51 protein-coding genes and 1 pseudogene (1 of these 52 only partly in view) are annotated in these 56775 nt (G+C 68.8%); 28 read left to right on the plus strand and 24 right to left on the minus strand.

Annotated features, from left to right (window positions below; genetic code table 11):
* Window positions 1-30 precede the first annotated feature (30 nt).
* Window positions 31-279 (minus strand): hypothetical protein, encoded by a 249-nt coding sequence (locus tag A176_RS07130; RefSeq protein ID WP_002634743.1) that lies wholly within the window; start codon window positions 277-279, stop codon window positions 31-33.
* A gap of 269 nt (window positions 280-548) precedes the next feature.
* Here A176_RS07130 and A176_RS07135 point away from each other — a divergent pair, with 269 nt between their 5' ends.
* Together A176_RS07135 and ypfJ are read left to right on the plus strand one after the other, a co-directional pair.
* A complete protein-coding gene (locus tag A176_RS07135) occupies window positions 549-3299 on the plus strand; it encodes a M16 family metallopeptidase (RefSeq protein WP_002634741.1) in 2751 nt (916 codons plus the stop codon).
* Between the two features lie 109 nt (window positions 3300-3408).
* Window positions 3409-4278 carry a KPN_02809 family neutral zinc metallopeptidase gene (ypfJ, locus tag A176_RS07140; protein ID WP_002634739.1) on the plus strand — a complete coding sequence of 290 codons (870 nt, stop codon included), beginning with the start codon at window positions 3409-3411 and terminating at the stop codon, window positions 4276-4278.
* Window positions 4279-4326: 48 nt separating this feature from the next.
* On the opposite strand, the gene A176_RS07145 is transcribed toward ypfJ, so the two are convergent.
* Window positions 4327-4719: a hypothetical protein gene (locus A176_RS07145; RefSeq protein WP_044889543.1), complete on the minus strand. Its 393-nt coding sequence runs from the start codon at window positions 4717-4719 to the stop codon at window positions 4327-4329.
* A 91-nt stretch (window positions 4720-4810) separates the two neighbouring features.
* On the opposite strand from A176_RS07145, the gene A176_RS07150 reads away from it, so the two are divergent.
* Entirely contained in the window at window positions 4811-4999 is a 189-nt protein-coding gene (locus tag A176_RS07150) for a hypothetical protein (protein WP_002634735.1), read from the plus strand.
* A 14-nt stretch (window positions 5000-5013) separates the two neighbouring features.
* On the opposite strand, the gene A176_RS38575 is transcribed toward A176_RS07150, so the two are convergent.
* The 5 genes from A176_RS38575 to A176_RS07175 all read right to left on the minus strand — a co-directional run bounded on the left by A176_RS38575 (window position 5014) and on the right by A176_RS07175 (window position 9600).
* Window positions 5014-5610, minus strand: a complete 597-nt coding sequence (locus A176_RS38575) for a hypothetical protein (protein WP_044889542.1) — start codon at window positions 5608-5610, stop codon at window positions 5014-5016.
* A gap of 45 nt (window positions 5611-5655) precedes the next feature.
* On the minus strand, window positions 5656-6270 hold the full coding sequence (locus A176_RS07160) for an STAS domain-containing protein (RefSeq protein WP_226994227.1): 615 nt from the start codon (window positions 6268-6270) through the stop codon (window positions 5656-5658).
* 300 nt (window positions 6271-6570) lie between these two features.
* On the minus strand, window positions 6571-7884 hold the full coding sequence (locus tag A176_RS07165; protein WP_002634729.1) for an acetamidase/formamidase family protein: 1314 nt from the start codon (window positions 7882-7884) through the stop codon (window positions 6571-6573).
* A gap of 68 nt (window positions 7885-7952) precedes the next feature.
* The gene (locus tag A176_RS07170) at window positions 7953-8594 is read right to left on the minus strand and encodes a glutathione S-transferase (protein WP_021781076.1); all 642 of its coding nucleotides are present in this window, start codon (window positions 8592-8594) and stop codon (window positions 7953-7955) included.
* A complete protein-coding gene (locus tag A176_RS07175) occupies window positions 8569-9600 on the minus strand; it encodes a zinc-binding alcohol dehydrogenase family protein (RefSeq protein ID WP_002634725.1) in 1032 nt (343 codons plus the stop codon). Before A176_RS07175 ends, A176_RS07170 begins: the two co-directional genes overlap by 26 nt.
* An 87-nt stretch (window positions 9601-9687) precedes the next feature.
* Here A176_RS07175 and A176_RS07180 point away from each other — a divergent pair, with 87 nt between their 5' ends.
* Window positions 9688-10053, plus strand: a complete 366-nt coding sequence (locus A176_RS07180) for a winged helix-turn-helix transcriptional regulator (RefSeq protein WP_002634723.1) — start codon at window positions 9688-9690, stop codon at window positions 10051-10053.
* A gap of 25 nt (window positions 10054-10078) precedes the next feature.
* Here the strand turns inward: A176_RS07180 and A176_RS07185 are convergent, their stop codons facing one another.
* The 3 genes from A176_RS07185 to A176_RS07195 form a co-directional block, all read right to left on the minus strand.
* The gene (locus tag A176_RS07185; RefSeq protein WP_002634721.1) at window positions 10079-10621 is read right to left on the minus strand and encodes a hypothetical protein; all 543 of its coding nucleotides are present in this window, start codon (window positions 10619-10621) and stop codon (window positions 10079-10081) included.
* A gap of 119 nt (window positions 10622-10740) precedes the next feature.
* Complete coding sequence (locus A176_RS07190) at window positions 10741-11745, minus strand: metallophosphoesterase (RefSeq protein ID WP_044889541.1); 1005 nt, start codon at window positions 11743-11745, stop codon at window positions 10741-10743.
* 250 nt (window positions 11746-11995) lie between these two features.
* Window positions 11996-13534, minus strand: coding sequence for a ricin-type beta-trefoil lectin domain protein (locus A176_RS07195; protein WP_021781074.1), 1539 nt, complete (start codon window positions 13532-13534; stop codon window positions 11996-11998).
* Between the two features lie 941 nt (window positions 13535-14475).
* Between A176_RS07195 and A176_RS07200 the strand changes: the two genes are divergently transcribed.
* From A176_RS07200 to A176_RS07215, 5 genes are all read left to right on the plus strand, one after another.
* Window positions 14476-15954: an aKG-HExxH-type peptide beta-hydroxylase gene (locus A176_RS07200; protein WP_144429508.1), complete on the plus strand. Its 1479-nt coding sequence runs from the start codon at window positions 14476-14478 to the stop codon at window positions 15952-15954.
* Window positions 15951-17408, plus strand: coding sequence for an aKG-HExxH-type peptide beta-hydroxylase (locus tag A176_RS07205; protein WP_002634713.1), 1458 nt, complete (start codon window positions 15951-15953; stop codon window positions 17406-17408). Before A176_RS07200 ends, A176_RS07205 begins: the two co-directional genes overlap by 4 nt.
* Window positions 17405-17557, plus strand: a complete 153-nt coding sequence (locus A176_RS39280) for a hypothetical protein (protein ID WP_002634711.1) — start codon at window positions 17405-17407, stop codon at window positions 17555-17557. The genes A176_RS07205 and A176_RS39280 overlap by 4 nt, the downstream gene beginning before the upstream one ends.
* Before the next feature lie 139 nt (window positions 17558-17696).
* On the plus strand, window positions 17697-19148 hold the full coding sequence (locus tag A176_RS07210) for an NAD(P)/FAD-dependent oxidoreductase (protein ID WP_002634710.1): 1452 nt from the start codon (window positions 17697-17699) through the stop codon (window positions 19146-19148).
* 175 nt (window positions 19149-19323) lie between these two features.
* Window positions 19324-19905, plus strand: a complete 582-nt coding sequence (locus A176_RS07215) for a hypothetical protein (protein ID WP_002634709.1) — start codon at window positions 19324-19326, stop codon at window positions 19903-19905.
* A gap of 130 nt (window positions 19906-20035) precedes the next feature.
* Here A176_RS07215 and A176_RS07220 read toward each other — a convergent pair whose 3' ends face one another.
* Window positions 20036-20677 (minus strand): TetR/AcrR family transcriptional regulator, encoded by a 642-nt coding sequence (locus A176_RS07220; protein WP_021781072.1) that lies wholly within the window; start codon window positions 20675-20677, stop codon window positions 20036-20038.
* 111 nt (window positions 20678-20788) lie between these two features.
* On the opposite strand from A176_RS07220, the gene A176_RS07225 reads away from it, so the two are divergent.
* Window positions 20789-21532 (plus strand): CPBP family intramembrane glutamic endopeptidase, encoded by a 744-nt coding sequence (locus A176_RS07225; RefSeq protein ID WP_002634707.1) that lies wholly within the window; start codon window positions 20789-20791, stop codon window positions 21530-21532.
* Between the two features lie 78 nt (window positions 21533-21610).
* Here the strand turns inward: A176_RS07225 and A176_RS39705 are convergent, their stop codons facing one another.
* Window positions 21611-21829: a hypothetical protein gene (locus A176_RS39705; protein WP_226994228.1), complete on the minus strand. Its 219-nt coding sequence runs from the start codon at window positions 21827-21829 to the stop codon at window positions 21611-21613.
* 15 nt (window positions 21830-21844) lie between these two features.
* Here A176_RS39705 and A176_RS39710 point away from each other — a divergent pair, with 15 nt between their 5' ends.
* Both A176_RS39710 and A176_RS07235 read left to right on the plus strand, forming a co-directional pair.
* Entirely contained in the window at window positions 21845-22066 is a 222-nt protein-coding gene (locus tag A176_RS39710; RefSeq protein ID WP_226994229.1) for a hypothetical protein, read from the plus strand.
* A 329-nt stretch (window positions 22067-22395) separates the two neighbouring features.
* On the plus strand, window positions 22396-23841 hold the full coding sequence (locus A176_RS07235) for a cytochrome c peroxidase (protein WP_002634705.1): 1446 nt from the start codon (window positions 22396-22398) through the stop codon (window positions 23839-23841).
* A 90-nt stretch (window positions 23842-23931) separates the two neighbouring features.
* On the opposite strand, the gene A176_RS39215 is transcribed toward A176_RS07235, so the two are convergent.
* The 4 genes from A176_RS39215 to A176_RS07245 all read right to left on the minus strand — a co-directional run bounded on the left by A176_RS39215 (window position 23932) and on the right by A176_RS07245 (window position 27310).
* Window positions 23932-24069, minus strand: coding sequence for a hypothetical protein (locus A176_RS39215; protein WP_002634704.1), 138 nt, complete (start codon window positions 24067-24069; stop codon window positions 23932-23934).
* Window positions 24070-24103: 34 nt separating this feature from the next.
* Window positions 24104-26590, minus strand: a complete 2487-nt coding sequence (leuS, locus tag A176_RS07240) for a leucine--tRNA ligase (protein ID WP_002634703.1) — start codon at window positions 26588-26590, stop codon at window positions 24104-24106.
* Window positions 26591-26681: 91 nt separating this feature from the next.
* On the minus strand, window positions 26682-26831 hold the full coding sequence (locus A176_RS39715; protein ID WP_226994230.1) for a hypothetical protein: 150 nt from the start codon (window positions 26829-26831) through the stop codon (window positions 26682-26684).
* Complete coding sequence (locus A176_RS07245; protein ID WP_049872244.1) at window positions 26828-27310, minus strand: TetR/AcrR family transcriptional regulator; 483 nt, start codon at window positions 27308-27310, stop codon at window positions 26828-26830. Before A176_RS07245 ends, A176_RS39715 begins: the two co-directional genes overlap by 4 nt.
* A gap of 122 nt (window positions 27311-27432) precedes the next feature.
* Between A176_RS07245 and A176_RS07250 the strand changes: the two genes are divergently transcribed.
* Complete coding sequence (locus A176_RS07250; RefSeq protein WP_158513081.1) at window positions 27433-28029, plus strand: DUF2867 domain-containing protein; 597 nt, start codon at window positions 27433-27435, stop codon at window positions 28027-28029.
* Between the two features lie 12 nt (window positions 28030-28041).
* Here the strand turns inward: A176_RS07250 and A176_RS07255 are convergent, their stop codons facing one another.
* From A176_RS07255 to A176_RS07265, 3 genes are read right to left on the minus strand one after another with little or no spacing between them, the layout of a single operon-like run.
* On the minus strand, window positions 28042-28752 hold the full coding sequence (locus A176_RS07255) for an iron-containing redox enzyme family protein (RefSeq protein WP_002634700.1): 711 nt from the start codon (window positions 28750-28752) through the stop codon (window positions 28042-28044).
* A complete protein-coding gene (locus tag A176_RS07260) occupies window positions 28722-29642 on the minus strand; it encodes a hypothetical protein (protein WP_002634699.1) in 921 nt (306 codons plus the stop codon). Before A176_RS07260 ends, A176_RS07255 begins: the two co-directional genes overlap by 31 nt.
* Window positions 29639-30601, minus strand: a complete 963-nt coding sequence (locus A176_RS07265) for a DUF3419 family protein (protein ID WP_002634698.1) — start codon at window positions 30599-30601, stop codon at window positions 29639-29641. The genes A176_RS07260 and A176_RS07265 overlap by 4 nt, the downstream gene beginning before the upstream one ends.
* Window positions 30602-30626: 25 nt before the next feature.
* Between A176_RS07265 and A176_RS07270 the strand changes: the two genes are divergently transcribed.
* The 3 genes from A176_RS07270 to A176_RS07280 all read left to right on the plus strand — a co-directional run bounded on the left by A176_RS07270 (window position 30627) and on the right by A176_RS07280 (window position 34484).
* Window positions 30627-31559, plus strand: a complete 933-nt coding sequence (locus A176_RS07270) for a fatty acid desaturase family protein (protein ID WP_002634697.1) — start codon at window positions 30627-30629, stop codon at window positions 31557-31559.
* Complete coding sequence (locus A176_RS07275) at window positions 31552-32445, plus strand: phosphatase PAP2 family protein (protein WP_002634696.1); 894 nt, start codon at window positions 31552-31554, stop codon at window positions 32443-32445. Before A176_RS07270 ends, A176_RS07275 begins: the two co-directional genes overlap by 8 nt.
* Window positions 32446-32744: 299 nt before the next feature.
* A complete protein-coding gene (locus A176_RS07280; RefSeq protein ID WP_226994379.1) occupies window positions 32745-34484 on the plus strand; it encodes a polysaccharide deacetylase family protein in 1740 nt (579 codons plus the stop codon).
* 88 nt (window positions 34485-34572) lie between these two features.
* On the opposite strand, the gene A176_RS07285 is transcribed toward A176_RS07280, so the two are convergent.
* The gene (locus A176_RS07285; protein ID WP_002634694.1) at window positions 34573-35163 is read right to left on the minus strand and encodes a DUF4291 domain-containing protein; all 591 of its coding nucleotides are present in this window, start codon (window positions 35161-35163) and stop codon (window positions 34573-34575) included.
* 218 nt (window positions 35164-35381) lie between these two features.
* Between A176_RS07285 and A176_RS07290 the strand changes: the two genes are divergently transcribed.
* Window positions 35382-35732, plus strand: coding sequence for a hypothetical protein (locus A176_RS07290; protein ID WP_044889538.1), 351 nt, complete (start codon window positions 35382-35384; stop codon window positions 35730-35732).
* Window positions 35733-35775: 43 nt separating this feature from the next.
* Here the strand turns inward: A176_RS07290 and A176_RS07295 are convergent, their stop codons facing one another.
* The 3 genes from A176_RS07295 to A176_RS07300 form a co-directional block, all read right to left on the minus strand.
* Complete coding sequence (locus A176_RS07295; protein WP_338042846.1) at window positions 35776-36981, minus strand: alkaline phosphatase family protein; 1206 nt, start codon at window positions 36979-36981, stop codon at window positions 35776-35778.
* Window positions 36900-37286 carry an alkaline phosphatase family protein gene (locus A176_RS40685; protein WP_250635855.1) on the minus strand — a complete coding sequence of 129 codons (387 nt, stop codon included), beginning with the start codon at window positions 37284-37286 and terminating at the stop codon, window positions 36900-36902. Before A176_RS40685 ends, A176_RS07295 begins: the two co-directional genes overlap by 82 nt.
* A 536-nt stretch (window positions 37287-37822) precedes the next feature.
* Window positions 37823-39739 carry a S9 family peptidase gene (locus A176_RS07300; protein WP_002634691.1) on the minus strand — a complete coding sequence of 639 codons (1917 nt, stop codon included), beginning with the start codon at window positions 39737-39739 and terminating at the stop codon, window positions 37823-37825.
* Window positions 39740-40081: 342 nt separating this feature from the next.
* On the opposite strand from A176_RS07300, the gene A176_RS07305 reads away from it, so the two are divergent.
* From A176_RS07305 to A176_RS39725, 3 genes and pseudogenes are all read left to right on the plus strand, one after another.
* On the plus strand, window positions 40082-40465 hold the full coding sequence (locus A176_RS07305; RefSeq protein WP_002634690.1) for a hypothetical protein: 384 nt from the start codon (window positions 40082-40084) through the stop codon (window positions 40463-40465).
* Between the two features lie 93 nt (window positions 40466-40558).
* A pseudogene (locus A176_RS41150) lies at window positions 40559-42196 on the plus strand (IPT/TIG domain-containing protein); the annotation flags it as partial.
* A 419-nt stretch (window positions 42197-42615) separates the two neighbouring features.
* Window positions 42616-43464 carry an IPT/TIG domain-containing protein gene (locus A176_RS39725; RefSeq protein WP_144429509.1) on the plus strand — a complete coding sequence of 283 codons (849 nt, stop codon included), beginning with the start codon at window positions 42616-42618 and terminating at the stop codon, window positions 43462-43464.
* A 60-nt stretch (window positions 43465-43524) separates the two neighbouring features.
* Here A176_RS39725 and A176_RS07325 read toward each other — a convergent pair whose 3' ends face one another.
* Entirely contained in the window at window positions 43525-43878 is a 354-nt protein-coding gene (locus tag A176_RS07325) for a helix-turn-helix transcriptional regulator (RefSeq protein WP_002634688.1), read from the minus strand.
* Window positions 43879-44053: 175 nt separating this feature from the next.
* Here A176_RS07325 and A176_RS07330 point away from each other — a divergent pair, with 175 nt between their 5' ends.
* From A176_RS07330 to A176_RS07365, 8 genes are all read left to right on the plus strand, one after another.
* Window positions 44054-46285: a peptidase domain-containing ABC transporter gene (locus tag A176_RS07330; RefSeq protein ID WP_002634687.1), complete on the plus strand. Its 2232-nt coding sequence runs from the start codon at window positions 44054-44056 to the stop codon at window positions 46283-46285.
* Between the two features lie 2 nt (window positions 46286-46287).
* On the plus strand, window positions 46288-47619 hold the full coding sequence (locus A176_RS07335) for an HlyD family secretion protein (RefSeq protein WP_002634686.1): 1332 nt from the start codon (window positions 46288-46290) through the stop codon (window positions 47617-47619).
* On the plus strand, window positions 47616-49028 hold the full coding sequence (locus A176_RS07340) for a TolC family protein (protein ID WP_002634685.1): 1413 nt from the start codon (window positions 47616-47618) through the stop codon (window positions 49026-49028). The genes A176_RS07335 and A176_RS07340 overlap by 4 nt, the downstream gene beginning before the upstream one ends.
* Before the next feature lie 272 nt (window positions 49029-49300).
* Window positions 49301-50506, plus strand: a complete 1206-nt coding sequence (locus A176_RS07345) for an acyltransferase family protein (protein WP_226994232.1) — start codon at window positions 49301-49303, stop codon at window positions 50504-50506.
* A 214-nt stretch (window positions 50507-50720) separates the two neighbouring features.
* On the plus strand, window positions 50721-52586 hold the full coding sequence (locus A176_RS07350) for a hypothetical protein (RefSeq protein ID WP_002634682.1): 1866 nt from the start codon (window positions 50721-50723) through the stop codon (window positions 52584-52586).
* The gene (locus A176_RS07355; protein ID WP_002634681.1) at window positions 52583-54175 is read left to right on the plus strand and encodes a hypothetical protein; all 1593 of its coding nucleotides are present in this window, start codon (window positions 52583-52585) and stop codon (window positions 54173-54175) included. Before A176_RS07350 ends, A176_RS07355 begins: the two co-directional genes overlap by 4 nt.
* Before the next feature lie 165 nt (window positions 54176-54340).
* Window positions 54341-55627 (plus strand): reverse transcriptase family protein, encoded by a 1287-nt coding sequence (locus tag A176_RS07360; RefSeq protein ID WP_002634680.1) that lies wholly within the window; start codon window positions 54341-54343, stop codon window positions 55625-55627.
* Window positions 55628-55831: 204 nt separating this feature from the next.
* Window positions 55832-56775, plus strand: partial view of an ABC transporter permease gene (locus A176_RS07365; protein WP_002634679.1) — the 5' end (the start) only. Its footprint extends 1531 nt past the window's final position; 944 of the gene's 2475 nt are visible here — the first part of the coding sequence; it begins with the start codon at window positions 55832-55834; its stop codon lies off the right edge, out of view.

The following is a 56775-nucleotide window of genomic DNA, read 5'->3' on the forward strand; positions in this document are numbered from 1 at the left end:
AGCGCCGGGTTCCGCGCTGACGACAGCGGGTCAAGGGCAGTACTGCACCGTGCATTCGTGGCGCTGCTCGACGCAGACCTGCACTTCCTCGAAGTCCCCACGGGCCCGTCGCAGACAGGCCGTATAGGTCGTGTGACAGTCTTCACAGGTGACGAGCGCTGCCTGCTCCGACGTGGCGTGGGTCTCCAGGGCCCCGGGCTCTTGCATCGCCTCCGTGCCGCCGCATCCCGCCGCCATGATGAGTCCCGCCAATACCGCGCCGATTCGTGCCACGCGCATGCTGCCTCCTCAGTGTGTTCCGCGTTAGTGACGCATTACGAGGATGGCAGGGAAACAGGTGTCACTCAATCGTGCGCCAGCGGCCAGGCAGGCTTGGCCCGGGGCGTGCGCGGATGGTAGAGATTTTTCGCCCGTCTGGCCTTGCGCCCAGGGCCTTGCTGGTCGAGTCACGCACCTGTCCCATTGCAATTGAATGTCATTCGCGCCCGAGGGGGAGGCGGTGGGCGAGGGCCTTCCGTGTCGCTCCCGGGTTTGTATCTGGAGCCTGGATGTTTCCCCCGCGAGTCTTTGCGAGTCCCCTCTGGCGGCCCGGTGCCGCCGTCGTTGCCCTGGCGCTGCTGCTGAGTGCGTGCGCCACGCTGCCGGAGCGTGGGCAGATCGTCATGCGTGACGTGTCCTTCCCGTTGCGCGACTTCCGTCTGCCCTCCGGACTTCGCGTGGTGGTGGAGCAGGACGCCCGGTCTCCGGTGGTGGCGGTGGTCGCCGTGGTCGGGGCGGGCGGTTCCAGTGATCCCACAGGCAAGGAGGGCCTGGCCCACGTCGTGGAGCACCTCGCCTTCCGCTCCCGCCACGCGGGGGGGCCTTCGGTGTGGACGCGCCTGGAGAACTCGGGGGCGGGTCACTACAACGCCGCCACCAGCCTGGACTACACCTCCTACGAGACGCTGGCGCCGAAGGAGTCCCTCCCCCTGCTGCTGAAGATGGAGGGGCAGCGTCTGTCCTCGCCGCTCGCGGGCGTGACGGCGGAGGTCTTCGCCGTGGAGCGCGAGGTGGTTCGCAACGAGCTCCGCCAGCGCAACGAGACCGGGTACGTGGGGCAGGTGTTCAGTTGGATGAACGCCGCGGCGTTCCCCGCGGGTCATCCCTATGCCCGTCCCCTCATCGGAACCCATGAGACGCTGTCCGCGCTGACCCTGTCGGACGCGCAGCGTTTCGCCCGGGCGAACTACCGGCCGGACAACGTCACCCTGGTCATCGCCGGTGACGTGAACCTGGAGTCCGTGGAGGCCATGCTCCGGGCGAACCTGCCCGAGTCCTGGGTGGGGACGGGCGCGCCGTTGGCGCTCGAGGCGCGGATGCCCGCCCAGGCCGCGGCGCCGTCCACCACGCCGCCCCAGAAGTCGATGCCCGCGTTCACCGCCGCGGTCCCGACGCCCGAGGTGTACCTGTCGTGGGTGCTGCCGCGCGGCTTCGAGGAGGCCAGCGCGGTGCAGGACTTCGTTCGCGCCATCCTCCGCCAGAGCCTCTATGGCGCGCAGCGCAGTGACGGGGACATCGCCGGTATCTCCACCAACCTGATTCCGGGAACGCGCGCCTCGCTGCTGATGGTCCGCGTGACGCTCAGCCGTGGAGACGACCCGGCGCGCTCGGCGGGGAAGGTCCTGGACCAGGTCCAGAACGCGTGGACGCAGGAGATTCAAGCGGGTGGGGTGCTGGGCCGGGAGTTCGACTTCCAGTCGATGCGCCGCCAGGTGGTGACGGGCATGGTGCTGGAGTCCGAGGACCTGCTGGCCCGCACGCATCGCCGGGCGCTGCTCACGCACTTCACCCAGGACGTGCGCTCCTACACCCGCTCGCAGATGGCGCTGATGGGGCTCGCGGGCGGCAAGGTGACGGACTTCTCCTACCAGTGGCTCCAGCGGGAGCGGGCGCGCATCATCGTCGTACGGCCCGGGGAGACGCCGGGAGGCGTGGCGGCCAGCATTCCCACGGACGCGAACACGGAGGCGGCGTCCTCGAGCGCGCCCTCCGAGCGCGTGACGCCGTCCATGACCACGGCGCTGGCTTCGCCCATTCACGCGCTCAAGCTCGACAACGGGATGGAGGTGCTGCTCGTGCCGCGCCCGGGGCTGCCCGTCGTGCGGATTGGCGCGGCGTTGGGCGGTGGTTCGTCGTACGGCGACAAGCCGGGCGTGGCCGACCTCGCCGATTGGGGCTCCTTCCGCGAGTCCTGGTTCGAGGGCCGTCCCAGCGACTGGGGTCTGCACACCTCCGGCTCGTTCCGGCGCGACCACCTCCGGGTGGGCATCTCCGGCACGGCGGGCAACGTCGGCAACATGCTGGCGATGTTGGCCGAGCAGCTCGACAGCACGCGCACCTCCGAGGCGGTGGTCCGCTACTTCCGGGAGCAGGTGCTGCCCTGGCGTGAGGCGGTGGACAGCTACCCGGAGATGGTGGCCGAGCGCCACCTGCAGAAGGCGCTCTACGGCACGCACCCCTACGCGCGTGAAGCCCGCGGCGCGGACCTGGGGCAGGTGTCCTGGACGGAGGCGGAGGCCTGGATTCAGGACGTGTACCGGCCGGCGAACACGGTGGTTGTCATCGCGGGAGAGTTCGACGTGAAGGAAGTCGAGGCCCTGTCGCGCAAGTATCTGGGCGGCTGGAGCCGGGGCAAGCCGAAGCCCGTCGCGGTGCCGTCCGCCCCCGAACTGCCCACGGCGCCCTCCAAGTTGCTGCTCACGCCGCGTCCTGGCGCCAGTCAGGCGCAGGTGCAGTTGGCCTGCCGGCTTCCCACGGCCACACCGGAGCAGGAGGCCCGCTATGCCCTGATGGCGAACCTGCTGTCGGGAATGTCCACGGGTGAGATGCGCTCGCGCCGTGGGGCGACGTACGGCTTCTCCGCGCAGCCCTGGCTGGGGCGGGGCGGCGCGGCCCACCTCGTCCTGGAGGGCGCGGTGGATGCGCAGCGCATGGGTGAAAGCATCAACTCGGTGCGAGCGCTGCTCGCGGGCTTCGCGAAGGACGTGCCGGCCTCCTCCCTGGAGCGGGCGCGTGCGCAGTTGTTGGCGGGGCAGTCCGTCTCCTTCATCACCTCGGAGGCCTGGGTGAACGCGTTGCTGACGGCGCGCGTGCGTGGCTTCGAGCCCGACGCCGTGACGCGCCGGCCCGCGCTGCTCCAGGCGGTGACGGCCGAGGCCCTGCGTCAGGAGTTCGAAGGCTGCCAGCAGCGGCTCGTCGTCTCCATCACCGCCGACGAGGGGCAGGCGCGGTCCGCCGTTCAGGCCTTGTCCCTGCCGTAGTCCCCGTCGCCTCCCTGCCCGCTGTCCGTCCCGCCACTCGGGCGGGCGGTCTCCATGTCCGTGTCCCCGGCTGCTTATCTTGAAGCGCCGGGGACACGGAGGGGGCCGCATGCGCTGGCAAGGGGGACGTCGCAGCTCGAACGTGGAGGACCGGCGGGGCCTGGGGCGCCCGCTGGCGGTGGGTGGCGGTGCCGCCTCCATCATCGTGGCGTTGCTGGTGCTGCTGCTGGGCGGAGACCCCTCCGAACTCGGACTGGGCGGCGGTGAGGACCCCCGCGTGGCGCAGGGCACCGGCGGCTCGGGACAGCAACCCTTGGACCCCCGGCAGGAGGAGCTCAAGGACTTCGTGTCCGTCGTCCTGGCGGACACCGAGGACACCTGGCCGGCCCTGTTGAAGGCCGAGGGCGTCCGCTACGTGCAGCCCCGGCTGGTGCTCTTCACGGGCGCGGTGCAATCCGCCTGCGGCTTCCAGGAGAGCGCGGTGGGGCCCTTCTACTGTCCGCCGGACCAGCGCGTGTACCTGGACCTGGACTTCTTCGACGAGCTGGACCGCCGCTTTGGCGCGCCCGGTGATTTCGCGCAGGCCTACGTCGTCGCGCACGAGGTGGGGCACCACGTGCAGAACCTGCTGGGCATCTCGCGGAAGGTCCAGGCCCTGCGCGGCCGCGTGTCTCCAGAGGAGGCCAACGCGTTGTCCGTCCTCCAGGAGCTTCAGGCGGACTGCTTCGCCGGCATCTGGGCCCACCATGCCCAGCGCGAGCGGCAACTGCTGGAGGCGGGAGACGTGGAGGAGGGCCTGGGGGCCGCGTCGGCCATCGGTGACGACACGTTGCAGCGCCGCGCCCAGGGCTACGTCGTCCCCGAGTCCTTCACGCACGGCTCGTCCGAGCAGCGCGTCGCCTGGTTCCGCCGGGGATTGGAGCAGGGCACCCTGGCGGCGTGCGACACCTTCAATGCCCCGGCCTCCCGCGGACGCTGACACCCAGGCCGCGTTCCCCAAGTGGGCGACGGCGGGCCTGGAAGAACCTCAGTCCAGGTAGCCCCAGCGGTCCTCTTCGAAGACGTAGAAGGGGCGCCCGAAGGGGATGCGGTCCGTCCAACCCAGCACATGGTGGGGCGCGTCCTTCGCGCCGCTCACGTCGTACGTGAAGCCGAACGTGGGGCCGCTGAACTTCGCCGGAGGAAGCTTCGGCACGAAGCCTGGGACAAGCTGTTCGAGGGAATCGGGGAGCGTCCCGTGCTTCGCCTCGAAGGCGCGGCAGGCCGCGATGAGGACCTCCGCGTTGCGCTGGGCCCGCTCGCCGTCCTTCCGCCCAGGCCGGAGCGTCATGTACAGCGTCTGCGCCACGCCCGCGGTATTCCGCACGAGCGTCGCGGCGGTGGTGACGAGCCGATGAAGGACCCCGGTTGCTGCCGCCAAGTGTGCCTCCCTGCCAGGGCCTCACCATCGCACGCGCGGCGCCGCGAGGGAGGTCCTGACTGCCTATCTTCTTCCGGAGGAGGACAACGCGATGCCAGACATCGAAACGCAACGGCCCCTGGTCGAGCCGTCAGACGACGCCCTGGAGTGGCAGGACCGCTACATGGAAGAGGAGCCGGGCCACACGCCGGGCAGCGCGGAGGGCGATGACGACGACACGCCGCTCCGAAGTCACCCTTACCCAGACCCGGACCACACGCCGGGCCGGGCCGAAGGCTGAGCGCTGGCCCCGCGCTACCACTGCACGACGTAGGTGCAGGCGCTCGCGCCCTTGTGGCGGCAGCCCGCCGAGACATCATGCGTGAGCGTCGCCTGGGGCTCGAAGCGCTGGGCCATGCCCTTGATGAGGCCCATGTCGAAGCGGCACGGATAGGGATTGCTCACCACCAGGTGGGCTTCGTTCTTTCCCTCCACCGCCTGGAAGGCGTAGTGCCCGATGCCATCCAGCATCGTCCCCGTCACGGGGTTGAACATGTCCTTGCCGTCCTTGCGGTGGTTCATGTGGTAGGCGACGTCGATGGAGGCCAGCGCCGAGCGGATGTCCCGGATGTTCGCGGGGAACACGGCCTTCTGCGGCACGATGGACCCGACCTTCTCCAGGCCACGGCCTCCCAGCAGGCTGTCGATTTTCTTGTACGCCTGGAGGTAGTCCTCCAGGGGGTACCAGGTGTTGACGTCGATGACGAGGTTGCCTTGCGCGTCGCGCGCCTGGACCTTCATCGTCTCGAGCAGGACGCCGAGCAACACGCTGAAGGACTTCACGGCTTCGACGACGGAGGCGACGCTTGCGCCAGAGGCGGCGATGCCGCGCCAAGGGGAGTCAGGGGTCATGGAGGGCTCGGAAGTGGGCTGGCTGTCGCGAGGAGGCGTGTCTGACTACCGACCCGTGGCTTCGAAGGCCCGGTGGGTGCTCTGCCCGCGCAGATAGAGGAAGCACTCCTTGAGGCCGTCACGCAGGCTGCCCAGCGTCTTGACGTCTCGGAGGTCCACGCCAATCTGTGTGAGCGTCTGGGCCACGAAGGGGCTGATGCCCGTGACGACACAGTAGGTGCCGAGCAGCCGCGCCGCGTTCACCATCTTGATGAAATGATTCGCGGTCGCCGTGTCCACCACCTCCATGCCGGTGATGTCGATGATGGCGCAGCGGGCCTTGCCCTGGGAGATGCGGTGCAGCAGCCGCTCCGTCATGTCCACCGAACGTTGCGTGTCCATGACGCCGACGATGGGCAGCGTGAGGATGTCCTCCCACAGCTCGATGATGGGCGTGGACAGGTCCCGGATGGCCAGGCGCTGCTGCTCGATGGTGCCGAGCTTCTCCTCCAGCTCGCGGCGCGCCGCATCGAGCTTCTGGATGGACTGCTCGTTCGCCTGCACGGACGCGTGGAGCTGGCGGGCGAAGAGGTTGATGGTCTCCTCGAAGGAGGAGAACGCGTCATCGCGCGAAATGGGGATGAGGTGCTGCGCCGGGTCGAATTCGCCGAGTGAAATCATGGCCAACACATCGCGGATGCGTTCGATGCGGTCTGTGTCGACAGTGAGCGTCTGGGAATCCGCCGATGGCTGGGTCATGAGATGAGCAGGCAGGCTGAACAGGATGCGGCCTGTGGGGAAGCTGCCGCGAATCCGGTCGGCGTGATTGATTTTATTTATGCCGGAAAAAAGTCTGCACAGCAACGGGTGGGCGCTGACCCGTTTGAGATAATGAGAGAGATTGGCGAGGACATGGAACCGGGCTGGGTGGGGAATCGCCGGTAGAGCTGTGTTTCACGGTGATAAACCAACAAGTCCGGTTCAGGGAGGCGGCAAGGGCTTCAGGCGGGCGAGGCGTTGCTTCTCCAGGCTGGCGGCGACGCCCACGTTCCGGCCCGCGAGGTTCGCGACCCGATACTGCGCTGACGTGCCGAGCACCTGAGCGCATTCGGAGAGGGAGAGGCCGTAGTCCTGTTCCAGCCACTGCGTCAGCCCGGCGGTCGCCACGCGGAGGGCGTCATCCAACGAGCCCGCCTGTCCCAGGGCGATGATGTGCGTGGGCGACTCAATCCGTGGCGTGGCGATGGACTTTCCTGGCAGGACGTCCACGGCGAATTCGACATCCATGGAGGTCTCCAGCGCGAACTGGGAGGTTTCACCATCTCCCTGCGCCGCATGGGCATCCCCCAGATAGAGCAGGGCGCCGGGTTGAGACACCGGAAGGTAGACGGTGTTGCCTTCCACGAGTTCGTTGAAGTCCATGTTGCCACCGAAGCGACCGGAGTCTCCGGTGGAGAAGGGCGGAAAGCCAAACGCGGGGGCGACGGCCAGTCCTCCGAGCATTGGGCGCAGGGGGACGGTGAAGTCTTTCATTCGCGGTGAAGGTGATTCAGGCCGTGCGACACCGCGCTTCCGGTCGAGCTTCCACCGCACGGGTTTGCCCAATCCCTGGGCCTGTGCCTTGGCGGCGAGCCTGGGGCCCATGGCGCGGCCCACGAGGTCGTCCAGGCTGTCGGCGGTGTCGCGGTTGAGGCGCAGGCGCTTGAGGTGGACGACCAGGGTGTCTCCATCGGCGGCGGTGCCCACGTAGAAGGGGCCCGTCTGCGGGTTGCCGAAGAGCGCCCGGGTGACGCCTTTCTCATCCACGCCGCCGGAGTCGAGCGTGCGGGTGTTCACGGAGTCTCCGGGCCAGAGGGTGAGCACGGGCGGGAGGTCCGCGGAGAACGTGTTGGAGAACGTCGTCGGCTCGAAGTCGTGGTGCCGAGGCGGTCCGGGTGGGCGCATGGGCACGGCGCGTGCGGTGAACGGGTGCGAGACGCGTGCCTTCGGGTCGTTCGTTCCGGGCCAGTCGGCTTCACCCGTCAGGCCGTCTGCGCGCGGCGTCGCGGTGTACGCGTAGCGGGCGCCGCTCTTGCTGGTGACGACGAAGTGAAGGTGCCCGTCCGAGGACGTCCCTTCGAGCGGGTCCCCATCCAGCGAGCCGCGCAGCCGCTCGCCTTCGCGCTCCAACCACAGTCGTTGATGAAGCAGGTTCCCGTACACCCGCGTGGTGAGCACCCATTCTTCACGGGGCTGCGGCTGGGCGAGCAACGTCGCGGGGACAAGGCACAGCAGCAGGGGCAGGAGCTTGGGCATGAGCTCCCGCCGTACGGCTCACGAAGCAATGCATTGCGGGGCGACCGCGGATTCGCGGCCGGGCGTGCTCAGAAGTGGCGTTTCAGCACGGCGGCGACGTGCGGGTTCTTCTCGGCCTGCAGGGCCACCGCCATCAGCGCGGGGCAATGCGTCTTGAACCAGTCGCGGCCTGGGCGCCAATGCGTCATCGTCGTGATGTACAGGTCCAGTCCGCTGAACCGTGTCCCGAGTACGTGGGGGGCTCCCACCTGTGCGTTGATTTCCCGCCAGAGGTCGGCGCGGCGCGCCATGACAGTGTCGTGCAGCCGGTCGGCCGCGGGGCCTGCGAGCGTCCACTTGGGCGGGTCATCGCCAAAGGTGAAGGTGGGGTACACCGCGCCCACGAGGCGGAGCAGCAGGTGGAGGAAGCTCACCCGTTCAGGCTCGTCGGCGGAAGGCGCGAGCTGTCCCTGGGGCGCGACGTCGTGCAGGTGCAGGAGCATCGCGGCGCTCTCGGTCATCACGCGGCCATCGGGAAGGACCAGGGTGGGCACCTGGCCCAGCGGGTTGAGCTTCAGCAACCGGTCTCGCCCGGGCCCCGGCTCCAGATAGGGCAGGTCCGTGAGTCGGTGTGGAACGCCGCTGATGCGCAACGCCATCTCGATGATGGCGGAGCCACAGCCCGGTGAGCCAATCAGTTCGTACTCATTCATGCCCAGAAGGGTAGCCACTCAGGACAATCTTGCCCACGGTCCGTCCAGATTCGATGGCCGCGTGGGCGCGCCGCAGGTTGGCGGCGGTGATGGGGCCGAAGTCCTGCGTCATCGTCGTCTTGAGCGTCCCCGCGTCCACCAGCTCCGCGACGCGGTTGAGGATGCGGTGCTGCTCCAGCGGGTCCGCCGCTTCGTACAAGGGCCGGGTGAACATCAGCTCCCAGTGCAGCGACAGGCTCTTGCGCTTCATGGAGCCGATGTCCAACGGCTTGCTGGGGTCGTCGATGAGTCCCAGGTGCCCGAAGGGCGCCGCCAGTTCGACCAGCTCCGGGAAGTGGCTGTCCGTGGCCGTCAGGCTCGCAATGTAGCGGACGCCCTGGGGCGCGAGCTTCTGGAGCTGCGGCACCAGTGACTGCCGGTGGTCCACCACGTGGTGCGCCCCCATCGACTCGCACCAGGACGTCGACTCCGGCCGGGACGCGGTCGCGACGACGGTGACGCCCGCCAGCTTCCGCGCGAGCTGGATGGCGATGGACCCCACGCCCCCGGCACCGCCGACGATGAGCAAGGTGTCCTGGGACGGCGCCTTGGAGCGCGGGATGCCCAGCCGCTCGAACAGGAGCTCCCACGCGGTGATGGACGTGAGCGGCAGCGCCGCCGCCTGGGCGAAGGACAGCGAGCGTGGCTTGTGGCCCACGATTCGCTCATCCACGATGTGGAACTCGGAGTTCGTCCCAGGCCGGGCGATGGAGCCCGCGTAGTAGACGGCGTCCCCAGGCTGGAACAGCTTCACGCCTGGGCCGACGGCGTCCACGACGCCCGCGGCATCCCACCCGAGGACGCGCGGAGTGGCTTCGACCTTCGGCTTGGGGGCGCGGACCTTTACGTCCACGGGGTTCACCGAGATGGCTTCGACGCGGACGCGCAACTCGCCCGGTCCGGGCTCCGGCGTGGGCAGCTCCACGTCGATGAGGGCGTCCGGATTGTCGATGGGCAGGTACTGGTGCAGGGCAATGGCTCGCATGCGGGCCTCCTTGCGAGCACCATTGTCCTCATGGACCTCTTCGACAAGTACGCACTATTTTCGCACGAAGGGACAGAAAGGTAACCATTGGCCCGGCACAAGACCTACGACTGCTCCGCGGGTTGCCCCGTGGAGGCCACGCTCGATTTGATTGGCGGGAAGTGGAAGGGGCTCATCCTCTACCACCTGCTCGACGGCACGCTTCGTTTCGGAGCGCTGCGCAAGTGCATCCCCGGCGTCACCGCGCGGATGCTGACCCAGCAGCTTCGCGAACTCGAAGCCAGCGGATTGGTCCACCGGAAGGTGTACGCAGAGGTGCCTCCCCGCGTCGACTACAGCCTCACCGCGTTGGGGGAGTCCCTGCGCGAGGTGGTGCTGTCGCTCAAGGCCTGGGGAGAGGTCTACCTGGGGCGGGGCGCTCAGCGGCCGCAGCGGTCGGCCTTGGTCCGTTGACGCTTCGCGACGAGATGCCGCTGCCCTAGTTCCACGGGAAGATGGGACCCCAGATGGTGTCCTTGCTCAGCGCGATGGGAATCTTGGCGGTCAGCACGAGCCCCATCTCGAGCGGCAGCCGCGTGCGCTCCATCCCGTCGGGACCGGCGCCCCGCCCATTGGACAGCGGGATGCCGAAGCGGAGCCCCACGGTGCCGAACACGAACGCGAGGTAGGGCGCCACGTGCAGCGAGGTCGTGGCGATGTGCGTGCGGCCCGCCGTCTCGTGCGCGAGGCCCAACTCCAGACCGCCCACGAGCAGGATGCCCTGGAGCCCGCCGCAGACCCGGGTGCTGCTCCGGGTCATCCGCTGGGCTTGCCCGAAGACACCCACGCCGCCAGGGCCTTCGAGCCAGTTGAGCGTGGCCTCGGCGCCAATCCCTTGTCCGGGGGCGTCCGGACTGAAGCTCGTGCTGAACAGGGGCCCCAGGGACAGCCAGGCCTCACCCTCGGGATAGATTCTGACGTGCGCCCAAGCGGGCGAGGCGAACAGCATGACAGCCATGAGGACGAGCACGGGAGCGCGCATGCGCAGTTGAAATTGCAATGCCCGGGCCTGGACAGCGTGTCGAGCGCGCTCGCGGTGCGGGTGTGTCATGGCCTGCACAGGATACCCGCCCGGGTGTGCAAACGGATGGCCGGGTGCGCTCAGGGTTTCCCAGGGCGCGGCGCGGCGGGCGTCTTCACGGGCTGGGCCAAGGGCACCTTGCCCTCGCGGTAGAGGGCGTGGACCTTGCCACCGCGAAGCTCCAGGGCCGACAGGTGTCGCCCGTACCCGGTGCTCAGTCCCGTGTCGATGAGCAGCGCCTTCCCGTTGAGCCGCACCTGAATCTTCCCGTCGCGGTTCGTGGTGTGTCCCATCACCATGCGTCTGGCGCCGAAGCGTTGGAGCACCGCGTCCAGGGCGGGCTCGGCGTCCTGCGGCTCGCCCAGCGCGTAGCCGCGGAACCACAGGGGCCCCTGCGAGTCCTTGGCGCCGCCCGGCGGGTTGCCGGGGAAGAAGTCCTGGCGCACCCAGCGGTTGACCTCGGAGAGGCTCGTGCCGGGGACCTGGGGCGCGACACCGCCATGCACGAAGAGCGTGTCGTTGATGCGCACCACGGCGGGGTGTCTCCGCAGCCAGGGGCCATAGCGGCCCTCCGCGCTGTAGGCCACGCGGTGGCCATTGAGTCCCGCGGGCGCGTCGGCCGCGTCGGGCTCGGGGCTCTGGTCCGCGAAGGAGGCCATCTCCCCGGGGCTGACGTAGCGCAGGTCCCCGAGCATGTTCATGGCCTCATGGTTGCCGAGCAGCGCATGCACGCGGCCGCCCGCGGCGAGCGCCTCCTGCTCCAACCGCATGAGCAAGTCGTATGCGGCGCGCGTCTGGTCGCCCCGGTCGGGGATGTCACCCGTCTGGACCAGGTGCGCCTTGCCGCCGCTCCAGCGGTCCTTCGCATCGATGATGCCCGCGAGCCGCAGCACCTCCTTCAGCGCGTCCACGTCGCCGTGAACGTCACCCACGGCCACCACGCGCTCCACGCCGGTGAAGGTGTCGGGGACGGCGTCCTCCAATTGGGGAGGCGCGGGAGCCTTGGGCGCGGGGGCCGCCGCCAGGAGCAGCGGGACCAGCAGGAGCAGCGGGCTCGGGCGAAGCAGGGGCGGGGCCATGGGCATCCTCCGGAGGGCGCGGTGCCTCGGGCAGGCCAGCCCAGGCGCACCGGAAACCCCCAGCGTGTCATGGCCCCGCCGTGCGTGGTGACGGAAACGCCGCGCCGGTGTGCCCGCTTCCGAGCGGGCTCACGCCAGGCGTGGTCGCGAGCGACGCGGAGTGCCGGGCGGGCACCCGGGCGGTGCGTGGGCCGTCACCGGTCATCCCGCCGCCCGGAGCGCGTTCATCGCGCCCCGGACGGCCGGAGGTGGGGACCTAGCGGTAGTCCCACTTCTGGTTCGGGTTGCCCGTGCACTCGTAGATGATGAGCCGGGCGCCGTCGTTCGTGTTGTGGCTCACGATGTCCACGCACTTGTTGGCCAGCACGCTGACGAGGTCACCCGCGCCGCTGAGCACGAACTGCTGCGCCGGGTTGCCGCTGCAGTTGGCGAGCTGGATGGCCGCGCCGTTGGCGGTCGAACCCCAGGCCACGTCCATGCACTTGCCGCCGGCCTGCAGGGTGCCGTTGACGAAGCTCCACCGCTGCGCGTTGCTGCCGTTGCAGTTCCACATCTGGAGCTGCACGCCGTCGGAGAAGTTGGAGTTGGGCACGTCGATGCACTTGCCGTTGAGGCGCGAGACGAAGGACTGGCCGCTGCCTCCGCCACCCCCCGTCGTGCGCAGCGTCAGTCCGTAGGCGCGCAGGATGGGGTTGATGGGCTGGTAGAAGGTCTGCGGGTTGCTGCTGTCGAAGCACGTGCCCGCGACGCCGGACGTCACGCCCTGCGCCTGGTTGCCGGAGATGACCGAGCCGCCCGAGTCACCGCCCGCCGCGCAGGCGTTCGTCCGCGTCAGGCCGTACACGGGGCCGACGGAGTAGTTGACCGTGATGTTCTTGGCCTGCAGGACGCCGCACCGCCACTGGGTGGTGGAGCCGGAGCGGCAGATGGAGGCATTCACCGGCGCCTCGTTCGAGCCATGGACGACGACGTTGCCGCCGGCATAGTTGTAGACCCAGGGCTGCGGGGTCCACGAGCCGTTCGTCTGCACCCAGGCGTAGTCCGCGCCGGGCCACACGGAGCCGCGGACGGTGCCCTGGGCCACGCGGTTGTGGCCGAAGGTGGCCGTGCCCACGCCGCCGCAGTGGCCCGCGGTGACGAAGCCGCCGTTGACGGGGAAGCCCACCGAACAGCGGGAGTTGCCGAAGTAGTACGCCTCACCGCCACGCAAGTCGTACGCGGGCTCCGGCGCGTGCTGCGAGGCCACCACGCGGACGGCGCCGTCCTTCAGTCCCGAGCTGACCGCGAGGAAGTCATCCACGCGCCGCTTCGACTGGCCGGACACGTCCGCATAGACGACGACGCTGTTGGTGGGCAGGTCGACGTTCCAGGAGTGGATGTCGGGCGAGAGTGCCTGGACGTTCTTGTCCAGCTCCGCCTTCACCTCCTCCAGCCGCGCCAGGCTCCGGGCCACGCGCACGGTCCGCACGCCGTCGAGGCGCACCTTGGTGTCGCCGGCCTCGGCGGTGACGCCGACGATGAGCTCGCCGCCCACCGAGTCGAGCCACGCGCCGCCGAACGCGGTGCCCAACTGCTCACGCGCCGCCTTCTCCAACTGGGGCGCCCGCGCCTCGAAGGCGAGCCGCTGGTGGACCTGCTTCTCGGTGAGGCCCAGGTCGCGGCGCATCGCGGAGACGATTTCCGGCGCCACACCCGAGTCGAGCGGGGCGGCCGAGGCCGTCATCGGCAGGCCCGTCAGCGTGGCGAGTCCGGCGAACATTGCAGCGGTGGAGAGCCAATCAGACAGTCGATTCATGGAGTGTATGGGGTGTTCCCGTTGCAGGGCCTACGCCAGGGTGAGGGGACTGCCCTGCTTGGGAGAGTGAGTGGGGACTCCCTGGCGTGATGTGGATCCGGATGAGCATGAGTCGTGCCATCCGTGAAGAGTTGGCTTTCCGGGCGAGGCCCGTCTGGGGCGTCTGCCGTCCTCACAATTTTCCCGCGAACAGGTGATGACAAGAGCCATCACCTGGTGACGGGAGTTACCACCCGATGTTTGTTTTTGACGGTGTCGGCCCGGCACCGAGGCCGGGGGGACTCAGGTGGGGTTTCAATCGGACACGCAATCGCGTTGGCCGTCGTCACAAATAGGGATGTGTCATGCCCTGGGAAATTGTCAGCTTCATCGGAAGGGCCAGTCGGGCGGGGCTGTTTCGAGTTCCCGCTAAAAATATGCTCATCCGGAACTAACTATAAAAACCAGAAAAACCTGCTATTTGTCAACGGGGGTGTCGCGGTTCACCTCGCATACACCGGCACCTCGTCGTCGCAAGTCACCCCTGAGGAGCCCATCCCCATGCAGGCCACCATCAGCGTGGCCAGCAGTGGCAGCGCCGTAACGCCTGCACGAACTGGGATTTGATGGACAACTGGATTGCCAGCCACGGGGCTGTGGTTTCGGCGGCCCGGCCCCCGGGCGAGCAGGGGGCCGTTGATGCACGCGGCGTGGAATGACGCGTCCTGTCTCCGGGCTTGTGGAATGGCGTCAACGCAACACGTTCGGCTGAGAGCAATGGTTGACGGAAAATTCCGTCGCCCGGCATTGGATGTGCGCGGTGGGGGAACAATCCGTTTCCCGCTTTGTCAGAGCCAGGTGATATGGACTTGTTGCATGGGTTGCTCATAGGTACGTTGGCGCGAAAAGCTGTCTGAGCCTCGATGAATGGATTTTTGAATCTGTCATTCAAGGAGAGCAGCGTGCATCCGATTGATGTCATCCGGCAGCTCGACCACCTGCTTCAGAACCAGGAGCCGTTTGGCAACTCGTCGAAAGTCGTGTTGCGGGTCATCGAGCGGTACAAGTTCGCCCTGGGCGTCCTGGCGGAAGCGGACGCGCGCCTGCGTGAGCTGGTGCCCCGTGTCGAGGCGCTGGACACCGGGACGGTGGACATCCTCTTCGGCGACCTGTTGGTGCGCTCTCAGTTGGAGACGGCCATCAGCCGGCTGGAGACCGCGGGGCCCGTGGGGGCCTTGAGCGACACCTTTCCGGCGCTCCTGGAGGAGGCGCTCGCGTCGCTCGAGGCGGGGCGGGGTGTCGCCGTCGCGCGAGGGGCCATGGAGCGAGACTTCGCGCTGGGGCCCGCGCGGCGGACCTGGGTCTGGGACTTGCCCGACGCGCCGTCGCCGCTCGGGGTCCGGCTGCGCGATAGCATCCGCACCGGGTTCATGCCGGGGGCTCAGAGCACCGTCGAAATCATCCGGCCGACGCCGAGCATGGTGGAAGGGTTGGAGCGCGCGTGCGCGCTGTTGCACCGGCTGGTTCCGGAGATGACCGTCAGCGTCTTCGACCACCTGCATTCCATCGCGGTGGCCCACATTCGCGGCGCGCGCGGGCGGATGCTCACGGGGTCGGGCGGGGATGGCACGCCCTGCATGATCTTCATCGACCCGGACGAGCTGGAGAACCCCTGGGATACGGCAGGCCACATCCTGCATGAGGCGATTCACCTCAAGCTCTCCGACCTGATTCGCACGGGCGCCATCGTCACGGACGACGACCTGGTGGACCTGCCCTGGGGCCGGCGGACGGCGCTGTCGAACAGCTTCTTCGCCTACCACGCCTATGCGCACATGCAGGTGTTCCGTGCCGCGGTGGAGCACCTGGGGCCGTCCTGCCACGCCGAGTTTGGCGCGCCGAGCGAGTACTACGCCCCCGCTCACGCGATGTCGGTGGTGAAGAACGACGTGAAGCCCTACTCGCGGGCGGAGGAGCGGCTGGCGTATCTGCACTCGCAGCTCGCGGGGCCGCTGTCGCTTCGGGTCACGCCCCATGGGCGGGCGCTCGTCGCGTGGCTGTGGGACACGGTCCGGCCGCTGGTGGAGGGGGTCGTCCCGGAGGCCGCCGCGCCCAGCGCGGGCGTGACGGCGGCCGTGGCCACGGGCCGCGCGCCCTCGTCGGTGCGCTACCGCCAGGGCAGGGCGCTGTCCCTGCGCCGTTCACCGGCGTCGGAGGTGCTGTTCGCGCTGCACCCGGCTTCGCGGCGGATCGTCACGCTGAACCTGCCAGCCTGGCTCGCCTTCGAGCTGTGCGACGGAAAGACGGAGCAGGAGGTGCTCTCCTCGTACACATCGACGTTGGGGCTGGGGACCGACCGCGCCTGGGCGCAGTTGGCGCCCACCCTCAAGGGCCTGGTGTCGAGCGGGATGATTGAGCAGGTCGAGGGAGGCGCGTCGTGACGAGCCTGTCGGGGACCGTCCAGGCCGCGGACCGGGCGTTGGTGAAGCACCCCGCGTTCGGGGATTCACCCCGGATCTTCGCCCGGGTGCTGACGCGCTACCGCTTCGGCGTGGAGTTGTTCGCCGAGCGGCTGACGTCACTCGCGAAGGCCGCCGCCCGGGTGGAGACCTTGAGCGACACGGAGGCGCGAAAGGTGTTCTTCGACCCGGTGGTCCGGATGTCGTTCGAACAGGCCTTCTCCGACCTGGAGGCGGGCCGCCTCGCTTCGCCGCACCCGCTGGAGCAGGTGCTCCCGGATGCGTTGGAGGCGCTGCCGCTGGGCCTGGGCGAGTCGCGGATGCCGTCTCGCATCCTGGTGGGGGCGGAGGCCCCGAAGTGGCTGTGGGACGTGGCGCGGCCAACGGACGCCTATGCCCGCACGTTGCATGCGGCCTTCGACGGCGTCTTCGGCGCGAAGTCCAAGGGCGGCGGCACGCTGCTCAGTCCGGATGCGTCCGGCCAGCGCAAGCTGAACGACTCCATCGAGCTGCTGTCCCGGCTGTTGCCGCACTCGGGCGCGAGCGCGTTGACGCACGTCGAGGCCATCGCGTTGCTCAGCGCCCGGATCGAGGGTGGCACCGTGCTGTCCGCCGCGGGTGGGGACCTGACGCCCTCCACCATCTTCCTGGCCCTGGAGGAGCTGGGGAATCCCTGGGACATCGCCGGCTGTCTGCTGCACGAAGGGCTTCACATGAAGCTCTTCGACGCCACGCGCTCGACGGCGGTGGTCGCCTATCCCGAGGAGACCATCCAGGTCCCATGGCGAGACATCCGCTGGACCATCGTGCGCGCTGTCTTCAGCTATCACGTGTATGTCCATCTCGCGCTGTTCAAGGCGGCGACGCTCACGGCGGACCGCTCCCTCCTGGAGCGGTTCGGTGACCCGGCGGCGCACGCGTCGCGCGCGCATGCGGGGTCGGTGGTGAACAACAACGCCGCGTCTCAGTATGGGCGCTCGGTGGACCGGGCCCGTTTCCTGGGCGAGCACCTGCTGACGGAGTGGGCGCACCTGCTCACGCCGCAGGGGCGTGACTTCGTCCGCTGGCTTCACGAATCCCTGATGCCCGTGGACCGTGAAATCTTTCGTCAGGCGCCCGCGGGGGATGTTCGGAGCGAGCCTTCGGGAGGATACCGGAAGGTCCACGGGCTGCGGGCGCGCCCCTCGAAGCAGGGCGAGTGCTTGATGGTGTTTTCACCCGCGTCGCCGCGCATCCAATGGCTCGACTTGAATGCCTGGCTGATTTTCGAGCTCAGCGACGGACGGAGTTTCTCGGACATGGAGCGGGCGTATCTCGAGGTTGTCGGCGCGAGAGTGGCCCCGGACGAAGCGCGCCGGCAGTTGCGTTCGGGGTTGGAGTCGTTGGTCCGCAGTACCCTGGTAGAGCCCACGCAGCACCAAGGAGACGTCGCATGAACAACGGATCCCAGTGGCTGGAGACGGTGAAGGACCTGGTGGCGGAGAAGGACCTGCTCCAGGAGCCGAGCGTGACGTGTGGTTCGAGCGCGGAGCGCCAGTGGTGGCCCCCGTACATCGTCAACGACACGACCAAGAAGGAAGACTGACCTTCGTTAGGTCCGTCTGACGGTCCGACCGCCGTGTTCGCGCTCTGCTCGTTCCACGAGCCGAGCCGGGCGCGGCGGTCGCCGTGCCGACCGCATCCGCTCCATCGCACACTCCGAAGTCTCCGAGGATTTCGAGCACATGGATACCTACGACATCGTGGTGGCTGGCAATGGCGCGTTGGGCCTTGCGACGGCGCGCGCCTTGACGTTGCAGGACCCCAGTCTGCGCATCGCCGTGGTGGGGCCCACGAGTCGGCCCGCGTGTGCGTCCGCCGCGGCGGGCGCGATGCTGGGTTGCTACGGCGAGGTGACCGCGCCCCTGCTGCGAACGGGCCCGGGCCGCGCGAAGCACGCGAAGGGGGTGCTGGCCGCCCGGATGTGGCCCACGTGGCTGGAGCGCCTCAACAGCGAGCTCCCCGCGGACGCGCAGGTGAGCATCAACGCGGGCACCATCGTCTTCAGCAACGCGAAGTCCGGGACGATTGAAGACGAGAACTTCGACGCCATCCTCAAGGCCGTGAGGGAGGAGGACGAGCCTCACGAGATGTTGGACCCGAACCACGTTCCCGGACTGAATCCCGCGGACGACTGCCGGCCGAAGCACGCGGTGTTCCTCCCGCGCGAAGGCTCGGTGGATGCCAGCCGCCTGCTGCGGGGGCTGACGCTGGCCCTGTCCCAGTCACCGAAGGTGACCGTCGTGGACGGCGCGGTGAAGGCCCTGGATGTCCAGGGCGGGCGGGTGACGGGCGTCCGGCTGGAGGACGGGCGCGCCTTGGGCGCCGCGCAGGTGGTGCTGGCCATGGGCGTGGGCACGCAGGCCGTGCTGGATGAGCTGCCGGACCTGGCGCGCCGCATCCCGCGCATCTTCTGCGGCGGAGGAACGTCGCTGCTGCTCGAGGTGCCCAGGACGGCGCTCCAGCACGTGGTGCGCACGCCGAACCGCGCCTTCGCGTGTGGGCTCCACGGCATGCCCCGCGGGGGCGGCCAGCTCTACTTCGGGGCGACGAACATCCTGTCGGCGAAGCCGATGCTGCGCACCTCACCGGCGGACATGTACTTCCTGCTCGAGTGCGTCCTAGAGCAGATTGACCAGGACCTCTGTGGGGCGCAGCTCGTCGCGTGGCAGGCGGGAAACCGGCCCGTCACGGTGGACGCGTGCCCGCTCATCGGGCCGACGTCCGTGGAGGGCCTGTGGCTGCTCACCGGGACGTACCGCGACGGCCTCTTCCTCTCCCCGCTCTTGGGGCAGCACCTGGCGCGGCGGGTGTGTGGCCAGAGCGGGCTCATCGCGGAGGACTTCCTGCCCGAGCGAAAGCCCATCTCCCTCTACTCGTTGAAGGAGGCGCGCGCCGAGGCGCTCAAGCACTACGTGGCCATGGGCTGGGAGCACGGCATCCGGCTGCCGAAGGTGGGCTGGCACCGCTCCTTCCCTCGCTTCTATCAGCAGCTCCTCGACTCGCTCTATGACGCGCTGGGGGAAGAGGAGTTCGTCATGCCTCCGGAGCTGTTGGCCATTGTCGAAAGCAACCGCGCGGTGATGGTGCCGTTCTTCCGCAACTACTACGCGGAGGTTCGCAAGGCCTGGGCGTAGCCCCTGGCGCTGTCGGTGGTTGAACAGCGACCGGCGTGCCGAGGCAGGCACGCCGCGTTGGTTCCACCGGGCTGGTGGGTGGCCACCGCCGGACGGGTTGCCCACCTTCCGGGCAATGGCAGGAATTCAAGTCAAATCCAAATATGTCGCCTCCCCAGTTGCCCCGGAGGCAGACATGTCGCATCGGAATTCGTCCCCCGCAGCGTTTATCCGCAAGTCCATGGGAGGCTTCGTCGCCGCGCTGGCGTGTGTCACCGCGCCGGCCACGGCGCTCGCGGAAAGCCAGGTGCCGCAGGAGCTCCAGGCCGGGTTCTCCCTGGTTGAATGTGTGATGGGCAGCCAGAACCAGCGCTACACGCCCCCCATCAACCTCGCTTCGCAGGAGGTGTATGTCTCGGGGACCGGGCAGTACTCGTCATGTATTGATTTGATGAACCAGAACATCAACTACGGCAACTTCACCCTGGAGGGCCTGGGTTCCGCCAGTTGTGTGCTCGCGAGCATTCCCACCCGGAACGTCGTCACCTGGAACGACGGCAGCCAGAGCATCATCGAGTTCGTGGGCGGTCTGGATGTGAAGCCGTTGGGGCAGTCCGTGGTGACGACGCTGGGCCGCGTCGCCAGTGGTCGCTATGAGAACGCGCTCGCCATCAAGACGATTGTCCTGACGAACATCCCCGGCATTCCCCAGTGCCTCTCCTCGGGCGTCGAGTTTTCCAGCGGGCCCGTGTCGCTGACCCTGCTGCGCCTGTTCTGAGTCAACGCTTCTCCGTCTGAAGCACCGCGGGCTCGGGACCTGAGGGTTCCGGGCCCGTTCGTTTTCGTCCTCAGCGCATCTCCATGAGGTGGGCGTCCCACCCTCTCGTGCGAGCGCCTGCCGCGCCGGCTCAGTCCGTGGGGCCTTCCGCCGTGAGGTACGCGCACAGCATGCGCGTCATCTCGCGCGGGAGCTCGGGGGTGAGCAGGTCATCCAGGACGGCGCGGTGCGTGAGGGACTCCACGGTCCGGACCACCATGGCCGCGGCCACAGAAGGGGAGGGGGCCCGCACTTCGGGGTGGATGCTCAGCAGGGACGCCACGCCTTCGCAGAGCGAGGCTTCCAGCGCCTCCAAGCGCTTCTTGATGCGTGGGGGCCGCGGGGCTTCTTCGAACAGCACGCGGTGCAGCCGCGGACTGTCGGCATGCAGCCTCACCGCGGAGTCCACCAGGGCCTGCACCAGCAACCTCAAGGGTGGGAGCGTGCCGTCCGATGGGAAGACGGAGCTGAGCGTGGTGGAGAGGAGCGTCTCGGACTCCTCCAGATGCCGTTCCATGAGGGCGACGAGCAGCGCGTCCTTGTTCGGGAAGTACTCGTAGAGCGACCCCACGGACACACCCGCGCGCGCGGCGATGTGGTTGGTGGTGCCTCCGGCATAGCCGCGCTGGGCGAAAACCCGAGCAGCCGCCGTGAGGATGGTCTCCACGGTGCGTTCGGAACGGCGTTGGACGGGCCGCTTCCGAGGGGAGAGTGGCGCGTTGCGTGCCGGCATGACCACCTCCTGGCCGAATCCGAGTCGTCGAATCCGAGCGAATGCTCGCATTCTGGCAGCTCATCGGCCCGGGCGCACGGTTCGCGCGGGCGCGGACGCACAGGTGCCTGCTTGAACACGGTTTCGTTGCTCTTGGCCTACACGTCGCGACTGCTTCCAGGAGGCGTCCTGGGCGCGGTCCTCCTGTGGCTGCTTCCCCGCTCGCGCATCGAGTTGCGGCTCGCCGTGTGGGTGATGCTCTTCATCCTCATGCGGGACTTGATGACGCCGCTGGGGCTCTGGCAGTTCGGCGTGGAGGGCGGTTTCTGGCTGCGCATGTCGTCGGACGCGGGCTTCCTGCTCCTGATGGGCCTGTCCTCGGCCGCCATGGTCTGGGTGATGAACGCGAGCGACCCGGCCCTCGCGCGCGAGGTGGTCTGGCTGCGCGGCGGCTGGGGCGAGGCCCTGGCGTGGGGCGGCCTGGGGGCCGGGGTCGTGGTGCTCCCCGTGTGGTTCTTCTCGGGGGGTGGCTCATCCGCGGGTGAGCCGGGCGCCGTCGCTCCGGCCCTGCTCCCAGTGCTGGCGGTGTTCTGCCTGCTCGGCAACTTCTACGAGGAGGTGCTCTTCCGGGGCTACTTCCAGGGGCTGCTGGAGCCCTCGCTGGGGCTGTGGCGCTCCGCGGTGCTGTCCGGAGTGCTGTTCGCCTTCTGTCACGCGTTCCTCGCGCTCACGGTGACGGGGGCGGGGGTGCCCCTGTTGCTCTTCACGCTCTGGGAGGGCCTCCTCGCGGGGGCGGCCCGGGCGCGCTCCGGCGTGCTCGCTTCCACGCTGCTGCACGGTGGCGCCATCTTTCTCCTGGCCTCAGGGCTCATTTGAGCGGGGCGTCGGCGGCTCGGAAGAAACCTGACATACACCTGTCACGGCCCGGGGCCATAACTCCCTCATCCGACGCACTCACCCGGAGCACACCGTCATGAGCGAGACCCCTTCCAACAATTCCGGCAACTTGGAGCGCCTCAAGGGAAGCTGCCACTGTGGCACGGTCCAGTTCGAGGCCGACCTGGACCTGTCGGCGCCGATGAGCCGCTGCAACTGCTCCGTCTGCATGAAGATGGGCGGGACGACGACGCAGGTGCCCCGAAGTCCCTCCAGCTCCTCGCTGGTGAAGAGCACCTGGGCGACTACCGGGTGGGGGACAGCCCCAACTTCCGGAAGTTCTGCAAGCGCTGCGGGGTGCAGTGCTTCGGCGGCGGCTTCGTGCAGGCGCTGGGCGGCGAGTTCGCCACCGTCAACGTCGGCTGCATGGAGGGCGTGGACGTCGCGCTGCACAGCATCCAGTACTGGGACGGCTACAACAACAACTGGGCGGCGGGCACTCGCCCCCAGCCCTGGCCTCGCCAGCACGCCTGACAGGGCGCCACGTACGTGCGGCACCCCGCCAACGTGGCCGCGGTGTCGCCGTTGCTCGCGGTCCCGTATAGGAAAAGTTGTCACCCTCGGGGCTCCGCGAACAATCCCTGTCAGCCCGGTGGTCCTTCGCTCGCACGCCTTCACGACAGGGGACGTGCTTCTGTCTGCGCAAAGGCGTACGGCCCATCTGCTCTCCGGACTGATGACGTCGCGGGGCCTCGATTCGACATCCGCGCTCCCCGGTTTGTTTCTTCCGCTCGAATCCTCCCGGTGACACCCACGCGGCCCGTCGGTGTTCTTTCGCTGCATCCTGGTGAGAGGACACTGACATGCTTCACATGCGCATCATCGCGGGTCTGACCGGTGTCATCGCGCTGGGCGGACTCGCGGGTTGTTTGGACGGGTCGCCGGGAGGGGATGACTCCTCCGAGGAGACGACGGAGTCCCAGGCCGCGCACCTGCGGCGGGTCGCGGAGGGCAAGCGGCTCTTCAGCGAGGCGTTGCCGCACACCAACGGACGCACCTGCGCCACCTGCCATGTCTTGGATGACGCGCTGGCGCTGTCTCCGGCGAACGTCGCCGCGCGACTCGCCACGCAGCCGGACGACCCGCTCTTCCACCGGCTCGACGCGGACGCCCCCGACGCGGAGGTCCTCACCTTCGAGAACCTGAAGCGAGGCCTTGTCCGTGTCACCCTGCCGCTGCCGGCCAACATGGATGTCATTGATGCGGAGGGCAACGTCGTCACGCCAGCGGATCGGAACATCTCCGTCTGGCGGGCGGTGCCCAGCATCGCGGACACGGCCATCTCCGGGCCATTCCAGTTCGACGGCCGCGCGGCCACGCTGGAGGAACAGGCGCAGGTGGCCATCACCAGCCACAGTGAAGGTGGGACCGTGGAGCCCTCCGTCCTGCGGCGCATCGCCGACTTCCAGCGGAGTGAGTTCACCTCGGGCCGGGCCTTCTTCGTCGCGGGCTTGCTCGACCTGGGCGTGCCCCTGGACCGGATTCCGACGCCGGAGGACTTCATGTGGCTCAGTCCCCAGGAGCAGCGCGGCCGTGATGTCTACAAGCGCGCCTGCGAGGGCTGTCACGGTGGCGCCGCCACGAACAAGATGGTCCACCCGGTGCTCCACCAGCAGCTCGCCGCCACGGGGCCCGTGCTGAAGCCAGACGGCAACCTCGTTTTCAGGAGGGACCCCGTCGCGGGGCCCGTTCCGCTCCAGGCACCACGCGCGAACAGCCAGTTCGTCAACGTGGGCTTCAGCCTCTTCACGTACCTGGGACAATTGGGGCAGTTCCCCGCGTACAACGCTTCCGCGCTCTTGCCCCGCTACCGCTTCCGTTTCTACACGGACGCAACGCGCCAGCAGGCCGTGACGGAGCTGCCGCCTGTTCCCGTGACGGCCAGCGGCGACCCCATGGACCCGACGCCCGCGTTGGACGCCAACGGTCTGCCCATCGTTGGTCCCACCTTCTTTCCCCAGTGGTTCTCCACCGACCCCGGCCGCGCGCTCATCACCGGCAACCCCGAGGACTTCGAGGCCTTCGACATGCCGGCACTCCGCGGCATCGCGAAGACGGCGCCGTACTTCCACGACAATGCCTTTGAAACGCTGGAGGAGGTCGTGGACGCCTACAGCCAGCTCGTCCTGCCCGCGCTGCCCGCGTTGGGGCTGCCGCCCGTCCAGCCTTCAGAGACGCCGGGTGGAGACCTCGAGTCGCTTTCCCCAGCGGAAAAGAAGAACCTGCTGCGCTTTCTCCAGCGGCTCTGACCCGGCCCATGTCTCCACCCAGGGGGCTTCGACAAGGACGAAGCAAGGCGCGGCCAGGGTCCAGTGCCGCGCCTTCCCCGTCAGCAGTCGCTACAGATTGTCGATGGCCTTCACCGGCACGTCGGTGACCTCGTGCCACGTGTTTCCGGCCGGGTACTTGTCGTTGGCGGTGCCGCTCTTCCAGTCGTCGTCGAGCACCCTGCGCAGGGAGAGGTTCGGCGGCAGCACGGGCCCGGCGTCGGGCCCGAGTCCCCACGTCGGTTCAGCCGACGACCAGGTTGATGATGCGGCCCGGGACGTAGACGAACTTCTTCTCCGTCTTGCCCTGGGTATGCGCCAGGACGTTGGGGTCCTCCGCGATGGCGGCGCGGACATCGGCCTCGGTGGCGTCGCGGCGCAGCTTCACCTTGCTCCGCAGCTTCCCGTTCACCTGGACGCCCATCTCGACGACATCGTCCACGGTGAGGGCGGGGTCGTAGGAAGGCCAGGGCTCGTAGGCCAGCGTCTGCGTGCCACCCAGCCGCTGCCACAGCTCCTCGGCCAGGTGGGGCGCGAAGGGCGACAGCAGCAGCGCGAAGGTCCGGGCCGCCTCCAGCGAGACGCGAGGAATCTCCGCGAGCCGGTTGGTGAGAATCATCAGCGCGCTGACGGCGGTGTTGAGCCGCAGCGAGTCGATGTCCTCGCCCACCTTCTTGATGGTCTTGTGCAGCAGGCGGAGCGTCTCCTCGTCGAGCGTGAGCCCGTCGGAGCCGGGCTCCTCCTTCACGAACGCCAGCGTGTTCCACGCGCGGTCGAGGAAGCGGCGGACGCCGGTGACGCCCTGGGTCTGCCAGGGCTTCACGGCCTCGAGCGGGCCCATGAACATCTCATAGACACGCAGCGCGTCGGCGCCGTGGCGTTGGACGACCTCGTCGGGGTTGACGACGTTGCCGCGCGACTTGGACATCTTCTCGTTGTTCTCGCCGAGAATCATCCCCTGGTGGACCAGCTTGCCGAAGGGCTCGGGATGCGAGACGACGCCGCAGTCGAAGAGGACCTTGTGCCAGAAGCGGGCGTAGAGCAGGTGGAGCACCGCGTGCTCGGAGCCGCCGACGTACAGGTCCACGGGCATCCAGGCGTCGTACGCCTCCTTCGAGAAGGCGGCCTGGGTGTTGTGCGGGTCGATGAAGCGCAGGTAGTACCAGCACGAGCCCGCCCACTGCGGCATGGTGTTGGTCTCACGCGCGAACCACTGGCCGTCCTTCTGGAAGAAGCGCCAGTCGAGCGCACGGGACAGCGGCCCCGCCGGGTCGTCCGAGGGCTTGAAGTCCTCGAGCTCGGGCAGCCGCACGGGCAGCTCGCTCTCCGGCACGGCGATGGGCCGGTCATAGCGCACCGTGTGCGGGTGTTGGCGCGGGTCCGTGGAGCCGGCGTGCAACTCGACGGGGAAGTACACGGGGATGGGCTCGCCCCAGTAGCGCTGGCGGGAGAAGACCCAGTCGCGCAGCCGGTACTGCACCCGGCGCGTGCCCAGCGTCTTCGCCTCCAGGTGGGCAATCATCGCGGCCTTGGCTTCGGGCGTGCGCTGGCCGTCGAGGAACCCCGAGCGGACCGCGACGCCGTCCGCGGTGACGGCCTCGGTCCAGGCGGCGGTGTCGTGGAGCTGGCCGTCGGGTGAGACGACCTCGACCACGGGCAGCCCGAAGGCGCGGGCGAATTCGAAGTCGCGCTCGTCGTGCGCGGGCACGCTCATGATGGCGCCGGTGCCGTAGGAGCCCAGCACGAAGTCCGCCACCCAGATGGGCAGCCGCGCCCCGGTGAGGGGATGAAGCGCGTGGGCGCCCGTGAACTCACCTGTCTTCGTCTTGGTGAGGGCCGTGCGGTCCATGTCGCTCTTGCTGACCACCGCGTCCCGGTAGGCGAGCACCTTCTGCCGGTGCTCCGGGGTGGTGAGCGACTCGAGCAGCGGGTGCTCGGGCGCGATGACCATGTACGTGGCGCCGAAGAGGGTGTCCGGGCGCGTGGTGAAGATGCGGAGCTTCTCGTCGCGGCCCTCCAGCGCGAAGTCCACCTCGGCGCCTTCGCTGCGGCCAATCCAGTGGACCTGCTTCTCCTTCGTCTCCGGCCAGTCGAGCCCCTGGAGCTCCTGCGCCAGGCGGTCCGCGTAGGCGGTGATGCGCAGCGTCCACTGACGCAGCGGGAGGCGAATCACGGGGTGTCCACCGCGCTCGCTCTTTCCGTCGATGACCTCTTCGTTGGCGAGCACGGTGCCGAGGACAGGGCACCAGTTCACCGGCAGCTCGGCCTGGTAGGCGAGGCCGCGGTCGAAGAGCTTGAGGAAGATCCACTGCGTCCAGCGGACGTAGTCCTCGTCGGTGGTGGCCAGCTCGCGCGACCAGTCATACGAGAAGCCGAGCGACTTGAGCTGCCGCTTGAAGGTGGCGATGTTCTTCGCGGTCGTCTGGGCGGGGTGGGTGCCCGTCTCGATGGCGTGCTGTTCGGCGGGGAGCCCGAACGAGTCCCAGCCCATGGGGTGGAGCACATCCACGCCGCGCATGCGCTGGTAGCGGGCGACGATGTCGGTGGCGGTGTAGCCCTCCGGGTGGCCCACGTGGAGCCCCGAGCCGGACGGGTAGGGGAACATGTCGAGGATGTAGGCCTTGGGCCGGCCCGGGTGACGGCGGGCCTCGAAGGTCTTCTCCTGCTCCCATCGGGCCTGCCATTTGGGCTCGATGGACGATGGGTCGTACTTGGGACGCTCGGTGGACATTGCGGCGGTATGTAGCACAACGCCAGGAGAGTCCCTCGGCCTCCGGGGCAGGCCGGTGCGCACGCCCACCCAGGGGCCGCACCGTCATGATTCACTCCGGTATCAGTGTCCGTGCCACGTGTTGCACGTACTCGGCCCGGGCGCGGCTCGTGCCCAGCGTCTCCGGACTGGCGAGGGAGAGGTGCAGGAGGCCCACGTAGGTGGAATACGCCTGGAGCGCCCATTTGCGAGCCTCGCTCACCGGCAACCCCAGCGCCTTGTACAGCTTCGTGACGTAATCGATGCGTCGCCGCGACACCCGCGCGAGGACGGGTTGGATGCGAGGGTCCGATGAAGCCCCGCGACGAGGGCGACCTCAATCTTGCCGTGCGCGCCCTGTTCGAAGGTCATCGACAGCAGTTGGCGGAGCTGTTCCCGGGGCTCCGATAGCGCCTCCAGCCGTTGGATGACCCGCGTGGTCGCCAGCTCTTCCCACCGTGAGAGCGCGGCCTGGAGGACGTCCGCCCGGTCCTTGTAGTGCCAGTAGAAGCCGCCCTTCGTCACCCCCAGGCTTCGTGCCAGCCGCTCCACGGACAGCGTCTCCACGCCGTTCGCCAGGCTCCACAGCGCGGCATCCGCCCAGTCCTCCGCCGACAACCCGGGCCCCCGATGGGACTGGCGGATGTCATCGATACTCCTCAGGGGAGAAGGGGCCGGGGCTCGGGAAGTAGCGCGTCTCATCGTCCTCTCCAGTCTGGCGGACCTCGTTCACGGTGTCGAGGCTGCGTGCTTGCCAGGCCTGGGGCTATACGGTTCCGTATCGCGATACGGGAGCGTATCGGATGGCTGGAATGGAGGCGGAGATGCGAGTGACGAAGGGGGCGCTGCCGAGGGTCATCGCGGCACTTCGCGAAGTCGTGGGTGTCGTGCTCTTCAAGACGCGTGTCTTCGTCCAGTCGCGGCAGCCCCGCGTGCTACCGGCCGTGCTGCGTCCCTTCGCGCAGGGCGCGGACCACGTGGACGTGAAGACCGTGGAGTCCCGGGCCACGCTGCGCGAGTTCCTCGCGGGCCTCATGTCGTACCAGCCCGCGTGGGTGACGGCGCTGTACGGGGTCAGGGCCGTGTTCGTGCGGTTGCTCGGCATGCGGCAGCAGGGCGTGCCTCGGCAGGTGCTGTTTCGGCCAGAAGACATCCCGATGACGCCGGGCCGCGAGGCCGGTTTCTTCACCGTGCGCCATGCCGAGGAGGAACACGTGTGGGTTGTCGCCGCCGCGGACACGCACCTGGAGGCCACGCTGGCGGTGGTGATGGAGCCCACGAGCGGCCCCTTCCGACGCTTCCACGTGGTGACGTTGGTGCACTATCGGAACTGGGCGGGGCCGGTGTACTTCAATGTCATCCGGCCCTTTCACCACCTCGTCGTCGAGCGCATGGCCCGCAGCGGGGCGCGCGTCGCGTGACGGGTGGGCCGCTCAGGGCCTCCGTCGGCCACGGGCACGAAAGAGGTCATCGTAGAGGCTCAGGAAGAGGTGTCCGCCCAGCGCGAGCCCCTGCTCAATCACGTGCGCCGCCGCGGTGTCTGCTTCATGGGGGGCGTCGAGTTGCTGGATGAAGCCCTCGGCGTGCAGTTCGTCGAGGTCCGCGTGCGTGGGGTAGTGGACCACCTGCGCCGCGTTCAGCCATCCGCGCTCGACGATGCTCCGCCCCAGCGCCAGGGAGATGCCGCTGAACAGGTCCTCGATGATGCCGAACACGGCCAGGCCAGTGCGCGTGTCCTCGAAGGCGGCGATGCCCGTCAGCGCGAGGTTGAAGGCTCGCACTTCGGGCCAGGACACCAGCGCGTCGACCTGCGTGGCCGGGACGCCCAGTCGCTCCAGGAGCGTCCGGAACGTGTGCTCGTGGCCATGCGCCAAGGTGCCACGTCCATGCTCATCGAAGACATTCTCCACCAGGGGAAGGCGCTGGCTGGCGTGTGGCAGGCGGCTGGCGAGCACCGCCATGGGCCGGGAGAAGTGCGCGACCGCGGCGAAGAACTGGAGCTGCGTTTCGACGAAGTCCTCCCTCGCGAAGGTGCCCTCGCGCAGCGCGCGGAAGTAGGGCGTGTCCGGAACATTCCACGCCGTCTTGAGTCCGGCGATGTGCTGACGGAGCCTCAGATTTCGGACGAGGGAAGGTGAATCCATGCGGGCGCTAGTACCGGAAAGGACAGGTCCAGGGAATAGACGGTGCACACGGAGTCGGGCGAGATGCCCTCACCGCGAAGCCAGGTGACGTGGTCCTCCAGCTTCTCGTCAATGCTGACGCACGCGAGCGCTTCATCGTTCCATCCCGCGAGCTCCGCGCCACAGTTTCGCAGGTATTCACCCCAGCCCTGCGTCCAGTGCTCCGGCGGCGCCGGGAGGTGAATCAGTGGCCACGGGCGTCCTGTCGAATGTCGCTGGAGGTCCTTGCTGCCCGCGGTGGAGCACCATCCCGCCCCCTCCATGTGGCGGCCCGGCGAGGGCCCCAGGCAGAGGCCTTCGCCCGTGGGTGGGGGCGGGGCTGCTCGCGTGTCCAAGGCCGCCAGCCGCGCCGGCGGCACGAAGTAGAGCGCGAGCCGGCTCGCCGGACGCCCCATCCGCAGGGGATTCCAACCGCGCGCCGCGCGCATCACGTCGCCCCTCGCGCCTCGCATCGCCGCGCCATACAGGAAACGCGTTCGCCGCAGGGGCGGGAGGAGGAAGAGGTGCTTGAGCCCTTCCAGCAGCAGCCGCGTCGACAGGCCCGCGCCCCGTGCCTCCTTCGCCAGCTTGAGGTCACAGATGTAGAGCGCGTCCGCCCTCCGCGCACCCCGTGCCACGGTCCGGGCCACACCCGTCACCGAGCCGAGCAGCGTGTCTCCTCGCAGGGCGAGCAGGAAGTACGCCTCGCCCATCGAGGAGAAGAACGGGTGGTAGGTGGGGCCGTGGTCGATGAAGAAGTGGTCGGCTCCATCCGCCAACGGGTAGTGGATGCCCTGCTCCAGCAGGCGCAGGCGTTCGACATAGGGCCCGAGCGTGTCGGGCCGCGCCACGACGAAGCGGACGTCTTTCATGGGCGGAGGGGCTGGCGGAAGCCGACTTCGATGCGCTCGTAGAACAGGCTCCTGTCCTGGGCCAGCAACGAAGCCCCCAGCGCATCATCGAACTCGAAGGCTGGCGCGAAGAAGCGGCGAAGGTCCCTGCGGTTGTTGAGCTGCCGAAGCAGGATGGCGCAGCCGGGCCGCGTCTCGCGCGAGAGCAACCCAGCCCACTCCGCGACGAGGGCGTCGTCCGACCAGTCGAAGATGTTGGACAAGGAGATGACCTGGAAGCGTCCCAGCCCGGGGACGTCGGGCAAGGCGCCCTGGACGAGCGTCAGTGCCACGGGGCCTGTCGCCCGCAGGTACTCGGGGGCGTCCGTGGCCAGATACCGGCCGAGCAGGACGTGCTGGAGAAACGGGTTGCGAGGCGCGTCCTCGCGCAGGAGGCCGCGCTCGAAGACGCGCTGGAAGTAGCCCGGATAGGAGCCGGGCTCCGCGTGCTGCGTCGCCGCGGGTCCGAACATCGCGTGCAGCAGCGGCGTGGCCAGCGCCAGCTCGAACGCCACCGGCCAGTAGGGCGAGTCGAACCAGCGCGTGCGCAGCGTGTCACGGTGTGACGCCGGGGTCTCCGGTGCGAAGAACGCGGCCACGTCGTGCGCGGGGGCGACGAACTCCTCGATGAAGCGGCGCAAGGTGCGAAAGAGCCCTTCGAACGAACCCCGCTGGTTCAGCGCGCCGGGCGTTTCCGACTCCACGTTGAAGTCGGCCAGGGGGCGCTGGCCCAATCCCTCTGCTTTCTCGCGGACATGCGCGAGTTGACGCGGATTGAAGTCGAAGCCCACCAGCTCCATCGCCGGGTGTCTCCGCGCCAGCGTCAGCAGGGTGCAACCTCCCGAGGCCACCGTCAGCACGGCCTTCGCGTTCGTGTGCTCCACGAGCGCCAGCTCCACTGCCGCGTCCTCCCGGACGACTGCGAACTTCAGCGATTCCATGCCATGGTTCTACCCCGGAACCCGCATGCCGCTCATGACAGTCACCCTGGCCCCTTCACGGCTTCGCGAACTGGAGCAGGTCGATGCCCGGCACGTCCCGCGGCTGTTCGGCTTCCTGCTGCTCTACCTGGGCGCCGCCGCGCTGGCTGTCACGCTCGCGGGCCGAGACAGTCCACTCATCGGGTGGCTCGCGCGCGCCGCGCTCTATCTGCTCGCCGCGGCTTCACTCCATGGCATCAGCCTCTTCACCCACGAGGCGGTTCACGGGGGCCTGGCCCGGCGGCCCTGGCTGAACCGCCTGGGCGGGATGGTCTGCGCGCTGCCGGTGCTCCAGAACTACGCCGCCTACAAAGTCCTTCATCTGCGTCACCACGCGGACCTGGGAGGAGGGAAGGACCCGGACCACTACGCCAACTACACGGGGCGTCGCTGGCTGGAGTTGCTCATGCACGTGGGCCGGTTGCTGCTGGGCTATCCGGCCTACATCACCCTGATTCCCATCCTGGGGTGGCGGCAAGGCACCGCCGCCGAGCGACGGTGGATTGAAGCCGAGGTCGGCCTGGCCGCGGTGGCCGTGGCGCTCGCCGTGGCCTTCATTCCAGGACAGGTGTTGCTGCATGCGTGGGCGATTCCGATGCTCCTCCTCAACACGATGGTGAATGTCCGAGGCATGAGCCAGCACACGTTCCTGCCGGAGAGCGACCACCCCGTCCGGGGCACGCGCACCATCCTGTCCAACCCGGTGACGCGTTTCTTCATGTGCAACGAGAACTACCACCTGGAGCACCACCTGTATCCCCGCGTGCCCTGGTACAACCTGCCCGAGTTGCACCGGACGCTGCGCGCCGAACTCGTCGCCCAGGGGGCGCCCTTCATCCCGTCGTACGTCTCGTTCGTGCGTGGCGTCATCTCCGGCTCACTCCTCCGCGCGGCGAGGCCCGTGGCACCGGATGCGTAGCGGGCCGTATCTTCACGAGCTGCTGCTGGGCACCTTCGGCGTCATCCTGACGCTCGCGCTGCTGTTCATCGCGGGGCCCGCCGCGCCCGAGAGCCTGCAGTCCCTGCTGGCCCTCACGGCGTTCGCGGCGGGCGTGGGGTGGCTGGCGCGCAAGGATGGCGAGGCGCACGCCTTCCGCTTCCGGCTGATGTTCGCCTACGTGGCGACCTTCTTCTTGTATGCCTTCGTGGCGAAGTCCGTGCCGGCGCTCGGGCTGACGCCTCGGGACGATTTGCTGCTCGCGGCCGACTTGCGGCTCGTCGGGACCACGCCCGCCGCATGGCTCCAGCGCTGGAGCACGCCCTGGGTGAATGAGGTGTTCAGCGCGAGCTATCTCGCGTTCCACGGCTACCTCCACCTGGCCATGGCCTGGGCCGTGCTGGGGCCACGTGCGCGGGCGGAGCCATTCTTCGTCCAGGTCTTCTCGGCCTATGCCTTCGGCCTCGTGGGCTACTACGTGATGCCCGCGGTGGGGCCCTCCCTCGCCGCGCCGGAGCTGTTCACCATGCCCATCGAGGGTGGCCCCATCACCCGGCTGAACGCGGCGGTCGTGGCCCAGGGCTCGTCCACCTACGACCTCTTCCCCAGCCTGCACACGTACATCACGCTGGTCCTGCTACGTCATGACCGGGTCCATCATCCTTGGCGGTTCCGGCTGATGGTTCCCGTCGCCGTGGCCATCATCGCGTCCACCTTGATGCTGCGTTACCACTATGCCGTGGACCTGCTCGCGGCCCTCGTGTGGTTCGCGCTCTTCAGCGCGCTCATGCCCTGGGCGATGCGCATCGAGCGCGAGGCGCGTGACGACCGCGCAGCCCGAGCAACGAAGACTCCACCCGCGAGGTGACGCCCGTCCCCTCGGGCGCCTCTCCCGAGGGTCTTGCTCTCTCTTCGAGGGCTCGCTTGCCGCGGCCATGTCGTTCGCAGTGACGGGCGGGACGGGGGCTGCTCCACCGCCGCGCTCACGTGCGTCCTGTCAGGCGCCCTCTGGTTGCGATGCGGCCCACCGGGAAGCAAAACCTGAGGGGCGGGGCGGAGGAGGGCCCATCGCGTAGGTCAGCGTCGTGGCCTGGAACATGGGGAGGGGACATGCGAACAAGGCTCAACGCGCGGGCGGGCAACTGCCTCCTCGCAATGGTGCTGGGAATGTGGAGCGGAGGGTCGTGGGCCGCCGAGGCGCCAAGGGCGCGAACGGTCGTCACACTGGCCTTCGATGACGGCCTCGAAGAGCAGCGACAAGTATTGGACATGCTCTCGGCCACGGGGCTGAAGGCGACCTTCTTCATCATCAGCGGGCGGGTAGGCCAGTCGAGCTACATGACTGTCGACGATTTGCGCCGCCTGGCCGCGGCCGGGCACGACGTCGCGGGACATTCACTGAACCATGCGGAGCTGGCGCCCATGGCCCCCGAGGGCCAGCGGCAGGAGATTTGCGAGGACCGCCTGCGGCTGCTCAGTTGGGGCATGTCGCCGACCTCCTTCGCGTTTCCCTTTGGTTCGAACGACCTGGCGGTGAACCAGATGGCCGCGGCGTGCGGCTACAACGCCGCGCGTGACGTACGAGGCCTGGTGGACACCTGTGGCTCCTGCCCGGTGGCCGAAACGATTCCACCCTTCGACCCCTACGAAATCCGCACGCCCGCCACGGTGACGCGCGACGACGGATTGGAGCAGATGAAGGCCTGGGTGACCTCGGCGGAGGAGGCGGGGGGCGGCTGGGTGAATGTCGTCTTCCACTTCGTGGAGGCGGACTGCTCGAAGCGCACGTACTGCGTGCAGGCCGACGTCCTCCGGGAGTTCATGGGCTGGCTCGCCCAACGCGCACCGATGGGGACCGAGGTGCGCACGGTGCGGGACATCATGGGGGGCGAGGTGCGGCCCGCCGTACACCCCGTGCCAAAGGAGCCCACGGACGCGTTGAAGAATCCTTCGCTCGAGGACGACGCGAATGGCGACGGCGTGCCCGACTGCTGGCAATTGGGCCCCGCCGAGACAGGCGCGGTGCGCGCCGAACGCTCGGCCGAGGCGCACACGGGGACCTGGTCCTACAGGCTCGAGCGCGCGGACGCGTCCGCGGGTGTCGCCTCGCTCCAGGTGCTGCGCGATGACGGCACCTGCGCGCCGGCCGTCATGCCGGGGCAGGGGAAGCGGGTGAGCGTCTGGTACCGCTCCAACACGGCGCTGTATCTGGAGGCGGCCGTGAAGGGCGCGGATGGGATGTGGAAGGCGTGGGAGCGTGGACCGAGCCTCCCGGCCGCGGAGGCCTGGACGGAGGCGACCTGGGAGCTGCCAATGGGGCTGCCCGCGGGCGTTCAAGGGCTGAGCGTGGGCGTCGCCTTGGACGGGGTGGGGTGGGCGCTGGTGGATGACTTCGCGCTGGCGGACGCGGTCGCACCCTCGGCGCGTCTGGTGTTGGAGGCTCCCAAGGGTGGAGAGACCTTCGTCGTGGGCCAGGAGGTGGACGTGAAGTGGTCCACGTTGGGCGAGGTGGGGACGCTCGACCTGGCGTACTCCACGGACGCGAGCGCCCACTGGGTGTCGGTGGCCACCGCGGTGAACAACACGGGGCACTTCGTCTGGCGTGTGCCCGACGTGCCGAGCCATGAGGCGATGTTGCGCATCGCCAGCACCACGGACGGGGCGGTGTCGGACATGAGCGACGCGCCCTTCCGCATCCAGGCCGCGAACTCGCCGCCGGGGACCGATGAGCCGCCACCCGTGGAGGAGCCTCCGGGGAAGCCGCCTCACGATGAGGTCCTCGGTGAGGGGCAAGCGGTTGGTGAGAGCGGTGGGTGCCGGGGGGATGCCACGGGGACGGGACATCTGGCGCTCGCGGTGGCCGGAGGACTCTTCGCCCTGACGCGCTCACGAGGCCGGCGGAAATGAGCGCGAGGGCGTGGGGCGCTGACCCATGCGACAGGGTCAGTGCCCCCGCGCTCATCGCGGTCGCGCTCCCAGGCTGTCCTGGGGGGCCTCACATCCCGAGCCGGCGGACGAGCTCCGCCGGCACGGGGTAGACGGTTTCGGGGGGCAGGAGCCGTGAGGCTTGCTCCGCGCGGCCGGTGTCCAGGTGCTTGCGCAGCTTCTGCACGAGCGGCGTCAAGTCCGTGATGGAGACAATCCAGTCCTCCACGAAGCGTTCGATGATGGCGCGGCCCAGCCCCACCTGGATGCTGTCATGGGGCAGGCCCGCGCCACGCAGGGTGCGCTCGGGGTCCCACTGGACATGGACGGGCGCGGTGTCGAAGGCCGCGCGCCACGCTGCCGGGGAGCCGTGGGCCTTCGGCTCATAGGCGGTGAGGACTCCGTGCCCCAAGGCGGTTTCCCAGCCACTGCGCTGGATGCGCACCGCCAGCGTGCGCTCCTGTCCGCTTTTGCGGCCCCAGTTGGAGCGGTGCATGAGCCACAGGAAGCTGGGTTTTATCCAGGTCATGCGACCGGTGGAGAAGGGCGGACCGAACTTCTGCCGCGCCACGGCCACATCCGCGATGGCGTCCGGATACGCCTGATACATCACGATGGAGGTCCGGTCGAAGTGGGCACGGACCTCCCGCTGCGCGCTCATGTCCGCGTCTCCCTCCCACCCTGCTGGCGCGAGTCCCGCATCATGGCGAGCATGGTAGCAGGCCCGCTCTGCCGCGCTGGACACGCATTCCGGTCGACACGTCGAACTCGCGGAGTGGGTTGCGCTCGAAGGCCGCGGCCAGCGCGAAGCAGGCCTCCGCATTGGGGGATGTCTGGGGGCGTGACACGCACAGGCGCTGTCGCCGTAGACTTCAGGACATGCTGGCGGACGGACTCATTGAGTTGATGCGGGGCGTTCTGGAGACCTACTCGGACAGGAGCCGTTTTGGCGCCGCCGGACTGGTGGTGTTGCTGGGCCTGGGCGTGTTGCTGGGGGCGGGCAGCCTTGCCATCTCCTCCGAGCCGCTCATCGAGGACGTCGGGCTGGCATGGACCGTGGGATTGCTGTCCCCCTTCGTCGTGGCCGCCATCGTGGCGGGCTTCCGCAAGGTGAAGCTGTGGGATTGGCAGCTCCGGTTCGACCTGGAGCGCTTCGGAGCGGCCTTCTGCGTCACGACGGGCTTCGTGCTGGCCCGCTTCGTCGGGGTCCTGCTGCTCGCCGGGGGCTGAGGCAAGAATCCTTCGTTTCGGCCCCCGGCCTGGGGTCAAGTGGCTACGGTTTCGTCGCGCTTCCCGCGCGGAAGGCGTCGAGCCGCTGACTGACGTCCCGCATGTATTGCTCCGCCTCCGCGCGCGTTTGAATCGCCTTCACTCGTGCGAGGATCGCCTGTCGCTCCGTGGGTTGCGACAGCTCCAGGTCGGTGCGCATCGCGAGGTGCAGGAAGGAAGGCAGGTGGCCTTCGCTCACTGAATCGGTCGGTGCGGGGCGCTTCAGGGGCTGCTGTTCGGGGGCCGGCGCACCGGCGAAATCCGCCGGCACTTGGAGGCGTTCGGGGCAATCCGTCCTTGGACTGGCCAAGGTCGCGAGCGGCGCCACACTGTTCGCGTTCGCGTCGCGCTGGGTCATCGGCGCGAGGCCGAAGAGGGACTCGACCGTCGCGGGGACCGAGGCGTGGTCGTACAGCCGATGGTCAATGACATTCCTGGCGATCCACGGCGAGACGACGACCGCGGGGACCCGGACGCCGTACTGCTGGAAGGTGAACCCATACTTGTTGACGGCCGCGGGCATCACCCGCGCGTCGCCAGGGGACGGGGCAGGGGGCGGCGTCACGTGGTCGTAGAAGCCGCCGTGCTCGTCCCAGGTGACGATGAGCAGGCTTTCGTTCCAGACGGGCGAGTTGCGGATGGCCTCATAGGTGGCCTTGATGAGCAGCTCGCCCTTGCGGACATCGTCCCGTGGATGCTGCGAATTGCCACCGGCGTATGAGTCATTCACCACGTCGCCGTAGTTCGGCTCGATGAAGGTGTACTGGGCGACGGGGCGCTCCTGGAGATCACTCGCGAAGCGGTCGAACGGGCGGATGTCGTGCGAGCGGACACCCTGCATGGCCTGGGTGATGCAGAGTCCTCCCGCCGAGTAGACCGCCCACGACAACTGGGGTTGGGTGAAGAGCGTGCCGCCCTCGAATCTGAAGCCTCCTTCCAGGTTCGCCTCCCATTCGACGATCTCCGTCATGCTGGGGCTGTGGTCGAGGCCGCCGGCCGATGCGGCGTTCACGAAGAACCGGTTGGGCCAGGTGGGGCCCGGAAGAGATGAGAACCACTGGTCACACACGGCGAACTCCCGCGCGAGCGCCGTGAGTACCGGGAGCTGCTCGGGGGCGTAGCACTTCATCAGTTCGCCAGGGTCGATATCGCCAACCTGGGCCTCCTTCGCGGCGGCGACATAGCTGTCGACGAAGCCTGACTGGGTGATGGGGGATAGTTGGAATCAGGGAGTGGTTTGTGGCCACCCGGTGCGGTCACATCAATCCCCGTGAGCTGCAAGAGCACATCCGCGAAGTCGTGATGGGGGCCCACGGGCATCGTGTTGTGTGCCGGGCTCGTCACCGGGTACGGGACGCCGCTGTAGGTATTGAACTCGTCACCCCTCAGTCCGGCGAGCCGCGTCTGCTGGCCGGTCACCGCGTCAGTACCCGTGATGCCAGAGAAGCCGAGCATGTGGTCGAAGGAACGGTTCTCCATCATCAAGACGAAGACGTGTCGAATGGGAGCGGCCATGAGAAGCCTGCCTTGTTGTTGGGTGTTTGTTTTGATTGCCATTTTCGCGAACGCACGTCAATGCCGCTCGGTTCGTGGTTCGCGTGTGTCAATAGACGCGTTTGACGTGTCAGCGAACGTGGCTGACGCGTCACATCCGTGGGGCTGGACTCGTACCGCGGTGACGTGATGCAGAGTCCTTGCTTCAAACGGTTGGCACAGCAGGGCATCTCCCTGCGCAATTCCTTTGGCGTGATGCATCCCTTGCAAACCAACTGCATTGCGTCGATTGCTGGGGCGCTTTGCAATGTCACACTCGACTCAGCGGCCCCTCGTCGACCTCGTCGAAGAGTCACCGGGGGCTGACGTGGAAGGCGTACATGCAGAGCTACATCCCGCGGAACGCGCCCGGGTCGCCCAGCCCGAGGCGGGTGGGAAGATTCACCTCCGCGAGGGCCGGTACGTGTCGCTTCCGGATGGAGAGGCCGGGTGCCGCGGTCTCCCCGTCGACAGAGCGCCAGTCCGAGAGGATGCGTTGAGCCGCGGCGGCGCGGGGCTTACTGCCGCCGTCGCAGGTGCTGGTCCAGGAAGGAGAGGATTTTCAAGGTGGTCTCCGCCTCGCTCTTCGTGCTGCTGAAGCCATGCCCATCATTGGGGAGGACGAAGTAGTCGATGGGCACGCCGTTCTTTCTGATGGTCTCGACGAGCGCGTCGGTGCTGGCCTTGGGAACGCGTGGATCATTGGCGCCTTGGATGACGAGCAGGGGCTTGCGAATCTTCTCCGCGTGGAACAGCGGGGAGATGTCTCGAAGCATCGCCTCCTGCGTCTGGGGGTTGCCCAGTTCCTGGTAGAGCGCCTCGCGCAGGGCCTCCTTGTGGGGCGGCAGCGCTTTCAGGGCGCTCAGCCAGTCGGAGATGCCGAACGCATCCACGCCCACGGCGAAGACGTCGGGGTGGAACGCCAGCGCGGCGAGCACCATGTAGCCGCCGTAGCTGGGGCCCAGGATGCCCACGCGAGCGCCGTCCACGTAGGGCAGGCCGGTCAGGTACTTCTTCGCCTCGACGCAGTCCTGGAGCGGCGCCTTGCCATGTTGCTGGTCATCCGCCGCGAAGAACGACTTGCCGTAGCCCTCGCTGCCCCGGTTGTTGACGGCGAGCACCACGTAGCCGTGGTGGACGAGGGTCTGGAAGAAGCTGCTGTAGCCCTTGGAGGACTGTCCTCCCGGTCCACCATGGACGAAGACGATGGCGGGGGCGCGCTGCTTCGCGGTGGCCTGATGGGGCTTGTAGAGGAGCGCTGGAATCTCCAGCCCGTCGAAGGACTTGAAGCGCACCCGCTCCGACTCCACCAGGACCTGGGGATTCAGCGTCCGCCCCAGTGTGTTCGTCAGCCGGGTGGCCTTCTTCGTCTCGAGGTCATAGACGTACAGACTGCCGGGAGCGCGGTCCCCGTCAACGTGGAAGGCCATCCGCTTCTCGTCGCGGGACAGCGTCACGTCGGAGAGGGCTCCTTCCGGAATCCCTGGCAGGGACACGCGTTTGCCCGTCTTGACGTCGTGGACCCGGAGCGTGGTGCGGCCGTCTTCGTTGACGCGGGTGACGCGCCACGTGCCACGCCGCGAGAACGCTGTGGACAGCACATCCCAGTTCAGTGCCTCCACCTGCTCGCGCTTCCCGGTGGCGAGCACGTGGCGCTCCACGCGGATGAACTCGGAGCCTTCGTTGGTGAGCAGGTACAGCGAGGAGGACGACGGGTCGAAGGTCGCCGCCTTCCAATGGGCCGAGCCCGTATGCGCGGTGAGCTGCTGTCGCTGCTGGGTGGCGAGCTCCAGGAGGAACACGTCGCTGTCGGACAGCGTCCGTGACTTCTCCAGTGCCAACCACTTCTCATCGGGAGAGATGGCGCTGAGTACGTGCTCGCCATCGCCTGCGTAGATCAGTGAGCGGGCATAGGTCTTCGCATCGTAGCGGTAGAGGTCCTGGACGCGTGCGTCGCGCTCATTGGAGAGGACGTAGAAGGCGCCGCCGTCCTGGCTCCAGCCGAAGAAGGACGCGTGATGTTTGTCGCCCGGGGTGAGGTCCTGCTCCTGTCCGGCTGACGTGCGCACGTAGAGGTGGGGGAGCTCGTTGCCTCCCGAATCGCGTGTGAAGAGGACGCGGTCATCGGTGGGGAAATAGCCGACGGCGAAGGTCGCGTCCTGGAGGGAGCGGGTGAGCTGCACGGGTTTGCCACCCGCGACCGGCACGGAGAAGACGTTGAAGACGCCGGTCTCGTTCGATGAGTACAGCACCCGCTGCTCGTCCGAGGAGAAGGACGCGCCACGCACGGCGGTCGTCTCCATGAACTGCTCGACGGTGTAGCGCGGCGATGGCCCGGGTGGCCGGGGCGTTCCGGTGCGCGGGACGGCCAGCGCCAGTGCGGGAAGGATCACGATGGCGACGAGGGCGCGCGCGAGTGTGGACCCAGCAGTCATGAGGTTTTCCGAGGGACAAGGGGGCGAAGGCTTGCTCAGGCCCAGTGTAGAGGCCGCGCACTGGTGATGGCTCCCGGCATCGCCGCTGAGAGTCCCGGCCCGGGCTGTCGTCCTGCCCGGGCTTCGCGGACCTCCCGCCGGATGATGCCGGGCCGCGTGCGTCATGCCGTGGCGAGTGGCTTCCCTGTCTGCCTTCTCGAGGCAGTGTGGGTGGCGCTCCTGTGCAATCCCTACATGTGAGCCCTTGGGGCCTCCGGGGTCGGTGCGAAGATTTGATTGCGCAAGGGCAGTGCCGTGTCCCCCTTTCGACATGGTAGGGTGGCCTCCGACCCGGGGGGGCTCATGTTTGTCATTCGTCAGTCACAAATCCTTGCCCTGGAGGAAGAGCGTCGCCGGCAATTGGTGGACGCCCTCCTGGAGCACGTGTCCGACTGCTTCGACCGCGTGGTGGCGCAATTGGGTGTGGTGCGAACGCGTGGCGTCATTGAACGGGCGCTGGTGCGTGCCGAGCGCTACGGAATCGAGACAGACGCGGACTGCTGCGAGTTCGTGAACCTGGTGTTCGTGTTGGGGGATGACTTCCCCGGCGGGGCAGACCATGCCTGGGCGCGTGAGCTCCTGGGGCCCGCCGGAGGACCGGGGCCCGAGCAGCGGTTGGCGAGACTGCGAGAGGAGACCGAGATTCTCCTGTCTGCGCGAGCGGACCGCTGGTCCGAGAGGGGCTGAGCCATGGAGAACAACGATCCTTCGGGCGCGGGCTACGATTCGTTTGTCATCGGCGCGGTGACGGTCACCCTGGCCTCGGCGGTTTTCGTGGTGATGTTCGGTAAGTCGTGCACCCAGCGGTTTCGGCGCACCTCATCGACTGCCGTGGTGAAGTGCCCCGCGAAGAGCGTCGTGCGGATCGACAGGGTCGATCCGCCGAATCGACAGGAGAGCGAGCAGGAAGTGGAAGTCTGGCTCCACGGGAGTGGATTCCAGCCGGGGATGAGCGTGAGCTTTGGTGTGAATCCGGGCCGGGTCCTCAGGGGGCTGACCGAGACGACCGCCCGGGTGATGACTCCCGGAGGGCGCCAGGGGCCGGTCACCGTGGTTGCCCGGAACACGGACGGGGGGCAGGATTCCCGGGACGGGTTGTTCGACTACGTGGGGCCGCCCACCCTCACTGGCGTCGTTCCTCCACGGGGGCCCCTGGGGGGCTGCGAAGTCACCCTGTCGGGCACGAACTTCCATGCCGGCGTGGAGGTCCTGAGAAGTGGCACGGTGCTCGATGGGGTTCAACGTCGAGATGCCCAGACCTTGGTGCTGACGTTGCCCGCGGTTCCGAGGGCCGTGTCACACCGGCTGACGGTCCGCAATCCCGCGAGACAGAGTGCCGCGGGCGAAGTGACGTTTGACTATCTCGCCCCGCCCCGGGTCGACAGCATTCGGCTCGAGCAGGGGAGCAGCGCCCCTGGAGCCGCCATCGGAGCGACTTCTGGGACGGAGACCGCCGTCATTCGGGGCGCCCACTTCGATGCGCAGGCGACCGTCGCGTTCGGTCAGGTGGCGCTGCGAGGAGCAGACTGCGTGGTGCGCTCGCCTGACGAAATCCAGGTTCGCACCCCGCAGCATGTCGCCGCCAACCTCCAGGTCCGGGTCACCAACCCCGATGGCCAACATGGCGAGGTGGCTTTCAGCTACGTGGACCCGCCCCAAATCCAGACGGTCCAGGTGTCCGACGGGACGGAGGCCAGTGCCAGGGGCACGGCGAGCGCGGACACCGCTGGAAATGAGACCGTTCAGATTGACGGCGCGCATTTTCATGCGAATGCCCAGGTCTTTGTGGGGGGCCAGCAGGTCCAGGTCGTGGACAACGCCCAGGTTCCACAGCGCTTGAGTATCAAGACGTCCGGACTCGCCGCCGGCCCTCAGGCGCTGCAGGTGCGCAATCCCAACCAGCAGGCCAGCAATACCGTCAACCTCGACTACGCCACGCCGCCGGTCCTCGCGTCCGTTTCCGTGACAGCGGGCACCGTGGCCAGTGTGCTCAACACCGCGATCGCCGACGTGGGCGGCGGAGAGACGGTGTTGCTCACGGGAGACCACTTCGACGCGGGCGCCACGGTCTTGATTGGCGGCGTCAACGTGCGTGTGACCGACAACAGCCGGGTTCCTCGGCAGCTCAGCGTCGAGTCGCCCCGCCTCCCGGTGGGAAACACCGCGGTCATCGTGAGGAACCCGAACCAACAGCGGAGCGTGCAGAACGTCGCGCTGGCGTACTCGATGCCTCCGGCGATCACCAGCATCTCCAAATCGGTGGGCACGAAGGACGGTGGCACCACGCTGGTCATCCTGGGCTCCGGCTTCGTCGGGACGCCCGCGGTCACCTTCGGTGCCACGGCGGCCCAGATGGTGCGCTGGGTCGATGCGACGCGGCTGGAGGTGACCACGCCGGCACACGTCGTCCAGACGGTGGACATCACCGTCACCAACCCCAACCAGCAGCGCGCGGTGCTGGCGTCGCAATACACCTTCATGGAGCCGCCGGGGGTTGCTGCCCTGATACCAGACGTCGGGCCCCTGGAGGGCGACCTTGATTTCGTGATTCATGGTCGTGCGCTCGAGGGGTGCAGTGTGCGCTTTGGCGGCGTGGAGGCCACTCAGGTCGTGGCCTCCGAAATGGAGATCCGTGGGCGAATTCCCCTGCGGAACAATCCCGCCAATGCTGACACCGCCGTGAACGTGCTGGTCACCGGGAACGGGTGCGAGACCACGCTGGTCAACGGCTTCACCTATCGCCAACGCCCCCCAAGCGCACCGTCATCTATCCCGCCGGGCAAACCCGCGACTCCATTCCCAGTCACGTCCTTCATGTCCCGCAGCACGTGCAGGTGGTGGCCGGCAACCTGCAGTCCCTCCATGAGGAAGGTGAGCTGGCGGGTGAGGACGTGGGGCTCAACCAGAACCTCAACGCGCTCTACCACCGCCACATCCCCAACATGGGCGGACTGCTCTGGGTACGCCTGCGCAACGACCCGCGAGTTCACCAGGTGCTGGACATCACCTCTCAGCGCGGTCCGCAGTCGGACCCGAACAACTACATCTGCGATCTGCTGCAGGGGATTCCAGGGGGGCGTTGGTTCCATTACACGGGCAACCAAGTCGCCCACGCCGCGGCCATCACGAACAGCTTCGCCCAGGGGCCTGCCATCGACGCCGCCGTGGCGGCGACCCCTCAACTGCAGGCTGTCTACCCCGCGAGAGGCTCCACGACAGGTGGGACGTCACTCACGCTCTACGGTAATGACCTGGGGCAGGTGGAGACCGTGCTGCTGGGGGGGCAGGTGGTGGCCCCGAGCGCCGTCACCGCCCGATGGGTGACCGTGGACACGCCCCCCCATGCCATGGGCGCGGTGGATGTCGAGGTGCGCACCGCGGATGGGAACAGTTCGCGGATGCCCGATGCATTCGTCTTCGAGGCCCTGGCGCTCCACCGTGTCTGGCCCGTGCAAGCTGGCGTGGATGGCTTGGATCGAATCTACCTGCACGGCACGGGCTTCCGGGATGGGCATGTCTCGGTTCACATCGACAATGTCTCGATGGCTCAGTTCGAGGTCCTCAGCCCGAGCCTCATCGCGGTCTTCACCCAGGCGCACGCCCAGGGGCAGGTGGCGGTGAGCGTCACCGACACCGGAACCCTCGGCGTGGTGCGCCTCCCGAATGCGCTCCAGTTCGTGCCCTGAGTTGCGCGCCGTCGCGGCAGCCCCAGTGCCCCCCTGACCTAGTGACGCTGTTCCTCCGGGTCAGCGTCTCGGGCGGACGGCCTTGCTCGGCGCGGCGGGGGGCGGAGCCTCCACGCAGCCCACGAGCGCGATGAGCGACGCCACGCTCCTGTGACATTCCACCGGGTGGCGCAGGGGTTGGTCGCCGCGCACCGTGTAATGGTTGCGTCGCCCCTCGCGCTCCCGCTGGAGATAACCGCCTTCTTCCAGGTCGCTAACGATGCGCTGCACCGCGCGCTCCGTTATTCCCACGCGCATCGCCACGTCCCGCAGGCGCACCTCGGGGTCGGCCGCGATGCACAGCAGGACGTGTGCGTGGTTGGTGAGGAACGTCCACGCGGGAAATTCCAGATGAGTCGCTTTCAAGGGATCCATGGGGCTCCTGCCACGCCTCGAATATACGACGATTGACACGCGACATGCAATTCGCATATAGCCGGTCGCTCATCAAGCATAGCGAGTTTGCATTCCAGAAAGGCGGGCCTGGGGGGCGGGCCCCAGGTCTGTGGGGTTCCCCGGCTGGAATCCTTTCGAGGGAGAGGAACGGTTCATGTCGCATTCGATGACGGAGCCCCAGGGGGCAGGTGCCCTGCTGGAGCGCGATGGGAACGAGGCGGCGACGCCCCGGGACCCGGAACCGAACCCGACGCGGGCTGAAGGCTTCTCTTTGGAGGCGCTGCTGCCGGTGTTGGAGGCGCTGGGCGCGCCCGTGGGCGTCGCCGTGGACGCGCAGTCCGTGCAGCGGTGGACGCGCGGCGAGTGCGCGGCGGCCGAACGGGTCTGGTCCAAGCGCATGGCGTCCGCCTGCGACGCGGTGGGCCTGCGCGCGGTGATTCAGCGCTCGTCCGTGCGCGAGATGATGACCGGGGAGGTGCCCCTGCCGGCGGCGGTGCTCGGGGCGGAGGGCTGGTGCCTCGTCACCGCGCGGCGGCCCGGACAGGTGCAGGTCCAGGCGCAGGGCATGTCGCACCCGGACTGGGTGGGAGGGCCCGCGCTGATGGCCATGACGGGCGCGTCGACCCAGGCCCAGCCGCTGGACTGGACGTTGGCGGTGCCCGCGGCGCCGTTGGATGGGATTGGTGGCGGCGGCCACGGCGGCGGCGGCCACGGGGACCACCCCACGCCCATGCAGCGGCTGCGTTCGCTGCTCTGGCTGGAGCGGGACGACTTGAAGGTGGTGCTCGTCTACGCGGTGGCCGCGGGCCTGTTGTCGCTCGCCACGCCCGTCGCCGTGCAGGCGCTGGTGAGCACGGTGACGTTCGGCACCCTGCTGCAGCCCCTGGTGGTGTTGTCCATCCTCGTCATGGCGGCGCTGGCCTTCGCCGCGACGTTGCGGGCGCTCAACACCCATGTCGTGGAGGTCATCCAACAGCGCATGTTCGTGCGCGCCGCGCTGGATGCCTCGCACCGCATCCCCCGGGTGCAGCAGGAGATGTTTGACCGCAACTATGGCCCGGAGCTGGTCAACCGTTTCTTCGACGTGCTCACCCTCCAGAAGACGCTGTCGGTGTTCCTCCTGGAGGGCATCAGCCTCGTGCTCCAGGCGCTCATCGGGATGGTGGTGCTGGCCTTCTACCACCCGGTGCTGCTGGCCTTCGACGTGCTGCTGATCGCGGCCACCGCCTTCATCATCCTCGTGCTCGGCCAGCGCGGCACGGAGACGGCCATCGACGAGTCGAAGGCGAAGTACGAGGTTGCCGCCTGGCTGGAGGAGCTGGCGCGGCACCCGCTCGCCTTCCGCTCACGCGACGGAGCGGCGCACGCGGAGGAGCAGGCGGACATGTTGGCGCGCCGCTATCTGGGCGCGCGGCGGCGGCACTTCAGCGTCGTCTTCCGGCAGGTGGTGGGCTCGTTGGGGCTGCAGGTCGTGGCCAGCGCGCTGTTGCTGGGTTTGGGCGGCTGGCTCGTCATCCAGCGGCAGCTCACCCTGGGCCAGCTCGTCGCGGCCGAGCTCATCGTCACCGCGGTGCTGGCTTCATTCGTCAAGTTCGGCAAGCACGTGGAGGCCTTCTATGACCTGCAGGCCGCCCTGGACAAGCTGGGCTACCTGGTCGACTTGCCGTTGGAAGAGGAGGGGCCCCACCGGGAGCCGTTGCCGGAGGGCCGGGACGGGCTGCCGGTGCGCATCGACGGCATGGCCTTCTCGCACGGCGAGGGGCGGGCGGCGCTGACGGGCTTGAACCTGGAGCTGGCGCCTGGGGAGAAGGTGGCGCTCCTCGCGCCCAGCGGAGGTGGCAAGAGCGCCTTGGCGGACCTGTTGTTCGGCCTTCGCGAGCCCTCCGAGGGGCGGCTGGCGGTGGGTGGGGTGGACACGCGACGCGTCTCGCTGGGCGCGCTGCGCTCGCAGGTGGCGTTGGTGCGGGGCGTGGAGGTGTTGGAGGGCTCGGTGCTGGACAACGTGCGCTCCGGGCGCTCCGCGGTGAGCCCGAGCGAGGCGCGGCAGGCGCTGGAGGCGGTGGGGTTGCTGGAGGCCGTGTTGTCGCTGCCGCGCGGGCTGGACACGCCGCTGGGCCCCAGCGGGTCGCCGCTGTCGAGCGGCCAGGTGCGGCGGCTGATGGTGGCGCGCGCGCTGGCGGGCGCTCCCCGGCTCATCATCCTGGATGAGGTGTTGGAAGGCCTGAGCGAGCTCGGGCGCCAGGAGGTCATGGACGCGCTGCTGGCGCCGGGCGCGAAGTGGACGCTGGTGGTGCTGGCCAGTGAAGAAGACGCGGCCGTGCGGCGCATCGGTCGGCGCCACACGCTGGCGGAGTTGATGGCGGGCCCGAGCCCGGAGGAGGGCTGAACATGTCCGCGACATCCTTGAAGCCCTCGATGGTGAGCGAGCGCGCCGAGCGCGCCGCGCTCTCCCTGGTGCGTCCCCCTCGGGCTGCCCATGTGCTCGCGCGCGTGCTGGTGGCCATGGTGGGCGCGCTGGTGCTGCTCGCCTTCGCGCCCTGGCAGCAGACCTCGGTTGGCTACGGCCGCGTGGTGGCCTTCACCCCGGTGGAGCGGCAGCAGTTCGTGCATGCCCCCATCGAGGGTCGCGTGATTCGCTGGGAGGTGCGCGAGGGCAGCCGCGTGAAGAAGGGCGACCTGCTGGCGGAGCTGTCCGACAACGATCCACAGCTCATGTCGCGGCTGGAGTTGGAGCGCGATGCGCTGTTGCAGCGGCTGGAGGCGGCGCGCGCGCGCGCGGAGGCGCTGGAGTCGCGCGCGGAGCAGCTCTCCGGTTCGCGCACCCTGGCCACGTCCGCGGCGGAGGCACGGGTCGCCATGGCGAGGGACCGCAGGTTGGCCGCGGAGCGCGCGCTGGAGGCGACGGAGGCGGCGCACCGCACCGCGACGCTCAACCTGGGGCGCCAGAAGCGGCTGGCGGAAGGCGGCCTCACCGCCACGCGTGCCCTGGAGCTGGCGGAGCTGGAGGAGGTGCGCGCGGGCACCGAGGTGGCACGGGCTCAGGTGGCGCTGAGCGCCGCTCGCAGCGAGGAGGCCGCGCTGCGCGCCGACCAGGGCCGGGTGGGCAACGACGTGGGCGCCTCCGTGGCGGACGCTCGTGCCTCGCGCTCCTCGGCGCTCGCCGAGATTGCGTCCGTGCAGGCGGAGCTGGCCCGCATGGAGGTGCGTCTGGCGCGCCAGCGCACCCAGGAGGTGCGGGCCCCCATGGATGCCACCGTCTTGCGGCTGGTGGGCGGCCTGACCGGGATGATGCTCAAGGCGGGAGACCCGCTGGTGGTGCTCGTCCCGGACACTGAGTCGCGCGCGGTGGAGCTGTGGATGGAGGGCAACGACGTGCCGCTGCTGGCGGAGGACCGGACCGTGCGGCTCCAGTTCGAGGGGTGGCCCGCGGTGCAGTTCAGCGGCTGGCCGTCCGTCGCGGTGGGCACCTTCGGCGGCAAGGTGGCGCTCATCGACTCCACCGATGACGGCAAGGGGAAGTTCCGCATCCTGGTGGTCCCGGAAGAGGGGAGCGACCCGTGGCCCTCCGGGACGTATCTGCGCCAGGGCGTCCGCGTCAACGGCTGGGTGTTCCTCAACCAGGTGACGGTGGGCTTCGAGCTGTGGCGCCGCTTCAACGGCTTCCCGCCGGTGGTGGGGACCTCGGAGCCGACACAAGGGGAGAAGGAGGACAAGGGATGACGCGGGCGAGTCTGCGCGCCGTGCTGCTGGCCAGCCTGGTGGCTGCGCCGGCACAGGCGCGCGAGGAGGGCGAAGCGCCGCTGTCCCTGGAGGAGGTCCTGGATTCGGTGGAGCGTCACTACCCCGTCATCGAGGCGGCACGACGGGACGTGGAGGCGGCGGGCGCGGAGCTGCTGGCGGCGCAGGGCGGGTTCGATCCGGCGTTGCGAGGCCGGGTGGTGAGCACGCCGATTGGCGGCTACCCGTACACCCGCGTCGAAAGCGTGGTGGAGCAGCCCACGTCCTTGTGGGGTGCCAACCTCTTCGCCGGTTGGCGCCTGGGCACCGGCGACTTCCCCGTCTACGCGGAGGGGTATGAGACGAATGCGTTGGGCGAGGTGCGCGCGGGCGTCAGCGTGCCGCTGTTGCGCAACGGACCCATCGACCGGCGCCGGGCCGCCATGGCACGCGCGGAGCTGGGCACCGACGCCGCCGCGTTCGGCGTGGAGCAAGCGCGGCTGGAGTCGTCGCGCACGGCGACGTGGCGCTACTGGGAGTGGGTGGCCGCCGGCCGCCGGTACGCCGTCGCCCAGGATTTGCTGCGCATGGCGCAGGCCCGGAATGCGCAGCTCATCGAGCGTGTGGAGAGCGGCGACCTGGCCAACTTCGAGCACGTGGACAACCAGCGGGCCGTGGTTCAGCGCGAGGGTCAGGTGGTGGCCGCCGATCGGCTGCTCCAGCAGAGCGCCATGGAGCTGTCCCTCTTCGTTCGCGACGCGGAGGGCGCGCCCGTGCTGCCACAGCCGGCGTGGCTGCCGGAGGGCTTCCCCATCCCCGTGGCCGCGGAGGAGGCGGTGGGGCCGCTGGCCATCGAGGACGTGCTGGATCGCCGGCCGGACGTGCAGCGCTTGGAGCTCACGCGTCAGCAGCAGCGCGTGGAGCACCGGCTGGCTCGCAACCAGCGCGCCCCCGCCGTGGATGTGAGCGTGGCGGCCGCGAAGGACTTTGGCGAGGGCAGCCCGAAGAAGGGCAAGCCGGAGCTGGAGGTGGGGCTCTTGCTGGACATCCCCACCTTCAACCGGGCCGCCACGGGCCGCGAGCGGCAGGTGGCGGCGGGCCTGGCCCGGTTGGAGGCCCAGCTTCGCTTGCAGAAGGACCGGGCCCGGGTGGAGGTCCGCGATGCGCTGTCCGCGCTGGAGGCGTCGCGGGAGCGCGTCGCGGTGGCGCGCCGTGAGCTGACGCTCGCGCGCGAAATCGAGCGGTCCGAGCGCACCCGTTTCGAGCTGGGTGAGAGCACGCTCCTCTTCGTCAACCTGCGCGAGCAGACCGCCGCCGAGGCCGCCGTGCGCGAGGTGGATGCACTCACGGACTACCACAAGGCCGTGGCCAGCCTGCGGGCCGCGGCGGTTCTCCCGGTGGCGGTGCGCTGAGCCCACGCGTCGCGAGTGATGCCACTTCACCGCGTGTCTCCTCTCGCGACAACGATGGGGCGTGTCTGAACGGCAGGCGTGACGGCGTCAGCGGGCTTGCATCTGCCGTGGTCGCGCACCTCCGGTCTTGAGTCACTGGGGGCGGAGTTTGCGATGCGTCTGGCCCTGGAGTGGGGCCGAGGACGTGCCCTGGGGATTCCGTTAAAAGAACGGTGTCCGGTTTATCCAGCGCGTCAGACGGTCAGGCGTTGGGAGATGGGCTGCCGGACTTCTTGCGACGGCCCTTTGGGCCCGTAGCATCCAGCGCATCCCTGCCGCTGAAAGCCGCCCCCCTGAACTCCTCCGAATCGCGTCACCTCGCTGGCCTTGACCTGCTCCGGTGCATCGCCATCCTCATCGTCGTCCTCTTCCACTACCCGCGCCCCGAAGGACTCGAGACCTACGGGATGCTCGCCAACTTCGGTTGGACGGGCGTGGAGCTGTTCTTCGTGCTGAGCGGCTTCCTCATCGGCTCGCAGCTTCTGGAGCCGGTGTCCCGGGACGAGGCTCCGGACATGAAGCGCTTCTACCTGCGGCGCTCGCTGCGCATCCTCCCGCCCTATCTCATCGTCGTGGCGATGTATCTCTTCATTCCCGCCTGGAGTGAACGCCCCGTGGAGACGCCCGCGTGGCGCTTTCTCACCTTCACGCAGAATTTCGGACTGCGCCTGAACGGCTTCTCCCACGCCTGGTCGCTGTGCGTGGAGGAACACTTCTACCTGGTGCTGCCCATCGCCGTGCTCGCGCTGCGCCGACGTGTCCGTGCACCGCATCTCCTCGCGGGCGCGGTGGCGTTGATGGTGGGGGGCATGCTCCTGCGGGGCATCCTGTGGCAGCGCCACTTCTCCATGCTGGGGCCGACGGACGTCGAGTGGCGCGGCTACGACACGCTCCTGTACTACCCGACGTACGCGCGGCTCGATGGACTGCTCTGCGGCGTGTTGCTCGCGGCGCTGCGGGTTTTCCGACCCGCCGCATGGGAGCGTTGGACACGAGGCGTCCGCGCCGGAGGTCTGGCGCTGGTGGGGCTCGTGTGCCTGTCCGTGGTGCTCTGGCTGAACGAGGAACACTTCCGGTACCTGGCCCATACGATGCTCGCATTCCCGCTGACGGCCGTGGGCTACGCGGCGCTGCTCGTCGCCATGTCGAGCCCCGCCGCCTCGCGCCTGTGCGCCCGCATCCCTGGCGCGAGGACCTTCGCGCTCCTCAGCTTCACCGTCTACCTCACCCACAAGGCCGTGCAGCACGGAGTCCGCGTCGCCCTGGCGCCCTATGGCATGGACGCATTCCACCCGGTCACGTTGCTGGGCGGCGTCGTGGCCGTGCTGCTCGCATCGCTCGCGCTGCACCACGGCGTGGAAAGACCCGCCTTGAAGTGGCGCTCGTGGTTGGAGTCGCGGCGCGTCCGCGAGCCTTCGCCGCGGCCCGCCGTTGGCTAGTCCATCAGGAACGGCCGCCCGAGCCTCAGCGCGGCGGCTGTGCGTCAGCGCCAAAGGGCATGGCGGCCTTTCCCACGCGCACTCCGTTCTCCCGCATGGGCCTGGGGCCCGGGAACGTCCTCGGGCTGGGCGGTTCCTCCGACGCCTCCCGGCGGTGTAAACGGTGGGGGTGAGCGAGCGATGGGAAGAACGCCTCCGCCGTGAAGCGAAGGAAATGGACGCCGCCATCCGTGGCGCCCTGGCGCGGCGACAGTCCGACGAGGAGCTCCTGACCGCGCTCGAGGCGCTCTCACGGCGCCCCCTCTTCCGCGCCTTCACCTGGTTGTGGGGCCCCGCGCTGAACGCGAAGGACCGCGTCCGCTTTCGCCCCTTCATCCTGTCCTGCTTCTCCCCGAGCGGCATCAACGCTCAGGGGACGTGGATGCATGGCTGGGGCGGGGAAAATCTGGCCGCCCTGGAGCAATGGCTCTGGGATGCCGATCGCGCCGATGACGTCGAGGTGTTCCGCCGTCTCTTCGCGTGGCGGTTGTCGACGCTGCGAGGCAAGCACCTCGACGCCACCTGGCGGGCCGAGGTGCTGATGCGTGCCCAGGCTGCTCGGACGCGCGCGGCGCGCCACATCGCCCTGGCCAAGGTCGACGTGGGCCTGGGCCGGATGGACGAGCCCACCGCACTGGCGCTGGATGCGTTGGACCCGGAGGTGGCCCGGTCCTTCATCCTGGAGCACCTGCCGTGGCGTTGGCAGAACACGCGCGAGCCCATGTGGGACACGCTGCGTGAGCGCGCCCAGGCCCGGGGAGACGCGGCGCTGGCTTCGGCTGTCTACCGGCGGCTGGTGGACGAAGACACCTGGCGGCAGGATGTCCTGGCGCTCGCGAGCACCCTCCGGGACCCCGCCACGCTGGTGCGCGAGTTGGAAGCACACCACCCTGAAAGCCTCGTGCCCAACGCCGCGCAGGTCTTCGTGGAGCTGGCGGAGGCCCGTGGACGCGACGTGGTGCCCTACCTGCTTGGCCATCTGCGCGCGGTGTTCCCTCGGCAGGGGATGGTGCGCCGCAAGAACGCGAAGGGCTTTCCGGAGCTGCTGGCGCTCGCGCGGGTCCGCGGCTGGGAGGATGTCTGGAGCGCGCTCCTGCGCACCTCCGCCACGGCGGAGACCTATGACGCCGAGGTGCGGCGGCTGTTGAACGACACCGACGCGGAGGAGGGCGTCACGCGTCGCCACCTGTTGCAGCTCGCGGGCGCGGGCGGCGAGGCGAACTTCCTCAGTTGGGGTGTGACGTGGGTCCAACCGCTGACGGATGCCACCGCCGTGGCGCTCTATGCGCACTTCCCGGAGCTGCTGCGAGGGCCCTTCCGCATGCACGTGGCCTCGGGCTGGCACTCCGCCTATCCCAAGCTGGTGACGCGCGCGCTGGAGGCGAACGACGAGGACCTGTTGGACTTCATCGCCAGCCGCGCCGCCATGCACGTGCCCTCGTTCGGCACGGCTCGGGAATGGGCGAGGGTGCTCGACGCGCTGTCCACCCACTACGAAGCCTTGCCGAAGGAAGGGGGCGCCTTCGCCCGTCGCGCCGCCAATGCCCTGGGGGCCCTTCCCGCGTATGCCATTGGCGCCATGCCCGTCCTGTTGGAGAAGAACCGGCTGGCACGGCTGTTCTTCCTGCGCTCGGATGACTTCTACCTCGCGGAGCCCCGGGCGGTGCGCGACCTGCTGGAGGCGCCGCAGATTCACGTCCAGGCGCTCGCCTTCCGGCTGCTCGGCCGGAACTCCGCGCGGGCCCGCGAGCTGGCCGCGAGGAACAGGGACTTGCTCCAGGCCACCTTGCTGCGTCCGCTGCACCGTCGCACGCGGCACGCCGCCTTCGGCGCGCTGGCCAACGCCGCCGCCCATGACGTGGAGACCGCGCGGGCGCTGCTGCCTCGCGTGAGGGATGCCTTCGCGCTGCCGGACACGCGCTACCCCAAGGAGTCCCTGGTGGACCTGCTGGCCCAGATGCTGGCGCGCTGGCCCGAGCTGCGGATGCCCACCGAAATCCCCACCGTCTTCGGACCTTCGGCGGAAGGAGACCGCACGTGACGGCTCTGGGCTTCCTGTACGCCACGCCCTCGGTGTTCGAGTCCACCCGCGAGCGCGCTCGGCTGGACTTGTCCGCGGACCAGCACCGGCCCGTGCGCTTCCACGCGCGGGTCGCCCGGGACGTGCTCTCGCTCCGGCTCGCGCTCCAGGCCCTGGGCGGCCTCATCTGGCATTCGGATGAGTGGAACCTGGGAAGCAGCGCAGGACTGCTGGACCCACTCATCACCGTCCATCCCGACCGCGTCTTCTTCGAGGCCTTCAGCCAGGACCAGAGCAGCTACGGGCTCGTCATCGTGGACCGGGACATCTTCGTTCCGGAAGGCGACGTGCGCTGCGGCACCACCAACGTGGACTTCACGGCGTGGTTGTGGGCGGCGCTGGGGGAGATGCGCTCCAGCCGGGAAACCCATCTGCGCATCGGTCCGGAAGGCTTCGACGTGCGCACCGGCGGCGCGGGCGGCCGTTTCGAGCAGAAGGTGGAGGTCCCCGAAGCCTGGGTGCGAGGCCTGCTCCAGTTGCAGGGGGCCATGGCGATGCCCGGCACGCGGTTGTCGGTGCGCCCCGTGGACCTGCTCGCGGCGGTGCGTTTCCTCAGCCACACCAAGGCCCGCATGTCGCCTCGCGCTCTGCGCTATGAGTTCGAGCCAGGGCAGGACGCGCGGCTGATGCTGGAGCCGTGGGAGCACCCCATCCCCTTGCGAGGCGCGGCCCATGGCTACACGGAGCCGCGCACCATCCGCACCTGGGGCCGGCGCCGGTTGCGCCTGCTGGAGCCGCTGCTGCCTTATGCGGAGCGGGTGGACATCTATCTGAAAGGCCGCGCGCTTCCGCACTTCTACGTGGCGCACCTGCCCGGCGGTGTGCGCTTCCTGCTGGGCCTGTCCGGATGGACGGAGAACCGCTGGACCCACACCTCGGGGCTGGACCTGCTCCTGGAGCCCACGCGCGATGCGGCACTCGCCGAGCGCGTGCTCGCCGTCCTGCGCGAGCGCTTCCACGCGTCGACGGAGGACGTGGCCACGGCCCTGGGGGTGGACGTGGCCCAGGCCGCTGGGGCTCTGGCTGCGCAATGCGCGGCCGGGCGCGTGCTCTTCGACGTGGAGGCCCGGCGCTGGCGCCACCGTGAACTCTTCGCCACGCCCGTGGACCTGGACCGGATGTATCCGCCCGACCCGCGCCGCGAGGACGCGGAGCGCTTGGAGGCCGCGGGCGCGGTGGAAATCACCTCCGCGGCGCCGCGCGAGACACGCAAGGTGCGCAGGCTGCCCACGCCGGAGGGCTCCATCACCCGTGAAATCGTTCTGCGGGACTGGGTGGTTCACGGCCGCGCGGGCGACCAGTCCGATATCGAGCTGGTGCTGAACGACGAGGACCGGCTCCTCTTTGGCCGTTGCGGTTGTGAGGCCTTCCGCGAGCACCTGCTCAACCGGGGGCCCTGTACCCACATGCTGGCGCTGCTCCGGCGCGCGCGGGTGCAACGTCGCGAGCTGGCCAGCTCCCAACCCGCCCCGGAGGACGCGCGCGCCGCACCTCGCGCGTCGCGGGAGGCCGCGCTTGACCCGGAGGGCGCCGATGACGATAACGGTTGACGCTCTCGGGAGAGGCCAGGGCTCGCAGATGAGCCATTCGTCCCGCGGTGTTTCGCCGCGGGGGAGTTCTGTTCCCTTCTCTTCGCCAGGGTCCCAGCGTACGCAACGCTGGGAGCCCCGGGTCCAGCGCCTCGCAAGTCATCCCCTGGCCTCTTCCGGAGCACCATGAGCTGGCTCGACTCCACCCTGTCCTGGCTCAAGGCGCGGTTCACCCGCCCCGTGACTCGCAGCACCACCGGACTGGACGCTCCGGTGGACGCGCAGGGGCGGCGCGTGGACGTGGTGAGCGAAACCGTCGTCATGTCGGGGCCGCTGAAGCCGGGCCACCTGCGGCAGATTCACCGGGACGCGCGGCTGCTGCCCAAGCCGCAGCGCCGCTACACGCCGGGCCGCGCGAAGTGGATGCCCGCGGCGGAGGCCCGTCGGCTCTTCTCCGGCACGCTGCGCACGCGCAATCGGAACCTGAGGGACCTGCTGCCCGACGAGGCGCAGCTCGCGCGCTACGGGCTGCCGGTGTGGCGCACGGAGGAGGACGTGGCCGCGGCCCTGGGCATCTCCGTGGGCATGCTCCGCCACTACAGCATCCACCGCTCCCGTGAGCGGGTGCGGCACTATGTGACGTTCGCCGTCCCCAAGCGCACCGGGGGCGTCCGTCTGCTGCATGCACCCAAGCGTCGCTTGAAGGCCTTGCAGCGGAAGTTGCTCGAAGTGCTGGTGTCGAAGCTGCCCGTGAGCCAGCAGGCGCATGGCTTCGTCTCGGGACGCTCCATCAAGACGGGCGCGCAGCCCCACGTGGGCCGGCGGGTGGTGTTGAAGCTGGACCTGAAGGACTTCTTTCCGTCCGTCACCTCGGCGCGGGTCCGCGGTCTGTTCATCGCCCTGGGCTATGGCTACGCCGTCGCGGCGACGCTCGCGGTGCTGCTGACGGAGTCCGAGCGCCAGCCCGTGGACATCGAGGGCACCGTCTTCCACGTTCCTGTGGGCCCACGCGTCTGTGTCCAGGGCGCGCCCACCAGCCCGGCGCTGTGCAACGCGGTGCTAATGCGCCTGGACCGGCGGCTGGCCGGACTGGCTCGACGCTATGGCTACACCTATACGCGCTACGCGGACGACCTGACCTTCTCCGGTGATGACCTTTCCGCGCTGGAGCGGGTGCGCGCGCTGGCCGCGCGGTATGTGCAGGAAGAGGGCTTCACCGTGAACCGGGACAAGACACGGGTGCGGCGCCGGGGCGGCGCCCAACGTGTCACGGGCGTCACCGTGAACGCGACGCTGGGCCTGTCTCGCGAGGAGCGCCGCCGCCTGCGCGCGATGCTCCACCAGGAAGGGCGGGACGGCGAGGACTCGACACGGCGCGCGTACCTCGATGGCATGCTCGCGTACGTGAAGATGCTCAACCCGGAGCAGGCCGCGCGGCTCGTTCGCAAGCGCAAGCCCCGTGCGGGTGGGTGAAGGCAGGCCGCGCGACGCTGCCATCCGGGTTGGAGCCTCCGCTGCGCCAAATACCCTGAAACAGATGACACATGCGTGCCCTCGCGGTCCCCGAGTCATCGGGTAACTCATGGCTCACGCGTTTCAACGCGGGGGCAGGAGCGAAAGTGGTGCAATGGGCCGCCTCGTGCGCCGTAGGGCGACCACACGCCGCCGAGGTCCCCCGTGTCCGCCCTTATCGAGGATGTCCGCTTCTCCCTCCGGCTCTTGCTGAAGAACCGAGGGTTCACGCTGGTCTGTCTCCTGACGCTGGCCCTGGCCATCGGGGCGAACACGGCCATCTTCAGCGTGGTGAACGGGGTGCTGCTGCGGCCGCTGCCGTACCCGGAGCCTGACCGGCTGATGCAGGTGGTGCGTGCCACCAAGGACCACGGGCGGTCGGCGACGCACTCCATCGCCGCCTATGTGTGGATGTCCGCGGAGGGCTCGCCCTTCTCGGGCGTCACGGCGTACGAGGTGCTTCCTTCAGGCTTCAGCGTCGTGGGCGACGGCATGCCTGAGCGATTGCCGGGCATGCGCGTGGCAGGGGGCTTCTTCGAGACCTTCGGTGTGAGGCCCGCGCTGGGGCGTGGCTTCCTTCCAGAAGAGGACGTGGTGGGCGGGCCCCGCGTGGTCGTCCTCAGCGAGAGTCTGTGGCAGCGGCGATTCGGTGGTGCGCCGGACGTGGTGGGCCGCTCCATCGTGCTCAACGACGAGCCCTACACGGTGGTGGGCGTGGCGCCCGCCTCGTTTGCGTACCCCAGGGGCGTGAACCTGTGGACGCCGCTCCAGCTCGACCTCACGAACCGGACGAACGCCAACTTCCTCTACGTCACCGGAAGGCTGCGCCCGGGCATCACAACCAGCGGCGCGGTGACGGCGCTGGAGACGTTGAGCGGACGCGTGCGCGCGGACAACCCAGGGCTGCTCGATGTGGGGCAGGAGTACGTCCCGGTGGAACTGCGGACGTTCCTCGCGGGCAGCATGCGGTTGGCGCTCTGGGTGCTGTTGGGCGCGGTGGGCCTGGTGTTGCTCATCGCGTGCGTCAACCTGGCCAACCTTCAGCTCGCGCGGGCGGCGGCGCGCAACCGCGAGCTGGTGGTGCGCGCGGCGTTGGGGGCGGCGCCGGG

Source organism: Myxococcus hansupus, from assembly GCF_000280925.3.
GTDB lineage: Bacteria > Myxococcota > Myxococcia > Myxococcales > Myxococcaceae > Myxococcus > Myxococcus hansupus.

Bases quoted from the DNA above. Each gene is read 5' to 3' on its own strand.
- A176_RS07130 (WP_002634743.1), bottom strand. From the start codon at position 279: ATGCGCGTGGCACGAATCGGCGCGGTATTGGCGGGACTCATCATGGCG.
- A176_RS07135 (WP_002634741.1), top strand. From the start codon at position 549: ATGTTTCCCCCGCGAGTCTTTGCGAGTCCCCTCTGGCGGCCCGGTGCC.
- ypfJ (WP_002634739.1), top strand. From the start codon at position 3,409: ATGCGCTGGCAAGGGGGACGTCGCAGCTCGAACGTGGAGGACCGGCGG.
- A176_RS07150 (WP_002634735.1), top strand. From the start codon at position 4,811: ATGCCAGACATCGAAACGCAACGGCCCCTGGTCGAGCCGTCAGACGAC.
- A176_RS38575 (WP_044889542.1), bottom strand. From the start codon at position 5,610: ATGACCCCTGACTCCCCTTGGCGCGGCATCGCCGCCTCTGGCGCAAGC.
- A176_RS07160 (WP_226994227.1), bottom strand. From the start codon at position 6,270: ATGATTTCACTCGGCGAATTCGACCCGGCGCAGCACCTCATCCCCATT.
- A176_RS07165 (WP_002634729.1), bottom strand. From the start codon at position 7,884: ATGCCCAAGCTCCTGCCCCTGCTGCTGTGCCTTGTCCCCGCGACGTTG.
- A176_RS07175 (WP_002634725.1), bottom strand. From the start codon at position 9,600: ATGCGAGCCATTGCCCTGCACCAGTACCTGCCCATCGACAATCCGGAC.
- A176_RS07185 (WP_002634721.1), bottom strand. From the start codon at position 10,621: ATGCGCGCTCCCGTGCTCGTCCTCATGGCTGTCATGCTGTTCGCCTCG.
- A176_RS07190 (WP_044889541.1), bottom strand. From the start codon at position 11,745: ATGCCCATGGCCCCGCCCCTGCTTCGCCCGAGCCCGCTGCTCCTGCTG.
- A176_RS07195 (WP_021781074.1), bottom strand. From the start codon at position 13,534: ATGAATCGACTGTCTGATTGGCTCTCCACCGCTGCAATGTTCGCCGGA.
- A176_RS39280 (WP_002634711.1), top strand. From the start codon at position 17,405: ATGAACAACGGATCCCAGTGGCTGGAGACGGTGAAGGACCTGGTGGCG.
- A176_RS07210 (WP_002634710.1), top strand. From the start codon at position 17,697: ATGGATACCTACGACATCGTGGTGGCTGGCAATGGCGCGTTGGGCCTT.
- A176_RS07215 (WP_002634709.1), top strand. From the start codon at position 19,324: ATGTCGCATCGGAATTCGTCCCCCGCAGCGTTTATCCGCAAGTCCATG.
- A176_RS07220 (WP_021781072.1), bottom strand. From the start codon at position 20,677: ATGCCGGCACGCAACGCGCCACTCTCCCCTCGGAAGCGGCCCGTCCAA.
- A176_RS07235 (WP_002634705.1), top strand. From the start codon at position 22,396: ATGCTTCACATGCGCATCATCGCGGGTCTGACCGGTGTCATCGCGCTG.
- leuS (WP_002634703.1), bottom strand. From the start codon at position 26,590: ATGTCCACCGAGCGTCCCAAGTACGACCCATCGTCCATCGAGCCCAAA.
- A176_RS07245 (WP_049872244.1), bottom strand. From the start codon at position 27,310: ATGAGACGCGCTACTTCCCGAGCCCCGGCCCCTTCTCCCCTGAGGAGT.
- A176_RS07250 (WP_158513081.1), top strand. From the start codon at position 27,433: ATGCGAGTGACGAAGGGGGCGCTGCCGAGGGTCATCGCGGCACTTCGC.
- A176_RS07255 (WP_002634700.1), bottom strand. From the start codon at position 28,752: ATGGATTCACCTTCCCTCGTCCGAAATCTGAGGCTCCGTCAGCACATC.
- A176_RS07260 (WP_002634699.1), bottom strand. From the start codon at position 29,642: ATGAAAGACGTCCGCTTCGTCGTGGCGCGGCCCGACACGCTCGGGCCC.
- A176_RS07265 (WP_002634698.1), bottom strand. From the start codon at position 30,601: ATGGAATCGCTGAAGTTCGCAGTCGTCCGGGAGGACGCGGCAGTGGAG.
- A176_RS07270 (WP_002634697.1), top strand. From the start codon at position 30,627: ATGCCGCTCATGACAGTCACCCTGGCCCCTTCACGGCTTCGCGAACTG.
- A176_RS07275 (WP_002634696.1), top strand. From the start codon at position 31,552: ATGCGTAGCGGGCCGTATCTTCACGAGCTGCTGCTGGGCACCTTCGGC.
- A176_RS07280 (WP_226994379.1), top strand. From the start codon at position 32,745: ATGTGGAGCGGAGGGTCGTGGGCCGCCGAGGCGCCAAGGGCGCGAACG.
- A176_RS07285 (WP_002634694.1), bottom strand. From the start codon at position 35,163: ATGAGCGCGCAGCGGGAGGTCCGTGCCCACTTCGACCGGACCTCCATC.
- A176_RS07290 (WP_044889538.1), top strand. From the start codon at position 35,382: ATGCTGGCGGACGGACTCATTGAGTTGATGCGGGGCGTTCTGGAGACC.
- A176_RS40685 (WP_250635855.1), bottom strand. From the start codon at position 37,286: ATGGCCGCTCCCATTCGACACGTCTTCGTCTTGATGATGGAGAACCGT.
- A176_RS07300 (WP_002634691.1), bottom strand. From the start codon at position 39,739: ATGACTGCTGGGTCCACACTCGCGCGCGCCCTCGTCGCCATCGTGATC.
- A176_RS07305 (WP_002634690.1), top strand. From the start codon at position 40,082: ATGTTTGTCATTCGTCAGTCACAAATCCTTGCCCTGGAGGAAGAGCGT.
- A176_RS07325 (WP_002634688.1), bottom strand. From the start codon at position 43,878: ATGGATCCCTTGAAAGCGACTCATCTGGAATTTCCCGCGTGGACGTTC.
- A176_RS07330 (WP_002634687.1), top strand. From the start codon at position 44,054: ATGTCGCATTCGATGACGGAGCCCCAGGGGGCAGGTGCCCTGCTGGAG.
- A176_RS07335 (WP_002634686.1), top strand. From the start codon at position 46,288: ATGTCCGCGACATCCTTGAAGCCCTCGATGGTGAGCGAGCGCGCCGAG.
- A176_RS07340 (WP_002634685.1), top strand. From the start codon at position 47,616: ATGACGCGGGCGAGTCTGCGCGCCGTGCTGCTGGCCAGCCTGGTGGCT.
- A176_RS07350 (WP_002634682.1), top strand. From the start codon at position 50,721: ATGGACGCCGCCATCCGTGGCGCCCTGGCGCGGCGACAGTCCGACGAG.
- A176_RS07360 (WP_002634680.1), top strand. From the start codon at position 54,341: ATGAGCTGGCTCGACTCCACCCTGTCCTGGCTCAAGGCGCGGTTCACC.